General features: G+C 63.6%; 48 protein-coding genes (1 of these 48 running past the window's edge). 24 read left to right on the forward strand and 24 right to left on the reverse strand.

All coding sequences use genetic code 11. From position 1 onward, the window contains the following. Nucleotides 1-196: 196 nt before the first annotated feature. Nucleotides 197-937 carry a methyltransferase domain-containing protein gene (locus C4S68_RS19750; protein ID WP_146072242.1) on the reverse strand — a complete coding sequence of 247 codons (741 nt, stop codon included), beginning with the start codon at nt 935-937 and terminating at the stop codon, nt 197-199. A gap of 154 nt (nt 938-1,091) precedes the next feature. Here C4S68_RS19750 and C4S68_RS19755 point away from each other — a divergent pair, with 154 nt between their 5' ends. Further along, nucleotides 1,092-2,330, forward strand: coding sequence for a VWA domain-containing protein (locus C4S68_RS19755; protein WP_235011734.1), 1,239 nt, complete (start codon nt 1,092-1,094; stop codon nt 2,328-2,330). A 16-nt stretch (nt 2,331-2,346) separates the two neighbouring features. On the opposite strand, the gene C4S68_RS19760 is transcribed toward C4S68_RS19755, so the two are convergent. After that, on the reverse strand, nt 2,347-2,646 hold the full coding sequence (locus tag C4S68_RS19760; RefSeq protein WP_103934856.1) for a hypothetical protein: 300 nt from the start codon (nt 2,644-2,646) through the stop codon (nt 2,347-2,349). Nucleotides 2,647-2,700: 54 nt separating this feature from the next. Beyond that, nucleotides 2,701-3,702 carry an alpha/beta hydrolase gene (locus tag C4S68_RS19765; protein WP_160115255.1) on the reverse strand — a complete coding sequence of 334 codons (1,002 nt, stop codon included), beginning with the start codon at nt 3,700-3,702 and terminating at the stop codon, nt 2,701-2,703. A gap of 217 nt (nt 3,703-3,919) precedes the next feature. Between C4S68_RS19765 and C4S68_RS19770 the strand changes: the two genes are divergently transcribed. The 8 genes from C4S68_RS19770 to C4S68_RS19805 all read left to right on the forward strand — a co-directional run bounded on the left by C4S68_RS19770 (nt 3,920) and on the right by C4S68_RS19805 (nt 13,676). Continuing rightward, nucleotides 3,920-4,453 carry a thioredoxin family protein gene (locus C4S68_RS19770; protein ID WP_235011735.1) on the forward strand — a complete coding sequence of 178 codons (534 nt, stop codon included), beginning with the start codon at nt 3,920-3,922 and terminating at the stop codon, nt 4,451-4,453. Between the two features lie 59 nt (nt 4,454-4,512). Further along, nucleotides 4,513-5,643 carry a YihY/virulence factor BrkB family protein gene (locus C4S68_RS19775; protein WP_103934858.1) on the forward strand — a complete coding sequence of 377 codons (1,131 nt, stop codon included), beginning with the start codon at nt 4,513-4,515 and terminating at the stop codon, nt 5,641-5,643. 85 nt (nt 5,644-5,728) lie between these two features. Then, nucleotides 5,729-7,183 carry a pyruvate kinase gene (gene pyk / locus C4S68_RS19780; RefSeq protein ID WP_235011736.1) on the forward strand — a complete coding sequence of 485 codons (1,455 nt, stop codon included), beginning with the start codon at nt 5,729-5,731 and terminating at the stop codon, nt 7,181-7,183. A 243-nt stretch (nt 7,184-7,426) separates the two neighbouring features. Further along, nucleotides 7,427-7,801 (forward strand): four helix bundle protein, encoded by a 375-nt coding sequence (locus C4S68_RS24015; RefSeq protein ID WP_103934860.1) that lies wholly within the window; start codon nt 7,427-7,429, stop codon nt 7,799-7,801. A 153-nt stretch (nt 7,802-7,954) separates the two neighbouring features. Beyond that, a complete protein-coding gene (mutL, locus tag C4S68_RS19790) occupies nt 7,955-9,976 on the forward strand; it encodes a DNA mismatch repair endonuclease MutL (protein ID WP_103934861.1) in 2,022 nt (673 codons plus the stop codon). 145 nt (nt 9,977-10,121) lie between these two features. Beyond that, nucleotides 10,122-12,569 carry a hypothetical protein gene (locus tag C4S68_RS19795; RefSeq protein ID WP_103934862.1) on the forward strand — a complete coding sequence of 816 codons (2,448 nt, stop codon included), beginning with the start codon at nt 10,122-10,124 and terminating at the stop codon, nt 12,567-12,569. 9 nt (nt 12,570-12,578) lie between these two features. Then, nucleotides 12,579-13,307 carry a (d)CMP kinase gene (gene cmk, locus C4S68_RS19800; protein ID WP_103934863.1) on the forward strand — a complete coding sequence of 243 codons (729 nt, stop codon included), beginning with the start codon at nt 12,579-12,581 and terminating at the stop codon, nt 13,305-13,307. Between the two features lie 168 nt (nt 13,308-13,475). After that, nucleotides 13,476-13,676, forward strand: coding sequence for a cold-shock protein (locus C4S68_RS19805; RefSeq protein WP_103934864.1), 201 nt, complete (start codon nt 13,476-13,478; stop codon nt 13,674-13,676). 121 nt (nt 13,677-13,797) lie between these two features. Here the strand turns inward: C4S68_RS19805 and C4S68_RS19810 are convergent, their stop codons facing one another. Continuing rightward, complete coding sequence (locus C4S68_RS19810; protein WP_103934865.1) at nt 13,798-14,772, reverse strand: hypothetical protein; 975 nt, start codon at nt 14,770-14,772, stop codon at nt 13,798-13,800. A gap of 93 nt (nt 14,773-14,865) precedes the next feature. On the opposite strand from C4S68_RS19810, the gene C4S68_RS19815 reads away from it, so the two are divergent. Beyond that, nucleotides 14,866-16,566, forward strand: coding sequence for an MFS transporter (locus C4S68_RS19815; RefSeq protein WP_103934866.1), 1,701 nt, complete (start codon nt 14,866-14,868; stop codon nt 16,564-16,566). A 16-nt stretch (nt 16,567-16,582) separates the two neighbouring features. Here C4S68_RS19815 and C4S68_RS19820 read toward each other — a convergent pair whose 3' ends face one another. Then, the gene (locus C4S68_RS19820) at nt 16,583-17,206 is read right to left on the reverse strand and encodes an HAD family hydrolase (protein WP_103934867.1); all 624 of its coding nucleotides are present in this window, start codon (nt 17,204-17,206) and stop codon (nt 16,583-16,585) included. 65 nt (nt 17,207-17,271) lie between these two features. After that, entirely contained in the window at nt 17,272-19,809 is a 2,538-nt protein-coding gene (locus C4S68_RS19825) for a 2-oxoglutarate dehydrogenase E1 component (protein WP_103934868.1), read from the reverse strand. Nucleotides 19,810-20,083: 274 nt separating this feature from the next. Here C4S68_RS19825 and C4S68_RS19830 point away from each other — a divergent pair, with 274 nt between their 5' ends. Genes C4S68_RS19830 through C4S68_RS19845 form a run of 4 tightly spaced genes read left to right on the forward strand, consistent with a single transcriptional unit; the run spans nt 20,084 to nt 22,756 of the window. Then, a complete protein-coding gene (locus C4S68_RS19830) occupies nt 20,084-20,833 on the forward strand; it encodes a prolipoprotein diacylglyceryl transferase (RefSeq protein WP_103935082.1) in 750 nt (249 codons plus the stop codon). 2 nt (nt 20,834-20,835) lie between these two features. Next, nucleotides 20,836-21,063 carry a hypothetical protein gene (locus C4S68_RS19835; protein ID WP_103934869.1) on the forward strand — a complete coding sequence of 76 codons (228 nt, stop codon included), beginning with the start codon at nt 20,836-20,838 and terminating at the stop codon, nt 21,061-21,063. A 7-nt stretch (nt 21,064-21,070) separates the two neighbouring features. Beyond that, complete coding sequence (locus tag C4S68_RS19840; RefSeq protein ID WP_103934870.1) at nt 21,071-21,337, forward strand: hypothetical protein; 267 nt, start codon at nt 21,071-21,073, stop codon at nt 21,335-21,337. Between the two features lie 6 nt (nt 21,338-21,343). After that, complete coding sequence (locus C4S68_RS19845; protein WP_103934871.1) at nt 21,344-22,756, forward strand: radical SAM protein; 1,413 nt, start codon at nt 21,344-21,346, stop codon at nt 22,754-22,756. A 10-nt stretch (nt 22,757-22,766) separates the two neighbouring features. Here the strand turns inward: C4S68_RS19845 and C4S68_RS19850 are convergent, their stop codons facing one another. Further along, nucleotides 22,767-24,281 carry a PAS domain-containing protein gene (locus C4S68_RS19850; RefSeq protein WP_160115256.1) on the reverse strand — a complete coding sequence of 505 codons (1,515 nt, stop codon included), beginning with the start codon at nt 24,279-24,281 and terminating at the stop codon, nt 22,767-22,769. Between the two features lie 160 nt (nt 24,282-24,441). Here C4S68_RS19850 and C4S68_RS19855 point away from each other — a divergent pair, with 160 nt between their 5' ends. Beyond that, nucleotides 24,442-26,208, forward strand: a complete 1,767-nt coding sequence (locus C4S68_RS19855; RefSeq protein WP_103934873.1) for an RNB domain-containing ribonuclease — start codon at nt 24,442-24,444, stop codon at nt 26,206-26,208. On the opposite strand, the gene C4S68_RS19860 is transcribed toward C4S68_RS19855, so the two are convergent. From C4S68_RS19860 to C4S68_RS23825, 5 genes are all read right to left on the reverse strand, one after another. Next, complete coding sequence (locus C4S68_RS19860; protein ID WP_103934874.1) at nt 26,205-26,519, reverse strand: hypothetical protein; 315 nt, start codon at nt 26,517-26,519, stop codon at nt 26,205-26,207. The genes C4S68_RS19855 and C4S68_RS19860 overlap by 4 nt on opposite strands. A 65-nt stretch (nt 26,520-26,584) precedes the next feature. Continuing rightward, entirely contained in the window at nt 26,585-29,794 is a 3,210-nt protein-coding gene (locus C4S68_RS19865) for a carboxypeptidase-like regulatory domain-containing protein (protein ID WP_103934875.1), read from the reverse strand. Between the two features lie 165 nt (nt 29,795-29,959). Further along, nucleotides 29,960-30,166, reverse strand: coding sequence for a hypothetical protein (locus C4S68_RS19870; protein ID WP_103934876.1), 207 nt, complete (start codon nt 30,164-30,166; stop codon nt 29,960-29,962). Further along, nucleotides 30,163-31,209, reverse strand: coding sequence for a YeiH family protein (locus C4S68_RS19875; RefSeq protein WP_235011737.1), 1,047 nt, complete (start codon nt 31,207-31,209; stop codon nt 30,163-30,165). The genes C4S68_RS19870 and C4S68_RS19875 overlap by 4 nt, the downstream gene beginning before the upstream one ends. A gap of 81 nt (nt 31,210-31,290) precedes the next feature. After that, nucleotides 31,291-31,425, reverse strand: a complete 135-nt coding sequence (locus C4S68_RS23825) for a hypothetical protein (protein ID WP_268807308.1) — start codon at nt 31,423-31,425, stop codon at nt 31,291-31,293. Nucleotides 31,426-31,921: 496 nt separating this feature from the next. Here C4S68_RS23825 and C4S68_RS19880 point away from each other — a divergent pair, with 496 nt between their 5' ends. Further along, complete coding sequence (locus tag C4S68_RS19880; RefSeq protein ID WP_103934877.1) at nt 31,922-33,376, forward strand: GDSL-type esterase/lipase family protein; 1,455 nt, start codon at nt 31,922-31,924, stop codon at nt 33,374-33,376. A gap of 195 nt (nt 33,377-33,571) precedes the next feature. Next, nucleotides 33,572-33,871, forward strand: a complete 300-nt coding sequence (locus C4S68_RS19885) for an immunity 53 family protein (protein WP_103934878.1) — start codon at nt 33,572-33,574, stop codon at nt 33,869-33,871. Nucleotides 33,872-33,886: 15 nt separating this feature from the next. Here the strand turns inward: C4S68_RS19885 and C4S68_RS19890 are convergent, their stop codons facing one another. The 4 genes from C4S68_RS19890 to C4S68_RS19905 form a co-directional block, all read right to left on the reverse strand. Next, nucleotides 33,887-34,405: a DUF2199 domain-containing protein gene (locus tag C4S68_RS19890; protein ID WP_103934879.1), complete on the reverse strand. Its 519-nt coding sequence runs from the start codon at nt 34,403-34,405 to the stop codon at nt 33,887-33,889. A gap of 4 nt (nt 34,406-34,409) precedes the next feature. Next, nucleotides 34,410-34,727, reverse strand: coding sequence for a UPF0175 family protein (locus tag C4S68_RS19895; protein ID WP_103934880.1), 318 nt, complete (start codon nt 34,725-34,727; stop codon nt 34,410-34,412). Nucleotides 34,728-34,815: 88 nt separating this feature from the next. Beyond that, entirely contained in the window at nt 34,816-36,555 is a 1,740-nt protein-coding gene (gene pgm, locus C4S68_RS19900) for a phosphoglucomutase (alpha-D-glucose-1,6-bisphosphate-dependent) (RefSeq protein WP_327333893.1), read from the reverse strand. Between the two features lie 25 nt (nt 36,556-36,580). Next, a complete protein-coding gene (locus C4S68_RS19905; RefSeq protein ID WP_103934882.1) occupies nt 36,581-38,014 on the reverse strand; it encodes an APC family permease in 1,434 nt (477 codons plus the stop codon). 275 nt (nt 38,015-38,289) lie between these two features. Between C4S68_RS19905 and C4S68_RS19910 the strand changes: the two genes are divergently transcribed. Further along, nucleotides 38,290-44,106, forward strand: a complete 5,817-nt coding sequence (locus tag C4S68_RS19910; protein ID WP_160115257.1) for a DNRLRE domain-containing protein — start codon at nt 38,290-38,292, stop codon at nt 44,104-44,106. Between the two features lie 77 nt (nt 44,107-44,183). After that, nucleotides 44,184-46,193 (forward strand): DUF4350 domain-containing protein, encoded by a 2,010-nt coding sequence (locus tag C4S68_RS19915; protein WP_235011738.1) that lies wholly within the window; start codon nt 44,184-44,186, stop codon nt 46,191-46,193. Nucleotides 46,194-46,291: 98 nt separating this feature from the next. Here the strand turns inward: C4S68_RS19915 and C4S68_RS19920 are convergent, their stop codons facing one another. The 4 genes from C4S68_RS19920 to C4S68_RS19935 all read right to left on the reverse strand — a co-directional run bounded on the left by C4S68_RS19920 (nt 46,292) and on the right by C4S68_RS19935 (nt 49,592). Continuing rightward, the gene (locus tag C4S68_RS19920) at nt 46,292-46,576 is read right to left on the reverse strand and encodes an Hpt domain-containing protein (RefSeq protein ID WP_146072243.1); all 285 of its coding nucleotides are present in this window, start codon (nt 46,574-46,576) and stop codon (nt 46,292-46,294) included. A gap of 187 nt (nt 46,577-46,763) precedes the next feature. After that, the gene (locus C4S68_RS19925) at nt 46,764-47,135 is read right to left on the reverse strand and encodes a response regulator (RefSeq protein ID WP_103934885.1); all 372 of its coding nucleotides are present in this window, start codon (nt 47,133-47,135) and stop codon (nt 46,764-46,766) included. A gap of 168 nt (nt 47,136-47,303) precedes the next feature. Then, nucleotides 47,304-48,668 (reverse strand): hybrid sensor histidine kinase/response regulator, encoded by a 1,365-nt coding sequence (locus C4S68_RS19930; RefSeq protein WP_103934886.1) that lies wholly within the window; start codon nt 48,666-48,668, stop codon nt 47,304-47,306. 132 nt (nt 48,669-48,800) lie between these two features. Continuing rightward, on the reverse strand, nt 48,801-49,592 hold the full coding sequence (locus tag C4S68_RS19935; RefSeq protein ID WP_160115258.1) for a lysophospholipid acyltransferase family protein: 792 nt from the start codon (nt 49,590-49,592) through the stop codon (nt 48,801-48,803). A gap of 256 nt (nt 49,593-49,848) precedes the next feature. On the opposite strand from C4S68_RS19935, the gene C4S68_RS19940 reads away from it, so the two are divergent. Next, on the forward strand, nt 49,849-50,343 hold the full coding sequence (locus C4S68_RS19940) for a DUF2062 domain-containing protein (protein ID WP_103934888.1): 495 nt from the start codon (nt 49,849-49,851) through the stop codon (nt 50,341-50,343). Nucleotides 50,344-50,486: 143 nt separating this feature from the next. Here the strand turns inward: C4S68_RS19940 and C4S68_RS19945 are convergent, their stop codons facing one another. Beyond that, on the reverse strand, nt 50,487-51,470 hold the full coding sequence (locus tag C4S68_RS19945) for a phospholipase C/P1 nuclease family protein (RefSeq protein WP_103934889.1): 984 nt from the start codon (nt 51,468-51,470) through the stop codon (nt 50,487-50,489). Nucleotides 51,471-51,692: 222 nt separating this feature from the next. Here C4S68_RS19945 and C4S68_RS19950 point away from each other — a divergent pair, with 222 nt between their 5' ends. Further along, on the forward strand, nt 51,693-53,417 hold the full coding sequence (locus C4S68_RS19950) for an alpha-L-fucosidase (RefSeq protein ID WP_103934890.1): 1,725 nt from the start codon (nt 51,693-51,695) through the stop codon (nt 53,415-53,417). Between the two features lie 29 nt (nt 53,418-53,446). Here the strand turns inward: C4S68_RS19950 and C4S68_RS19955 are convergent, their stop codons facing one another. Beyond that, nucleotides 53,447-54,262 (reverse strand): SOS response-associated peptidase, encoded by an 816-nt coding sequence (locus C4S68_RS19955; protein WP_103934891.1) that lies wholly within the window; start codon nt 54,260-54,262, stop codon nt 53,447-53,449. A 2-nt stretch (nt 54,263-54,264) separates the two neighbouring features. Next, nucleotides 54,265-54,594, reverse strand: coding sequence for a hypothetical protein (locus tag C4S68_RS19960; protein ID WP_103934892.1), 330 nt, complete (start codon nt 54,592-54,594; stop codon nt 54,265-54,267). A 134-nt stretch (nt 54,595-54,728) separates the two neighbouring features. On the opposite strand from C4S68_RS19960, the gene C4S68_RS19965 reads away from it, so the two are divergent. Beyond that, nucleotides 54,729-55,502 (forward strand): hypothetical protein, encoded by a 774-nt coding sequence (locus C4S68_RS19965; protein ID WP_103934893.1) that lies wholly within the window; start codon nt 54,729-54,731, stop codon nt 55,500-55,502. Nucleotides 55,503-55,594: 92 nt separating this feature from the next. On the opposite strand, the gene C4S68_RS19970 is transcribed toward C4S68_RS19965, so the two are convergent. Further along, nucleotides 55,595-56,938 (reverse strand): nicotinate phosphoribosyltransferase, encoded by a 1,344-nt coding sequence (locus C4S68_RS19970; RefSeq protein WP_103934894.1) that lies wholly within the window; start codon nt 56,936-56,938, stop codon nt 55,595-55,597. Nucleotides 56,939-57,147: 209 nt separating this feature from the next. Here C4S68_RS19970 and C4S68_RS19975 point away from each other — a divergent pair, with 209 nt between their 5' ends. Both C4S68_RS19975 and C4S68_RS19980 read left to right on the forward strand, forming a co-directional pair. Beyond that, a complete protein-coding gene (locus C4S68_RS19975) occupies nt 57,148-57,582 on the forward strand; it encodes a hypothetical protein (protein WP_146072245.1) in 435 nt (144 codons plus the stop codon). Continuing rightward, on the forward strand, nt 57,575-57,671 hold the 5' portion of the coding sequence (locus C4S68_RS19980) for a helix-turn-helix transcriptional regulator (RefSeq protein ID WP_103934896.1). 95 nt of this gene lie beyond the right edge of the window; only the first 97 of its 192 coding nucleotides appear in the window; it begins with the start codon at nt 57,575-57,577; its stop codon lies off the right edge, out of view. Before C4S68_RS19975 ends, C4S68_RS19980 begins: the two co-directional genes overlap by 8 nt.

Below are 57,671 nucleotides of genomic sequence, written 5' to 3' on the forward strand. Positions count from 1 at the left end.
CCAGTACAACTGGCATCGACCTCATACCAGCCTCGATCGAAAACCTCCCATCAGCCGATCTGGACTCAACGTAAATAACCTGCTGATACACCACATGTAAAGCGCCGTCTTTTCAGGGGCGTCGCACACGATCCAAAACGCAGATTCCCGGCGGGAATGACAAACCAAAGGTAGCTGCAGCCCGGGGAAAAAGGCTTTACGCCTTCCTGCAGAGAAAGATGCAGTCGCCGCGGACGTAGCCGAACTTCACGGAGTCGTCGCCCCCGGCCATGCACTCTTCGTAGGTGAAGCCGGCTGCGACGAGACGGTCGCGGAAGTCTCGACCGTAGAAGCGGACGTGGTCGGAGGCTCCGAAGTGACGCTCGCGGTCTGCTTCGGTCTTGATGGCGGGGTTTTCGTAGGTCCTGGACCAGGCTTCGATGATGGGAACAGCGGTGATCAGAACGCCATCCGGCGTGAGGATGCGGTGTATCTCGGCGAGCGATTTCCTGTCGTCCACATGCTCAAGGATGTGAAGCGCGAGCACGAGCTCGGCGGAGCTGTCCGGCAGGTCGATCTTCTCGATGTTGAGGACGCGGCCGCCGCGACCGGGCACGATATCCGCACTGATGTATTCAGGGACGCGCTTGCGAATGATCTCGCCGACACACCTCTCGGGCGCGAAGTGTACGACGCACTTCACGTTGTCGAGGAGGTTGCGCTGCTCAATGGTGTTGTAGAGCAGGCGATGGCGTTCGCCTGAACGGCAAACGGGGCAAACGGCTCCGGGGCGGACCGGCATGCCTGCGGTGCCGAACTTGCCGGTGTAGCCACAGATGACGCAGCGCTTCTCCCCGCCTGCGTGAGCCGTGGTCTGGAAGACGCTGATCCAATACCGGAGCTGGTGAATCCGCCAACGGAGGGCGTTAGGCACCATGCGTTTGATCTGTTGTCGCAATCAGACTCCTTCGAGGCCGCGGATCTGGCTCATGGCAAGCCCGCCGGGGAGGGGATGGATCTGCTTCCCCCAGTGTACGGTTCGCGGCGCACCTGGCAGCCTGCAGGATGAGCGAAACAGCTTCGGGTGTACCCTCGTCTACTGGAACATGCGGATGAATAGATCTTTCCTGGCGGCTGCGGGTGTCCTGCTGATGGCTGCGTCAACCCCCTTGGCAGCACCTGCTCAGCAGAGCGACAAACCGGTGCTGGTGAAGAAGCCGGAAGCTCCTATTTCGACGATTACCGTCGAGGCGAAGCTGGTCGTGGTTCCGGTGGTGGTGCGCGACAAAAAGGGCGCTATTGAGAACAACCTGAAGCAGGCAGACTTCGCCTTGCAGGTGACGGGAAAGCCGCAGACGATCAAATACTTCGATCACGACACGGATGTGCCGCTGACGCTGGGGCTGGTGGTGGATGCTTCGCGCAGCATGCAGGACCACCTGGACGATGAGCGCAAGGCGAGCCAGGTCTTCCTGCAGACGATGCTGCAGCCGGCCAAGGGAACGCGCCCGGCTGACAAGGCGTTCGTGATCCAGTTTGCTCACCAGATCGAGATGCTGAACGATGTGACGGACTCCGTTCCGCAGCTGGCCGCAGCGCTGCGCGAGCTGGGGACGGAAAGTTCCACCTTCAAGACGCAGGACAACAGCGGGCAGGTCGACAGCGAAGGGCGCAGGGCGCATGGAGGCGGCACGGCTCTTTATGACGCGGTGTACCTCGCCGACGACGAGGTGACGGCGAATCAGAAGGGCCGGAAGGCGATCATCCTGCTGACCGATGGAGCGGACAACGGCAGCAAGGAAGGGCTGCCGGATGCGATTGAGTCGGCGCAGCGCGCGGACACGATCGTGTACGCGATCTATTACAAGGGCGAGCAGAGGCGCGATCAGAATCGTGGGCCCGGCAACGGCGGGCGACGCGGCGGTATGGGTGGTGGTGGCTGGCCGGGCGGTGGCGGTGGCTACCCTGGCGGCGGTGGGGGCTATCCCGGTGGCGGTGGTTATCCCGGAGGCGGCGGAAATGGCGGCGGCAACAATCCCAACGGCGGCAATAACCCCAACGGGGGTGGTGGAGGCTACAAGCCCAACGTCGATGGCCTGAAGGTGCTGGAGCGTCTGTGCGGAGAGACCGGAGGGCGGGTCTTTGAGGTGTCGAAGAAGGACACGGTGGAGTCGATCTACGCGCAGATCGGTGAGGAGCTGCGCTCGCAGTACCGCCTGGGCTTTACGCCCACGGACGAGGCTGCCAAAGAGGGCTACCACACGATTGCTCTGACGCTGAACGGCGATGCTGGCAAGAGCAAGCCCCTGATCGAGACGCGGGATGGGTACTACACGGGGGCGGCGCGGTAAGCCGCCGCCGGGCCTCTCAGGGATGCTGGGAGCTGTTCTCCGAGCTCCAACTCGCATCGGCCATCTCGGCGTCGTCGCGTGAGGCGCACGGGGCTGGATCGGTAGGATCGGCGAGCTCGAATCCCGGCGCGTCTTTGCCATCGCAGCGAACCCGGTTGCTTTCGGTCTGGCATGGAATGCGGCCGAACCACACCTGGCCGTTGCCGCGATGGACGAAGGTCGGGACCAGGCTGGTCAGCGCACCCGTCAGAGCGCAAACAAGCATCACCACAAGCAGGAAATCGGGAGTGGACGAACCGGTACCGCGATCATTCATGCCCTTTGGGACGGCTTCCTTTTGCAGGGCGTTTCGCGTTGGGACGGGTCGCGCCTACTTTTCTGCCGTTGGCGCGGTGAGCCAGCCGTGCAGCTGGAGCCAGTGCTCGACGATCAGGGGATAGACGGCAAGCTCGGGGTACCTGGGCTGATCGTCGCCCATGTGGGTGCCGTGCGGACCCTGCTGAAAGACGTGTACCTCGGCATCGACGCCGGCCTTCTGCAGCGCATTGAAGAACGAGGTTGCGTTGAGCGAGTTCACCTTCTCGTCGCGTTCGGTGGCGTAGATGAGGCTCGGTGAGGTTTCCTTCGTGACGTGCAGGACGGGGTTGAGGGCATCGACGAGGACCTGGGGAGCGTTCTTGCCGGTCAGGGCTTCCATGCCATTGGTGCCGGGGATGGAGGGATCGAGGTCGGTGCGGGCGTAGTTGAGGATGGCGAAGTCGGGACGTGCGGAGACTTTGTCAATGGCGTCGCTTTGGACCGCTTCCCCATACGTGCCGTCGGCGCGGAAACGCGCGTCGCCATGCGGATCGGCGGTGGCCAGCCATGCTGCGAGGTGGCCTCCGGCGGAGAAGCCCCACACGCCGATGGCATCGGGACGGAAGCCCCAGTCTTTGGCGTGGAACCGCATCAGCCGCATGGCGCGCTGGCCATCGACCATCGCCCAGGGGTACAGATAGCGCGGCGAGAGACGGTACTGCAGCACGCAGGCGCTGATGTTGTGGGTCTGCAGCCAGCGCGCTTCGTGGGCTCCCTCCTGCTCCATGACGAGGTGGTTGTAGCCTCCGCCGGGAAGCACGACGACGGCGGTGTGCGGTCCGGGGCCGGTGGCGGGATAACAGAACAGCTTCGGCTGGTCGTCGTCCTCGGCGCCGACGGCCCCGGGAGCTTTGCCGTCCCACAGGGGCTGCATCATGCCGAAGCCGGTGGGCATCTTCGTGTGGACGAGGTTCGATGCCGCCGGCTGCTGGGCGCCAGCGGAGAAGAGCGAGGCCGCGGTGGCGACGACCGCCAGCAGGGAGCTTGCGCCGGGGAGACGAGGAAGAGATCTCATGGCCCAACAGCATACCTGTAACCTGTCAGACCGGGCTTGCGTCTCATGGCTGCCCGCAACTTCCAACGTCCGGGAGCATCCAGAAGGTAGACCCTGCGTGCTCCAGGTCGATGGCGCGTACCGTGCTGTTGGCGGATGATAGGAAGCGACGGTGGGCCGTCGAGTCCCGCTGCAGTTTGATTCCTGCGGGAACGGCGAGCAACAGAGGAGAAGTTCCATGACCGGGAAGACACATACCCGCAACACACTGCTTCGCGGACTCCGCACCGCGCTGGCGGCCGCAGTGCTGGCGGCACCGTTGATGTTGGCTGCGCCGATGCAAGCGCAGATCCTGCCGCACGATGCGACCGTTGGTTTGCACCCGCACCACATCTATCCGACGATCGAGGCGGCGAACGGTGACATTCGCGACGCCCTGGCGGTAGCGCGCAAGACGCACAAGCGCGTAATTCTCGACTTCGGTGGCGACTGGTGCGGCGATTGCCAGGTGCTGTTCCTGTACTTCCATCAGGCTCCGAACCAGCAGATCATCAACCAGCACTTCATCATCGTGCCGATCAACGTGGGGCACATCGACGCGAACCTGGATATTGCCAAGCGTTACGGCGTTCCGGCGAAGGGGGTACCGGCGCTGGCGGTGCTGAACGAACATGGCAGGCTGCTTTATTCGCAGGGCAACAACGAGTTCTCCGACATGCGACACATGGACGCGCAGTCGGTGACGGCGTTTCTGAATAAGTGGAAGCAGTAAACGCAGTACTCTGACGAGGACCGCTCACGTTGCTGTGAGCTGCCTCAAACGCTGACCCTATGGAGCGCGCAGTCGAGACCATTTCGCGCAACGGTTCCAAGACGATCGCCGCGGACCTCCTGAAGAGGTTCGTGGTGACGCCGATGCATCGTTGCCTGCGAGGGATCCTGCTGCTGCGCGCGGCGGTGTTCTCGGCGATCGATCACGACGTCTTTACTGTGGGCCAGGCGACAGCGTACTCGAGCATCCTGGCGCTGTTCCCGGCGCTGATCGTGACGGCGGCGGTGGTGGGAATGTTGCCGGGCACAGCGCCGCTGCGCTCGCAGCTGGCGGGCTTTTTCGATCGCGTGCTGCCCTCCAACGTGGCGCCGCTGCTGGATGCGTACTTCTCTCAGTCGCACCAGAATCCACAGACGACCAAGGCTCTCTTCAGCGCGCTGGTGGTGAGCCTGTTCGGTGCGGCGAATGTCATGTCCACGCTGATGGAGGGCTTTCGCCGTGCGCATGGCCTGCCGGAGATTCACGGCAGCTTCTGGCCGCGGCGAATGCGTGCGCTGGTCCTGGTGCCGTTGTCGCTTCTGCCCATGGCGGGAGCTAGTCTGCTCGTCATGTTCGGGCACTTCCTGACGGTGAAGCTCGCCGGGTGGGTCGCGACCGATCTTCGGGGAACGTTCTATGTGATTGCGGTCCTGCTGCGCTGGACCGTAGCCCTGACGGGCTCTGTCGCGATCCTGGGACTGATCTACCACCTTGGGACGGACCCGGACCGGCGGCTCGAACTTCGGCTCGAGCCGTTGATCCGGGAGACGCTGCGGCGTCCGCTCAGCCTGCTGCGTATGGAATGGACCTGGCGCGCGAGCCTTCCGGGAGCGGCGCTGGCGACGGGGCTGTGGTTCATCTCCACGCTGATATTCGGACTGTATGTGACGCGATATGCGAACTATTCGCGGGTCTACGGTTCGCTGGGGGCGGCGATTGCGCTGTTGGTGTGGCTTTACATCATCGCCGTCAGCGTGCTGATGGGAGCTGAGTTTAATGCGCAGCGGGCGAGGGACTCCCGCAACGCCGCGGAGGGCCGCCCGAGCTTTACCGGGCATCCCCGGGAGCTGCTGGCTGCGCTGCGCTGGCCGCCGGGGTGGAGACGGTCACGCTCGAATGCGCGCGGCGCAGGTAGAATGTCAGACGGATAGCCGGTAGAAGGTTTGACCGGACTGACAACTAACTGCACATGGAAAGAGCGGGTCCGACTGGCGGGCCGCGGGGATGCTGGGTTTGATGGAAGCCACAATCAAGGGTGCGACCATGACGTCGCGCCGCGCCAAAATCGTCGCCACGCTGGGGCCTGCTTCGAGCACGGAAGAGGTATTTCGGAGCCTGGTACGCGCGGGGCTGGACGTCGCCCGCCTGAACTTTTCGCACGGTTCGCATGAGCAGAAGGCCGAGCTCATTGCAATGGTCCGCAAGGTGGCGAAGGAAGAGTGCAAGCCCATCTGCATCCTCGCCGACCTGCAGGGACCGAAGATCCGCACTGGCGTGCTGGTCGACCACAAGCCCGTGCTGCTGGAGGCAGGCAAGCGCCTGACCATCACGCCTGTGCAGATGGAAGGCACCGCCGAGCGCGTGAGCACCGTCTTCACGACGCTGGCCGAGAACCTGAAACCGGGTGACCAGGTGCTGCTGTCGGACGGCCTGATCGAGCTGCGGGTCATCGAGATTCAGGGTGCTGACGTCGTCACCGAGATCATCAACGGCGGCATGCTGGGCGAGAAGAAGGGCATCAACCTTCCGGGCGTTGCCATCAAGGTGCCATCGCTGACGGAGAAGGATGAGATTGATCTTGAGTTCGCGCTGAAGGCAGGCGTGGATTCGATCGCTGTCTCCTTTGTGCAGACCGCGGATGACGTGCGGTATGTGAAGGGCCGCATCGCGGCGCTGGGCTTCGATGCGTGGGTGATCTCGAAGCTGGAGAAGCCTCAGGCGATCGATCATCTCGACTCGATTCTCGAAGCATCCGACGGCATCATGGTGGCCCGTGGCGACCTGGGCGTAGAGATGCCGCCCGAAAAGGTTCCGGCGATCCAGAAGCACATCATTCGCCGCTCGCTGGAGTACCGCAAGCCGGTGATCACGGCGACGCAGATGCTGGAGTCGATGATCGACAACCCGCGCCCGACGAGGGCCGAGGCTTCGGACGTCGCGAACGCGATCTACGATGGCACCGATGCCGTGATGCTTTCGGCGGAGTCTGCTGCGGGCAAGTATCCGGTCGAAGCGGTCGCGATGATGGCGAAGATTGTGATGGAGACCGAGTCGCAGATCGAGCTCGTCTCCAACCGCGCATTGCGTCACAAGCGCCGCACGCTGAGCGTCCCGGAGACGATCTGCGAGTGCATGGCGCACTCGGCGGATGATCTCGATCTCGCAGCGATTGCGATCTTCACCGAGACGGGTACGACGGCTCGTCTGCTCTCGAAGTACCGCCCGGACTCGCCGATCTTCGTGCTCTCACCGTTCGAGAGCGTGGTGCATCGCGCGATGCTGCTGTGGGGCACGCAGCCTATCCAGTGCGAGCGCTTCACTTCCACCGACAAGCTGGTGGAGATGGCGGAGACGATTCTGGAGACGCATGGCCATGTGAAGCCGAAGCAGATTGTGGGTATCGTGGCGGGCACGGCGACGAAGTCGGGCGCGACGAACTTTATGCGGCTGCATGTGATTGGGGATCGGTAAGAAGATACGAGATGCGAGATGCGAAGCTGGTCTAAAGTTAGCGGCTGACGAAGGAGACTGCTGGCTCGAACGGAGTCGAAAGATGAGATCCGAGATTCTTAGAACTGGATGCGAAAGACGAGAGACTGGGCTGCCATAGATTTCGCGGCTCACGAAGAGAATTCCTGCTAGGGGCCGTCTACAAAGGCGTAGCTTTATCTCGCATCTCGCATCTCGCATCTCGCATAAAGGAACCGACGAGCTATGCATCGTTCCTATCTTGATTTCATTGGCTGGCAAAAGGCAATGCAGCTGTCCGTGCAAGTGTATGAGCTAACGCGCGGGTTCCCGCGTGAGGAGCTATACGGCATGACCAGCCAGTTGCGTCGCGCAAGCATCTCGATTGTTAGCAACATTGCGGAAGGCCATGGACGGGGAACGCGTCCTCAGTTGGCGCATTTTCTCTCCATAGCGAGAGGATCCGCGTTCGAGGTCGAGGCCCAGCTATTGCTTTGCGGACAGGTGGGTCTCGGCGAGCGAGCTTGTTTGGGTCGCTGTGAGTCTCTTTGCGATGAGGTCAGTCGCATTCTGGCTTCGGCCATTCGGGGTTTGAACGAGCCAGGGGCAGAATCGCTTTAGGCGTTGGACTGTCCGCCCAGGTGCCAAGGCCGCTCCCTGACCACTTGCAGCAGGTGATCGCACGGGACGATTTCCGCAGTTTCCTTATCGGCTTCTTTCAGAAACCACCGTTCTATCTCGCATCTCGTATCTCGCATCTCGTATCTTCTCTCTATGGGACGCATTCACGTACTTTCCGACCAGGTAGCGAACCAGATTGCTGCCGGGGAGGTCGTCGAGCGTCCTGCTTCGGTGGTGAAGGAGCTGCTGGAGAACTCCCTCGATGCGGGCGCGACGCGCATTCGGATCGAGGTGGAGGCGGGCGGCCGCAAGCTGATCCGCATCGTGGACAACGGGCATGGCATGGGGCGCGATGATGCGTTGCTGTGCTTCGAGCGCCACGCGACGTCGAAGCTGCGGAGTTCCGATGATCTGCTGAAGATTGCGACGCTGGGCTTTCGCGGTGAAGCGTTGCCGTCGATTGCCTCGGTCTCGCGGCTGTCGCTGCAGACGCGTGCGGCCGACGATGAGGTAGGCACGGCGATTGAGATTGCCGGCGGCAAGATGCTGAGCGTCGAGGACGCGGGGCTGCCTCCGGGGACCACGATTGCGGTGCGGGACCTGTTCTTCAATACGCCCGCGCGGCGCAAATTCCTGCGCAGTGAGCAGACGGAGCTGGGCCATGTTGCGGCGCTGGTGACGAACTACGCGCTGGCGCATCCGAACAAGCACTTTGAGCTGCACACGTCGACGCAGACGCTGATCTCGGCACCCGCGGTCACCGATGCAGGCGAGCGGCTGTATCAGCTCTTCGGCGGCGAGACCTACCGGCACATGATTCCCGTCGCGGCGGAGATGGATTACGCGCGGTCGGGACTCCCGGAGCCTCCGCCGTGGAAGCGCGAGGCGGACTATGAGGCGCCGCCAGCTGGATTCCTGCGGCTGAGCGGATTCATCTCCAAGCCGGAGCTGCAGAAACTCAACCGGAACTCGATCTATGTGTTCGTGAACGGGCGGCTGATCCGGGACCGGCTGATGCTGCATGCGTTGAGCGAAGCGTATCGCAACATCATTCCGCCGACGTCGTTTCCTGTGGTGCTGCTGTTCCTGGAGATGCCTCCGGAAGAGGTCGATGTGAATGTGCATCCGGCGAAGACCGAGGTGCGATTCCGGCAGACGGCGTTTCTGCATGACTTTGTCCGCGACACGGTGCGAACGGGCCTGATGCGGGCGCGGCCGGCGGCGAACTTTGTGGCGGCGCTGAGCAACGCTCCGACTGCGGGCGCTTCGCTGATGGTGGATGTGAGTCCGATCAGCGGGCTGGATTCGGCTGTGTTCGATCCTCGGGAACGGGTGGAGGATGGCCGCGATGGGACTGCGGTGCTGGAGCCCGGGCAGGCTATGGGGTTCAGCGAAGGCGCGCTCGATCCCAGCGAGGCGGAGGCATTTTCGCTCGCGGAGCGACTGGTTCCGCCTTCGCCGGGACGGCTGGGGTTTGAGGGCGCGGGAATTGCGGTGGGATACGACATACCTTCCGCGCCGTCTGCCGAAGGGGGAAATCCTGCCTGGAGCAACGTCTGGTCAGCCGACCAACAGCAGCAGCCGACCCTGAACGGGCTGGCGACGCTACGGCCCCTGGGGCAGTTGCGGGACTCGTTCATCCTCGCGACCAACGAGGAAGGCCTGTGGATTGTAGACCAGCATGTGGCCCACGAGAGGGTGCTGTTTGAGAAGATTCTGCGCGAGCGGGAGATCGAAAAGGTGCAGCGGCAGCGGTTGCTGATGCCCGTCCTGGTGGAGCTGCAGCCCGCGCAGTTGGTCACTTTTGCTGAGATTGCGGAGGAATTGGCCCGCAACGGCATTGAGGCGGAGCCGTTTGGCCCGCGGACGCTAGCGGTGAAGGCGACCCCCGTGGGGCTGGACGGGCGGGAGCTCGAACGGACGCTGGAAGAGGTGCTGGCAGTGACCGAGCGGACGGCCCAGGCGGAGAACGAAGAGGCTCGCCGGACGCGGATTGCGGCATCGATCGCTTGCCACGCGGCGATCAAGATCAACACGCCGCTGGAACCCTCGAAGATCGACTGGCTGCTCCGGGAGTTGGGAAAAACTGAACATCCTACCAGCTGTCCGCATGGCCGCCCCATCGCATTGCGGTATTCTTTAAAAGACATTCAACGGGCGTTCCAGCGCATCTAGCTCTAAGGGCTTGCGCGGAGCCTGTTTTTCCCGTCGGCGCAGCGAGTCCGCGCGCCCGACGTCCATGGTCAAACCGAGCTGCAGTCGACGCGCCCAGCGAAAGCCATGGCGGAGGATGGGACGCGGCATTGAAGGGATACAAGTTTTGAGTTCAACACCGCAATTTTCCCAGGAGCAGCTCACCGCAGCGCGCTCGCACATCTGGCGCCAGGATGGCGATGCTGCCCTGACCCTCGAGGCTGTCAAAGAGTGGCTTGCGCCGCTTGGCCTGGTCTCGTTTGAGGCCTTCACGAAGGCTCCCGCACCCTCGCTCGTCGAGGCGACTCTGGGCGCTGCCAACACCGAGCCCACCCCGGAGCAGATCCACGCGGCGCGCAGCTACATCGCACGCATGGTCAGCGAGGGCGTCGCCGTTCCGCTGAACCTGGCGGGTCTTCCGGGCGAGATGCCGGACTTCGTCGTGAGCGCGCAGGTCTTCAGCTACCTGTTCACGCTGCGTGGCGACAAGGGCTACAAGCTTCCGCCGCAGACGTCGGGATCCTTCACCGTTACTCCGTTGGCCGTGAAGGTCTACGAGGTGCTCGCTGAGCGTGGTGCTCTTTCGGCGGCTGAGGTAGCCAGCGAGCTGGGCCGCGAGCTGACCGAAGCCGCGGTCATCCGCGCGCTCGTCGAGCTCTGGGGCCAACTTCGCGTGCTGCCGCTGTACGGCCAGAACGCCGAAGTCACGCTGTGGGAGCTGACCACCCGCCGCTTCCTGAAGCCGATCAAGGCTGGAGCGAACGCGGGCGTACCGACGGCGCTCTCTGCCATCCTTTCGTTGTACCTCGCGCAGGCTGTTGCGGCCAGCGAAGAACAGATTGCAGCCTTCCTGTCGAACGTTGCAGCCGGTTCGCGCGTGCACGAGGTGCTGACCGCACTGACCAGCGCACGTCAGCTCGAGACCGTTGTGATCGAAGGCCAGACGCTGATGTACATCCCCGGTGCGCTGCCTGAGTTTGGCGGCGCCGAGGTTGAAGGTGAAGAGGGTGCAGCGGTTGAAGGTGAGGCCTCTGAAGGCGCCGAGGGCGAGGATGCCCCGCGCATTCGCAGCTTCTCGTCGGACCGCAGCCATGAGCTTCGCGGCAAGCCGGTGTCTCGTACAGAGGGCGCGCCACGCCGGGCGCCGAGCGATCGTCCCCGCCGTGAAGGTCCGCCGTCGGATCGCGAACGCCGCCCGTTCAACCGGAGCGCAGCTGGTGGCTCGGATCGTGCTCCTGGTTCGGATCGGGCTTCGAGCTCGGACCGCAAGCCGTCGTACGGCAGCAAGCCTTCGTACGATCGCAAGTCATCGTCGGACCGCAAGCCTTCGTTTGGCAGCAAGCCGTCCTACGGCAGCAAGTCCTATGGGGATCGTCCCGCACGTCCGCGTCGCGATGACGGTGGTGACCGTCCGGCACGGCCGGCGCGCGCCAACGACAACGCGTTTACGCGCCCGTGGGAAGAGGACAAGTCGGCGAAGCCGAATCCGTTCGCGCGATTTGCCGCAGCGGACAAGGAAGCTCGCCAGCTTGGACCGCGCGAAGAGAAGGGTCTTCCGCCTGAGAAGCGCCGCTTCGACAAGCCCAAGCCGGTTGAGGATGAGGGACGTTCGTTCGAGCGCCGCAGCTTCGACAGCCGTGAGGGCGGAGAGCGCAGCAGCTGGAAGCCATCCCCGCGTTATGGCGGGAACCACGAAGGTTCGGGCGAGCGCAAGCCATTTGTGAAGAAGGCCTTCGGCGCTCCACGCGTTGGTGGGTTTGGCGACCGCAAGCCGTTTGGGGATCGCAAGCCGTTCGGCGGAGGTGATCGCAAGCCGTTTGGAGCGAAGCCTTCGTTCGGTGGCGAGCGCAAGTCCTTTGGTGGCGGCGAGCGTAAGCCGTTCGGTGAGCGCAAGTCCTTCGGCGGTGGCGACAGGAAGCCTTTCGGCGCAAAGCCTTCGTTTGGCGGCGAGCGCAAGCCGTTCGGAGACCGCGCACCGTCCTTCGGTGGAGAGCGTAAGCCTTTTGGAGATCGCAAGCCCTTCGGCGCGAAGCCCTCCTTCGGAGGTGAGCGCAAGTCGTTTGGCGACCGCAAGCCCTTCGCAGGTGGAGATCGCAAGCCGTTTGGCGCGAAGCCTTCGTTTGGTGGTGAGCGGAAATCGTTTGGTGATCGCAAGCCGTTCGCAGGTGGAGATCGCAAACCCTTCGGCGCGAAGCCTTCCTTTGGTGGTGAGCGTAAATCGTTTGGCGACCGCAAGCCGTTCTCTGGTGGAGATCGCAAGCCGTTAGGCGCGAAGCCGTCGTTTGGTGGCGAGCGTAAGTCGTTTGGCGACCGCAAGCCGTTCGGAGCGAAGCCTTCGTTTGGCGGTGAGCGTAAATCGTTTGGTGACCGCAAGCCGTTTGGCTCGAAGCCGTCGTTTGGTGGCGAGCGGAAGTCGTTTGGCGACCGCAAGCCCTTTGGTGCCAAGCCTGGGTTCAGCAAGCCTGCGGGACGATTCGCTGGCAAGCCGAGCGGCGGTTTTGTGGCGAAGCCGGGAGCGTATCGCCCGACCCGTCCGAGTCGTCCACAGGGCGGTGGCGGACAATCCGAAGAGTAGCCCCGACCGATGACGCAGACTGTACCTGGAACTGAGACACCGACTGCCACGCGCCGCCGCCCCGTGATTGCTATTGACGGGCCGGCGGGCGCGGGCAAGAGCACGATGGCCGCGCACCTCGCGCGGCGCTTCGGCTTCCTGAACCTGGAGACGGGTGCGATGTACCGTGCACTGGCGCTCAAGGCCATCGACGCGGACATCGACTTCACCGATGAATCGGCCCTGATGGAACTCGCGGAACAGACGCGCATCGGTCTCGAGCCGCAGCGCGAGGGCAACAGGGTATTTCTCGATGGCGTGGATGTCTCACGACGCGTACGCGACACGGACGTAACAAGTGCCGCGAGCCGGATCAGCGTTCATCCCCGGGTGCGTGCGTGGATGGTTGACCTGCAGCGTGTGATGGGCAAACAGGGTGGCGTTGTCATGGAAGGCCGAGATATCGGGACGGTTGTATTTCCCGATGCCGAAGTAAAGATCTTCCTCGATGCGGCACCGGAAGTCCGGGGCGGCCGACGCTATCTGCAGGTAGGTCCGAGCGTAGCCGCGAAGCCTGAAGAGGCAATCATTAAAGAGCTGAAGGAACGTGACGAACGCGACCGGAATCGTGCAGAATCGCCGCTTCGCGCTGCACCGGATGCGGTGACGCTGGATTCGACGGAACTTACTCTCGATGAGGTGCTGTCTCGCGCGGAAGCCATTGTGAGAGAGCACGTTCCGGAGCCACAGCTGCACTAGCTGCGGTGCAGTCCTTTGGATATTGAATTTTTCGCTAGAAAAATTTGCCAAGCGTGCTAACATCCTCACATCGTTTGAAACAAGTTGGTTTTCAGCAGGGTCCTTCCTGGCCGAAGCCCCGATTTGGATTCAGCGTCAAAAGATCAATCACACAAGGATTTGCGAGACATGGAACAGGGAACAGTGAAGTGGTTCAACGACGCCAAGGGTTTTGGCTTCATCAGCCGTCAGAACGGTGAAGATGTGTTCGTGCACTACTCGGCCATCATGACCAACGGCTTCAAGAGCCTGCAGGAAGGCCAGGCTGTTCAGTTCAATGTGGTCAAGGGACCCAAGGGCTGGCAGGCTTCCGACGTTCAGCCTCTGTAGTCTGTTGCGGAGCGAATCCGCGACCAAACCAACAATTTGATGTATTTCTCGCAAGAGGGGACAGGTGGGTCTGTTCCCTTTTTGCGTCTTCGGTGCCCCATTCTTTCTGAGGCCTTTCCGGCTATACCGGAGGTGGCGTCGTCGATGGGGAGGAGCCGCCTGGCTGCTGCGATGCAGGTTGTTCCCGGGTGGGCTGCTCGGGCAGCGGCTCTCCGTCAGGGCCAATGAGCCGGTTCGAAGGAATGATGGTCGTCGACGTGCGGAACTTCCGGTAGTCGGAGGTGGTCACGACGACGTGACCGCGTACGTGCGCGAAGATGAGCACCCGGGCTGAGCCTTCGCCTTCAATCTTCTGTGGCAGCCACACCTCGTCATTGACCTTGGTGGTGCGGAACTCGAAGTGGAAGCCCGCGTGGATGTCCACGAGCAGACCTCCGGCGAGCTTGAAGTCGTTGAGAAACCGGCCCTCGCCACGAACCAGCACGTGATCCTTTTCGTCGATCCACACCTGCCCGACGAGATCCCGGATGATGCCTTCGAAGCTGTTGCGCGTCTTCGCGCGTGGATCGCCTGCGTAGTCCAACAGAATGGCTGGTCTGCCATCGAGGACGACGTGGCGCGGGTTGCTGAAGGCACCGAGCTCGAGAATGCGGGAGACGGGCGTGATCTCGTTGCCCTGCGGATCGGTCTCGCGGCCTTTACCATCATTCTTCGCGCGGCGTTCCTTTGCCTTGGCAACCTGCTTGTCGACGCGTTCGTCTTCCTTCTTCTGCTCGTCCGGCGTGAGGGGATGGCCGTTCTTCGCGACGATCTTGTCGACGCGCACGCCATCGATGCTGAGGCTTTCGGAGTCGGTGACGGTGGTCTTCTTCACACGCTCGTGGCCGTCGAAGTCGTCTTCGACCTCGTGCACGTGATAGATGTAGTCACGTCGCGCGGCCTCGAAGCGACGCTGATTCTGCTCGACCTCGAGCATTAATGCACGCACATCGAGCGCTGGCGGTTGTTGCTGCACCTCATTGCCGGCGACCTGCGCGGACAGCGGTTGCGCGATGTTCACAAGGACGGAGACCAGTAGCGCGACACGCAACCCCATGTCTGCGATTCTAGAGTCTGGGGCTTCGCCGCGCTCGCACCGTGGTTCCTGGAAGCTCCGCGAATCTGCTATCTGAAGGAGCTCCAAGCCAGCGTGGGAGAGACAGCACACGTCGATTCAACTGACCTCGGTACGCCCGCGAGCCCTCCGCCGGACCACTCCGGGGATGCGTTTGGCCCGCTGAGGCTGCCGCTCTTTCGTGATCGCTTCATCGCGGCCACGGTATCGAACGTCGGCACGTGGATGCAGGATACGGCAGGCACGTGGCTGATGACCGCGCTCACGTCGTCGCCGCTACTAATCGCACTGATGCAGACAGCTGCGAGCCTTCCTGTGCTGTTTCTCGGCCTGCTTGCCGGCGCCACGGCGGACATCTTCGATCGGCGCAGGCTGCTGCTCATCTGGCAATGGTGGATGCTGGCGACCGTGGCGCTGCTTGCGGTGCTGACCTTTGCGAACATCATCTCGCCGGTGATGCTGTTGTTTCTCACGTTCCTGCTGAACATCGGTTCGTCGATGAACAACCCCGCGTGGCAGGCCATTGTGCCGGAGCTTGTGCCGCACGAGGAGCTGCCCAACGCGGTCACGTTGAACGCTGCGAGCAACAATATTGCGCGTGCGTTGGGGCCGGCGTTCGGTGGCCTGATGGTTGCGGCCTTTACTCATGCGCGTACCGGTGCGGCGTGGGTGTTCGCTCTGAACTCGCTCTCCTTTGCCGGAGTCATCTGGATTCTATGGAAGTGGAAGCGCAAGCCGCTGTTCAAGTCCGCACTGCCGGCCGAGCGCATTGCGGGTTCGGTGCGTTCGGGGCTGCGGTATCTTCGCTATGCGCCGAACGTGCAGGGGCCGTTGATCCGCGCGTTCATCTTTGCGTTCTTCGTGTCGGCGGTGTGGTCGCTGCTGGCGGTGCTGGCGAAGAAGGACCTGCATCGCAGCTCGTTGAGCGGGGCGATGGGGTATGGCATCCTCAATGGCTGCCTTGGTCTCGGGGCTGTTGTTGCTGCAGGGACACTGGCGCGTATCCGCAAGCGCATCGATGCCGATACGCTGCTCGCGATTACCGGCGTGTACTACGTGATTGTCTTCCTGGTGCTCGCTCTGGTGCCGCAGCCGTGGATCATTATCCCTGTGCTGCTGGGAGCAGGCTTCGCGTGGACTTCGACGATGTCTACGCTCAACGTGAGTGTGCAGCTATCGGTGCCGGGCTGGGTGTATGCGCGCGCGCTGGGCACGTACATGATGACCTTCCAGGGTGGGCTCGCGCTGGGCAGCGTGACGTGGGGCATGATTGCGGAGCACAGCTCGGTGCGGGTGGCGATGCTGTGCGCTGCGGTGGGTATGGCGGTGAGCATACCGTTCACGTCGCGCATTCACATCCTCAAAGGCTCGCTGCCGGACCTTACGCCGTACGAGTGGAAGCGTCCTTTGCCTACGCTGGCAGCGACGCCGCAGCCAGACGATGGCCCGGTGCGCATCTCGGTGCATTACAGGATTCCGCAGGCCAACTACATTGCATTTGCCACAGCGATCCATGAGCTGAAGGGCGCGCGCTTGCGTGATGGCGCGGTGCGCTGGGGCATCTATCGCGATGCTGCCAACCCCGAGCACATCAACGAGACCTTCATCATGGAGAGCTGGCTGGAGTATCTGCGCTCCCGCGAGCGGACGACTGCGGATGATCAGGGGCTTCGCAAGCGTGTGTGGGAGATGCACGAAGGCGATGAGCCGCCGCGCGTGTCGCACCAGGTCTGGGTTGCGGAAGTCGGCCCTGCTGACCCACGTGATGAAGCGTAGCGGCAGGCCGACTCGACTAGGATGAGATGCTGCCCCTAGGCACGCGGACATACTGCATCCCTGCCGCTATCGCGGACGCGATGCCAGCGTCGGCGTCTTCGAAGACGAGGCAATCGGCGGGCGCGATGTTGAGCTTCTTCGCTGCGGTGAGGAAGGGCTCGGGGTCGGGCTTGCCGTGGGTGTAGTCTTCCGCGCCAACGATGATGTCGAACTCGCCGCCGAGCCCGATGCGCTCGAGGGTCTGTGCGATCGAGGCACGCGGTGAGCCGGAGACGATGCCCATCGGGATCTTACCGTGCATCGCGTGGACGTGCGCGACGACCGAAGCGATGGGCTTCAGCTCGGGCAGCATGGCGTAGTAGAGCTGCTCCTTGTGGTGGGCGGTCTCTTCGGGCGGCATGTGCGAGCCGAAGCGCTCATTGAGGATCTCGACGGTCTTCACAATGGTCACGCCGCCGAGCTCATAAAAGACATCCTCGGGGAAGGTGCCGCCGAAGTCCGCGACGGCCTGCATCCATGCCTTGTAGTGCAGCGGCATCGAGTCGGCGAGTGTGCCATCGAGGTCGAAGAGGTAGGCCTTGAATGCGCCGGCGGGGATGGGAAGTGGCGCTACGGGAACGTTTGCGGTGATGTCGCTCATGGGCTCCATGAAAGGTAAGGGCACGGCGGTTGCCGTGCCCTTACTGTTAGGCAAAGATGAGTTGATTAGTACGCGCTGCCGAGTGCGAGATCGATGAGGGTCTTCTCTTCCATCTCGTGGGCCTTGGCGGAGCCTGTTGCGGGGCTTGCGGATGCGGTACGCGTGATCTTGAGCACGGGGCGGCCTCGCGAGAGGCGCTTGAGGCGCGGCATCACGAAGTTGCATGCGCCCTGGTTGGCAGGCTCTTCCTGCACCCAGACGATCTCCTGGGCGCGGCCGTGCATGTCGAGCGCCGCCTGCAGCTCAGCCTCGGGCCAGGGATAGAGCTGGTCGATGAAGATGATGGCGACGCGCGGCTTGCCTTCCTGCTTGCCGTCGAGGCCACGCTTGGCGCGCTCGACGCGGAGGTTGTGGCCGATCTTGCCGGTGCACAGCAGCACGCGCTGCGGCGCGCGGACCACCGTGTCGGGAATGACCATCTGGAACTGGTCGGCAGCGAGATCAGGCACGGTCGACATCGCGTCGGGATGACGCAGCATCGACTTCGGGGTAAAGACGATGAGCGGCTTGCGCCACTTGCGCAGAGCCTGGCGACGCAGCAGGTGGAAGTACTGGGCTGCTGTCGAAGGCTGCGTGACCTGGATGTTGGCTTGCGCGGAGAGCTGAAGATAGCGCTCGATGCGAGCCGAGGAATGCTCCGGGCCCTGGCCTTCGTAGCCGTGAGGCAGCAGCATGGTCACGCCCGAGAGCAGGCCCCACTTGGCTTCGCCCGCGGTGATGAACTGGTCGATGATGATCTGCGCGCCGTTGGCGAAGTCGCCGAACTGGGCTTCCCACAGCACGAGCGCTTCGGGATAGTCGCGGGCGAAGCCATACTCGAAGCCGAGGCAAGCGGCCTCGGAGAGCATGGAGTTGTACACCTGCCAGCGGCCCTGTTCAGGAGCGACATTGCTCAAGGGCGACCAGCGGGCTTCGGTCTCCGTGTCGATCAGCACCGAGTGGCGCTGGTTGAACGTGCCGCGCTGCGAGTCCTGCCCTGTGAGACGAACGGGGATGCCAGCCTTGAGCAGCGACGAGTAGGCGAGCAGCTCGGCCATGCCGTAGTCCATGGGCTTCTTGTTGTTGCCCATGTCGACGCGCTGCTCGAGCAGCTTGGCGACCTTGGGGTGAACGTGGAAGCCCTCGGGAGCTGTGGTGAGAGTCTTCGTGAGGGAGGCAATCTCCTCGGCGCCGATCGCGGTGCTGGGATTGTCTTCCGGACGCAGCGCGCCGCCGTAGAAGCTGTTCCAGTACTCGGGCAGCTCGTGCAGGTGCGGCTTGACCTTGGCCTGCGAGGCGGCCTTCTGGTCGGTCAGCATCTCCTGCTGCACAGCGGTCGCTTCGGGCGCAGCGTCAACGCCGATCTTCTCGGCATAGATCTTGTAGAGCGCGGCGTGATCCTTGATGAGAGCGTAGCGGCGGGGCTGCGTGACTGTCGGGTCGTCGACTTCGGAGTGGCCGTGACGACGATAGCCGATGAGGTCGATGACGACGTCGGAGCCGAAGGCGTGACGGTACTCTGCCGCGAGCATGGCGATGCGCAGCACGGCATCGGGGTCTTCCGCGTTGACGTGGAAGATCGGGATGGGCAGGCGCTTGGCGAGATCCGACGAGAAGCGCGAGGAGTTGGACTCCTCGGGGTTGGCCGTGAAGCCGAGCAGGTTGTTGGTGATGATCTGCAGCGTGCCGCCGACGTTGTAGCCATCGAGCGAGGCAAGGTTCAGCGTCTCGGCGGTGATGCCCTGGCCGGCGAAGGCAGCGTCGCCGTGGATGACGAGCGGCAGCACCTGCTTCGTGCCCTCGGCACCGATACGTTCCTGCCAGGCACGCGCGCGGCCGATGATGACGGGGTTTGTGGCCTCGAGGTGCGAGGGATTCGACGCAAGGTGCAGGCTGACGGTCTTGCCCGAGGGCGTGACCAGGTCGCCGGTTGCGCCCTTGTGGTACTTCACGTCGCCGCCACCCATGATGGAGCGCGGATCGACGTCCTCGAAGTTGGTGAAGATCTCTTCCGCGGTGCGGCCGATGGTGTTCACCATCACGTTGAGGCGGCCACGATGCGCCATCGCAAAGAGGGCGCGTGTGACGCCGAGCTCTGCCGACGTGACGAAGATCTGATCGAGGAAAGGAATCAGCGAGGTCAGGCCTTCCAGCGAGAAGCGCTTGGTGCCGAGGTAGCGCTGCTGTGCTACCTGCTCGAAGAGATCGGCCTTAATCAGCAGAGAGAGCGTGCGCTTCTGATCGACCTCAGGCTGCGGGCCTTCGAGGCGCTGCTGAATCCAGGCACGCTTCTCAGGCGAAGCGATGTGCATGAACTCGGCGCCGATGGAGCCGCAGTAGACGCGACGCGCTTCAGCGGCGACGGCTTCAAACTCGGGACCATCGGGGATGGAGAGCGGAAAAGGCTCGGGTGCGAGGTACTGGCCGAGAGGATCGAGCGACGCCTGCAGGAAGCCCCAACGGCGGAAGACGTCGAACACTGTCTCGCGTACGAGGTCGTCTCTCAGGGACTCCGCTCGCTGCGGGGAAGGCTTGGAAGGTCGTGTGGCGGACGAGGTAGCCATAGCATCTCTCATGTTAGTCCTGCATACATGGTGTTTTCGAGTGTCGTCCGATATTCGGGCGAGATAGTGGCATTTCCGCACACTCAAACTGGCCTCGAAATCACGCCCGAAGGCACGACAAGACGAAGCTGGTTTGTGCCATTTGGCCGCAGAAACGGCCGCAGAATTGTTCGCGAAGGGACGAAGCGCTGAAAACGGTAGGGTTACGGTGCGCGGCTGTGAGGTCCTTGCAAGGCAAACGAACACGGAGCAGGTAGACTGCTCGCACCTCATCGTGGCGACGATCTTCCATCCCGCGTTGCACCCGCTTTTTGAGTCGCTGGGGTATGCGGCGGGCTTTGCAGTGTATCGCGGGTTGCGGTCGCGGCAAGGGGACGCTCTCGACGATGAGCGCCGCTGGATGGTGATTGCGGCGGCGGCGGTCGGTGGACTGGTTGGCAGCCGGGTGCTGGGCGTGGCCGAGCAGGCTCCTGCCATGGGGCTTCATCTGGCCATGTTCTTTGCCTCGGGAGGCAAGACCATCGTTGGCGGTCTGCTGGGTGGATGGGCAGGCGTGGAGCTTGCGAAGTTTGCGATGAAGATGAAGCGCCGCACTGGCGACCTCTTTGCGATCCCGCTGTGTGTTGGCATCGCGGTGGGGCGGCTGGGCTGCTTCTTCGCCGGGCTTGCCGACGATACGTATGGCACACCGACGTCGCTGCCGTGGGGCGTGAACTTTGGCGATGGTGCGCGGCGTCATCCTACGCAGCTGTATGAGTTTTTTTCCCTCGCCATCCTCGCTGCGGTTCTGTGGTGGATGAAGCGGAGGCCGCATCGTGAGGGGCAGCTCTTCCGCATCTTCATGGCAGCCTATCTTGCGTGGAGGCTGGCGATTGATTTCATTAAGCCGCAGCCGCTGATTGGTGGGATGAATGTCATCCAGTGGGCGTGTGCTGCGGGGATTTGCGTGATCGCGTGCGGCGCAATTCGAACCGGGGTGTGGCGGCTTCGCGCTGAGGATACGGCGCGAGCCGGAGGAACGTGAGCATGGCAGACGGAAGACGAACGTGGGGCGCGAAGATCCTGGTAGCGGCGGCGTTATCTCTGCTGCTGAGCTTTGGAATGTGCGGAGCAGCGCTGCTCAATCCGGCGAAGACGGAGAGCGCCCGCGGGTATCTATTTGTGGCGGGTATCGCTTGCCTCGGACTGGTTGCGGTGCTGGTGATCGTGGGGATGATTGTGCTCATCGTGGAATCGCAGCGAAACTCGGAGTAGGTGAGCCATGTTCGATCAGTTTCAAAACCGTAACAACCGCCCCGGCGAACCTCGCTGGATTGGACCGAAGATTCTTGCAGGCGCGGCGGTCGGGTTGCTGGTCGCTGCGGGCTTGTGTGGTGCGGGATCGTTGCAGGGGCGCGGCAACGAGGAGTTCGGCGGCCCAATGAGCATGATCGGCTTCGGGGTCTTCCTGTTGACGGTGGTGGTGCTGCTCATCGGGGGCCTGGTGTTTGTGGTGGAGTTGATTCTCAGCGCAAGGCGAAGGGGCTAAACATCGATGGCAAAGACACGGGACTATCTCTTCTACGACACGGCAGTCTCGTTGTGCACCACGTGCTTTCAGCGTGTGGACGCAAAGATCGTCTTTGAGGACGGCAACGTCTGGATGCTGAAGCGCTGTCCGCAGCATGGGTTCGAGCGTGTGCTGATGGCGGATGATGTGGATTACTATCGCCGCTGCCGCGAGCTGTTTCTGAAGAAGCCGGAGATGCCTCAGCAGTACAACACTCCCATCAAGTATGGCTGTCCGTATGACTGCGGTCTGTGCCCGGACCATGAGCAGCACTCGTGCCTGACGCTGATCGAGATCTGCGATGCCTGCAACCTGAATTGCCCGGTCTGCTACGCGGAGAGCGGAACGCATCGCACCACCTTCCGCACGATGGAAGAGATCGAGCGGATGCTCGACGCTGTGGTGCGCAACGAGATGGAGCCGGACGTGGTGCAGATCTCAGGCGGCGAGCCAACGATCCATCCGCAGTTCTTCGAGGTACTCGACGCAGCGAAGAAGCGGCCCATCAAGCACCTGATGGTGAACACGAACGGTGTGCGCATCGCCACGGAAGACGGCTTCGCGGAGCGGTTGGCGGAGTACATGCCGCACCTGGAACTCTATCTGCAGTTCGACTCGCTGGGGCGAGAAGCGTTGATGCAGCTGCGGGGGGCGGACCTGCGCAGTGTGCGGTTGAAGGCTCTCGAAAGGCTGAACAAACTCAACCTGTCGACGACGCTCGTGGTGACGGTGGAACGTGGCGTCAATGACAACGAGATGGGAGCCATCGTGGACTTCGCGCTGCAGCAGCCCTGTGTTCGCGGCGTGACGTTCCAGCCGGTGCAGCAGGCGGGAAGGCTTGCGGGCTACGATCGCGAGCAGCACCGGCTAACGTTGAGTGAGGTGAGGCGGCGTATCCTCGAGCAGACGAACGTCTTTCGGCCTGAGGACCTGATCCCGGTGCCGTGTCATCCGGACAGCCTGGCAATGGCGTATGCGATGAAGCTCGAGGGCAAGGTGGTGCCGCTGACGGGGATGATCGAGCCGGATGTGCTGATCAACGCAGGGCGCAACACGATTGTGTACGAGCAGGACGAAGCGATTCGCGGGCACCTGTTCAAGCTCTTCGCGACGAACCACTCGCCGATGTCGCAGGCGAGCACGCTGCGGGAGCTGCTGTGTTGCCTGCCGCAGGTGCTGGCGCCGCGCAAGCTGGGCTACAACAACCTGTTCCGCATCCTGATCGTGCAGTTCATCGATGCGCAGAGCTTCGATCTGCGGTCGATCAAGAAGACGTGTGTGCACATCGCGCATCCGGATGGGAAGCGACTGATACCGTTCGACACGTACAACATGTTCTATCGCGATGAGCTGGAGGAGAAGCGTCTAGGGCCTTTGCGGGAGCGGGTGATGGCGTAGTCGCTGGTGGTCAGTGGCTCAAGGGTGCATCAAAGGGAAGGAAGACCGCGAAGACCGTCCCGTGGTGCGTTGGGCTGGTGCTGGATCGCACACGGAGGCTGCCCTGGTGGCGTTCCATGATGCCAGCGGAGATCCAGAGTCCAAGTCCTGTGCCGGACATTCCCTTGGTGGTGAAGAAGGCCTCGAAGATCCGCTTGAGGGTCATGGCATCGATGCCGCAGCCAGTGTCCGCCACGGTAAGGACGAGGCCTTTGCGTGGCGCGCTGCCATCGCGTCCGGAAGCCCAGTCCGTGGCTTCGCGAGAACGCAGCAGCAGGCGTCCTCCTGTCGGCATGGCGTCGATCGCATTGCTGACGAGGTTGTGGAGCACCTGGCGAATGTCGCCTTCAAAGCAGACGACGCGGCGTTCGGCCCGGCGACGCCTTTCCACACGAATGGCTGAGTGCCGCAGACGGCCTTCGTAAAGGCTTACGACGGTGTTATAGAGATCGTCGGAGTCGACGGCGCGGGGCGCCGAGGGCTGCTTGTGGAAGCGCAGCGTCTGGTTGGCGATGATGGATACCCGCCGCAACTCGCGGTCGGCGATCTCCAGGTATTCGCGGACGACGGGGTTGTTGCTCTCAGACTTCGCGAGAAAAAGCAGGTTGGTGACTGACTCCAGCGGGTTGTTGATCTCGTGGGCGATCGATGCAGCGAGGCGCCCGACCGCGGCGAGCTTTTCTGACTGCATCAATGCGAGGTCGCTCTTCTTCTGGTGCGTGACCTCGATGGTGGCTGTAGCCACGGCGCGGACCTCGCCATCTTCGCCGAATACCGGCGTGTAGTTCGCGGTCCAATGGCGATGCTCCTCCGGCCGACGGGCAAGGGCTCCTTCAAGGGACATATTGAGGATGCGCTCTCCTTCGGCAGCCCGGCGCATGTAGGTAATTCCGGTGGGCACACCTTCGACGAGATCCTCGAAGCGCATGCCAACGGCGCGCTTCGCATCGACATCGAAGATCTCCGCCTGGCGGTCGTTGATTCGCAGCAGGCGCAGGTTCTTCGCGTCGTAAAGGGCCATGCCGATGGGGGCTCCGCGATAGACCGCTTCCGCCTCCTGCCGTTGACGATCGATCTCCCGAGTGGCTGCATCGCGAGCCTCCTCAGCTTTGTGCGCGTCGGTGACATCGCGGTAGTAGAGAGCGATGCCGCCGTCAACGGGGAAGATGTGGATGGTCTCCCAGAGATCGAAGGGCTCGTAATGAAACGCAGGCAGCGTCTGCGGCTTCCGGGAAAACATCACCTCGTGGTATGCCGTTTCGATCAGGCTACCGATGGTGTCGGGATAGAGCTCCCAATGCGTGGGGCCGTTGAGGTCTTCGTCACGCAGGCGGCTGATGCGCCTCGCCTCACGGTTGGCGTAGACGATGCGCCAGTCCCGATCCATGATGACGAGTCCATCCGGAAGCGATTCGGCAAGCTCCATGAGCATGCTGACCGTCTCCGGATGGAGGCTTGTGTTGGCGAGTTCGGGAGGCGGCTTCACGGAACTCCAGGGCAGGCAGTCTGAAATCGGGAGTATTCCATCTCGCCGGGCACCGATCAAACCAGGGTTGAGGACTTTTGATAGGACGCAAAATGTGCCTGAATCGTTGGCCGGGCAACCGGTTATCCGATGGTTCTCTCTGCGTGGTAGTCTGCGGGGCATGTCTGGAAGCTCCCCGATCGATCACCGGCCTGCGTCTTCGTCCCACTCCCAGGAACCCCAACACGAGAATCACGGCCCGGCGCACGGCCGGCACGAACACCACGGTTCGCACGGATCGTCGCATGGAGGAGCAGGGCAGCACTTCGGCGGTTCGCCGTCGCACCAGTCTCCTGAACGTGACGCCCAGGTGGCACACCACTTCGACCTGACGCAGGCTGCCCTGGATGAGATGCACGAGGCAGGGTTCAAGCCCGAGTTTGGCCCTGGCGTCGCGGAGCAGGTCGCAGAGATTCAAGCGCGTCTCGCTACGTTTGAACCGCCGCCGGGTGTGGACGATCTGCGAGGCCAGGGGTGGTCGTCGATTGACAACGATACCTCTCGCGATCTGGATCAGATTGAGTATGCCGAGCGTGTGGACAAGGGTATTCGTCTGCACATTGCTATTGGCGACGTGGCGGATGCGGTTGAGCAGGGAAGTCCCATCGACAAGCATGCGCAAGATCAGACGCAGACGATCTATACCGCGGTGAAGAACTTCCCGATGCTGCCGCTGGAGCTCTCGACCGGGCTCACGAGCCTGAACGAGAACGCCGACCGCTTTGCAGTGATGATGAGCTTTACGGTGACGCCCGAAGGCGAGACGGTGGATGAGGTGATCTCGCGGGCAGTGGTGCGCAACCGCGCGCAGCTGGCGTACTCGCGCGTGGGGCCTTGGCTGGACAAGACGGCTTCCGGCGCCATCGACGCAGACGAACTTTCGCTGCGGTCCGACTCTGCGCGCGAGCATGAGCCTGACCCGACGTTGATTGGTGTGGGCGAGCTGGATCAGAAGCCGGAGCCCACGAGCGGGCCATTGGTCAAGGGCTGGCTTGCGGCTCAGCTCAAGCTGCAGGACGAGGCGGCGCAGTGGCTGCATGCGGCCCGTGTGGCTAAGGGCGCGCTGGAGTTCCACAAGGCGGAGGCCGATCCGGTGGTCGTCGATGGTCGTGTCATCGATGTGCAGGACGCGACGCAGAATCGAGCGATGCTGCTGATCGAAGACCTGATGGTGGCTGCGAATGGCGTGATGGCGCGTGCGCTGCGCAAAGGGGGCCGCTCGGGCCTGCAGCGCGTGGTCGTCGTGCCGCAGCGCTGGGACCGCATCGTATCGCTGGCCAAGGACCGCGGTTTCGATCTGCCGATCAATCCTGACTCACGCGCGTTGAACGATGTGCTGGAGACGCTGCGCAAGCGCGATCCCGATCACTATCCGGATGTCGCCTTGACGGTGATCAAGCTGATGGGGCCAGGGCAGTACATGCTGCTGCGTCCTGATGATGACCCGACGGGGCACTTTGGCCTGGCAGCTCGCGACTACACGCACTCGACGGCGCCCAACCGGCGCTTCCCGGACATTGTGACGCAGCGCGTGCTGCATGCGATGGTCAACAACCAGCCCGCGCCGTATACGGATGATGATCTGACCGCGATTGCCGCGCACTGCAACGTTGCGGACAAGGCGCTGCACAAGATCGAACGCAACATGCAAAAGCGTGTTGCGGCGGTGGCGATGGCCGACCGCATCGGCCAGATCTTTGCTGGCGTGGTGACGGGAGCGAGCGATAAGGGTGTGTACGTGCGCGTGATTCGTCCGCCGTTCGAGGGCCGCGTGGTGCATGGCGGCGAAGGACTGGATGTGGGCGACAAGGTGAATGTGAAGCTGATCCACACGGACCCGGAGCATGCGTTTATTGATTTTGCGATGGTGGGGCGTCGGGCGAGTTAGGTCATGTGGCGCAGGAGCGTTGCCGAAAGCCATCCCGCCAAGGCAACGCCTGCAATCTCCCACAGTAGGCAGAGGATTCCTGCGAGCGTGAGTAGCCAGTTCATTCGAGGATTTTTCGGCCCTCGCGCTGCTCGCTCGCAGCGCATGAGAAACGTTTGCACACTCACGATCCAGATGACGCCGATGGTCAATCCGAGGATTGAGGCGACGACATGACCCCACAAGTCGACTCGTCCATGCGCCGCGACACCAAGAGCAATGGTGATCTGGAAGACAAAGAACATCACCTCGAACAGCACAGTGAGGGTCACTTCGAGACTCCTGGATTCGCGTCTTGTCCTCTTGGACGCGAATCCAGGAGTCTCGATAGCTGGTTCTAGAACAGCACCTTCACCCCCAGCTGGATTTGGCGGCTTGTTCCTGCGGTTGAGGTGATGACGCCGGGTGTCCCCAATGCAGTGGCGCTGGAGAAGACGACCTCGTTGGGCAGCGCGAGGTTGGTGTGATTGACCACGTTGAAGAACTCCGCGCGAAACTCTGCTCGTGTGCCTTCGATGATGCGAGTGGATTTGAGCAGGGAGAGGTCCCAGTCCGCATAGCCGGGGCCGACGAGGGAGTCACGTGAGGCGTTGCCAACGTAGCCGGTGGCTGGCGCAAGGAACGCTGCGGAGTTGAAGTACTGTGCGACGCGCTGCGAGGTGCTGCCACCGGGGTAGAGCTTGCCGTTGAAGTTCGGGTTCACGTCGGGGCGTACGGGGTTGCGCGAATCGCCGCTGTTGGTGGGGTTATAGCCGAGCTGCGGAGAGAACGGGAAGCCTGAGTTGAGGCTTGCGATGGTGGAGAGCGACCAGCCGTCGATGAGGGAAGATTCGAGATGCGAGATGCGAGATACGGAAAAGACTTCTCGTAGGGGAATGTTCCAGGTTGCATTGATGGAGGCGGTGTTGCGGAGGTCGGTGGCGGCGCGGCCGTAGTCGAGATGCGGGAGCTGCGGCACGGAGACGAACGCTGGTGTGTTGGCTGAGACCGAGGTGTTCCAGGCCGAGCCATCATCGAGGTTCTTCGACCAGGTGTAGTTGCCGCGCAGTTGGAGACCATGCGCGAGCTGCTGGCGAAGATCGACGACCAGCGCGTTGTAGTTACCCGAACCGCCAGACCACCACGAGGTCGTGTTGGCGAGCGCGGGGTTGGCCTTGGGGTTGTTGGTCTGGGGATAGAAGACGCGGCCATTGACCAGCGTGAAGGCGGGTTCGTTGAGATCGCCGGAGAGGATCTGGTGGTAGCTGTGCGAGCCGTCATAGCCTACGGTCAGTGAGGTGTGCGGAGCGATCTGTTGCTCGAGCTTCAGCGCATAGGCGATGAGCGCGGGCGTGCGGATGTCGGTCGCAACTGTTGAAGGCGAGATGGCCTTGCTGCCACTCAGCGGCGAAGCGATGGTGCCGCCGGTGTAGGTGTAGACGGTGTTGTAGGGCGCGGCCTGATCGAGGCGATAGTCGAGCGCGTCCAGCAGGGAATGATGTAGACCACCGGAGGCGCGGATACTCGTGCGGCCGTTGCCGAAGACATCCCAGGCTACGCCGAGGCGCGGCTCTACGAGCAGCAGAGCATGGTTGTCGGTGATGGCATTCGAGACGACGGTGGGGTTGGTGCTGATGACGCCGGCAGGGCTTCCATTGCTGCTCGCGCTGAAGGTGTAGATGCCCGCGCGGCCCTGCGATTCGCTCCAGCCTGTCGATGACTCGGTGCGCAGACCGGCGCGCACTTCGAGACGCGGCGCGAGGTGGAAGGTGTCTTCGAGATAGCCCGAGACGAAGAGCGAACGCCAGCCCAGCGGCGTGACCTGCGGTGCATAGGTGAAGGTCTTGATGGTGCCCGCGAGGAAGGTTGCGAGCGAAGCGAACGAGGCCTGCCCGTATTGATCCTGCGCGAGGTTGTCGTTGGACTGCAGCCTCTGCAGCCACACGCCGCCTTCAATCTGATGACGGCCCAGCGTGTAGAAGATGTGGTCGTCGAAGGTGAAGAGGTTGCGCGTGATGGCGTTGTTGGAGCCGACGTTCGCGCCCGCAGTGGTGATCGCTGAGGCGCCGTTGGATGCCGTGGAACCTGAGATCACGATGGCTCCGGTGGGCAGGCCGGGGATGAAGGTGGGCGTGTTGGCCTGCACGTCGGCGGGCACGGAGCCGAGGAAGAGGAAGCTGGCTCGCGAGTATCCGAAGCGGGCCGTGTTCAGCAGGCGCGGGGAGAAGACATGCTGCTCCTGCGCGCTGAGGACCTGCTCACGCAACCGCTCGTCGACGACGGAGTAGGGATCGGATGAGGGGGTGTGCGCAGTGGAATCATCGACGGTGTAGACGGCGAAGAAGAGGTCGTTGGGCGTGAGGTTTGCGTCGAAGCGCGTGGTGCCGAAGTCTTCGCGGATGTGCTGTGGGCTGGTGCCGATCCATTCGCTGATGCCGGGCTGCACATCGGTGGCGATGTTCTGCACGGGCCAGAGGTTGAGGTATGGCTTGACCGAGGCCACGGCGGCGGCGCGGGATGCGTTGTCTGGCACCAGCGTCACCAGCGAGAGGCCGAGGTTCTGGCGGTAGCCCTCGTAGTTGCCGAAGAGGAAGTACTTGTCCCTGCGCAGTGGGCCGCCGAGAGAAGCGCCGTAATCATTGCGCTGGAACTCGGGGATGCGTGCCGCGTCGAAGTAGTTGCGCGCGTCGAAGAAGCTGTTGCGCAGGAACTCATACGCGGAGCCATGCACGTGGTTGGTGCCCTGCTGCGTCACGATGGAGATCTGCGCGCCATCGCGCTTGCCGTAGCTGGCCGAGTAGGTGTCGCTGACGACGTTGAACTCGTGGATGCCATCGATGCCGAGGAGCTGGCCCGAGGTGCCACCGGGAGTGACGTTGATGAGCGAAGCTCCGGTGTACTCGACACCGTTGAGCAGGTAGAGATTGTCCTGCGGGCGGCGGCCTGAGACGGAGAACATGCTGCCGACGGAGCTGTTCGAGGAGCCTGTGCCACCGGAGCGCTGGTTGGTGTAGTTGACGGTGCCGGGGTTCAGCAGGATGAGCTGATCGTAGCTGCGGCCGTTGAGCGGGAGCTCCTTGACCTGGCGCGAGTCGACGAGGCCGGAGCTTTGTTCGGTGGAGGTGTTGACCGGGCTGAGGTCATTGCCATCGACGGTGATGGAGGCTGCGCCGGCGGGATGCAGTGCAAGCGTGAGCGGCAACGATTCGCCCACCGTCAGCACGATGTCTTTGCGCTCATAGTGCGCGAAGCCCTGTACGTCGGTCGAGACGTTGTACGGGCCGACGGGGATGGAGGGCGCGATGAACGATCCCGAACCATTGGTCTTGAGAATGCGCTGGGTGCCGGTGTCTTCGTTGCGCACGATGACGGTGGCGTTGGGGATCACGGCGCCGGAGGAGTCGGTGACGACGCCGGAGATGGTGCCTCCGACGACCTGGGCGTGGGCGATTGGTGCGAGTAGAAGAGACGCCGCAGCTGCAAGGTACGCAAGCGATCGATGTCGAACGCGTGCTGAAGGCGCATTTGAGGATGCGTACGAAACTGGCGAGGCGGACAAGTGCTTCATTGGATCTCCGGAAGGGTGTGCAGCTCCGCGCTTGCACGCATTCTCTTCGCAGGACTACAGCTCTACGGCACGAAGGGCGCACGAGTTCGCGGATCGGTTTCCCGAGGTAGCTGCTTAGGGTTGTTGGGGGGAGTGAGTGCGGGGTGCGCTTACGTCAGCGAATGACTAGCGGCGACAACAACCTGTAACGGAGCTACAGGTGGAACCGGTGCCTGCGGCAAGGCGGCGCATCGCAGAGCGGCGGCCACGAATTGTCATGAAGGCGACGAGGGCGGCGAGGAAGACGCCGAGAACAATCATCGCGAGCGTGGCCAGGTCACCGGCTTCGCTCGTGAGGAATACCATCAGCAGCGCAGGGAGTGCATGCATCATGGTCTGCCTCCATGATAGCCAAAAAATACCAGCGCGAGCGTCACCAAAGCGATAAAGATCTCTCCCAGCACGCCTACCAATATTGGCCGCCAGCCCTGATTGACGAGGTCCTTGAGCTGGGTTCGGAGGCCGACCCCGGCAAATGCGGGAAGAAAGGCCCACTTGGAGAGGTTGGCGAGGGAGGTGAGCTGGCCTGCGGAGAAGAAGCCGGCGGTGGCCAGGACCGAGATCGCCATGAAGCCCAGGATGAACTTGGGGAACTTCTGCCACAGGAAAAGTGGTTTATTTTCAACGCGGGCGGCCTGTCCCTGGGAGGCCCAGTAGACGGCGTATCCCAGTACGACAAAACCGATGAAGGCCGAACGGGCGGTCTTGGCGAGGATGGCGAAGCGTCCGGCGACGTCACCGTAGAGCGCGCCGGTGACGGTGGCCTCGGCGGTATTGTCGACGGCGAGGCCGGTCCAGATGCCGTAAGACTGCTGCCCCATGCCGAGGGCGTGGCCGATCATCGGGAAGGTGAAGAGGGCGATGGCGCCGAGGGTGAGGATGGCGGCGATGGCGGTGGAGGTGTCTTCCTCGTCGGGATCGATGGCGCCCTGTGCGGCCATGATGGCGGTGACGCCGCAGATGGAGCTGCCGATGGCGAGCAGCGAGGTGAGCTTGGGCGGCAGCTTGAAAAGCTTGCCCAGCAAGGTCATCACCGTGAGCGAAAGGGCGAGCTCTACGAAGACTAAAGCCAGCGAGAGGCCACCGAGCCGGAGGACATCGGAGAAGACGAACTTGGCGCCGACGAGCACGATGCCCAGCTTGAGCCAAAGCTCATAGGTGGCGATGCCGGGACGGAAGATCTGCGGCACGGTTCCGAGGTTCGAGACGAGCAAGCCCAGGATGATGGCCCACAGCACGTACTCCATGTGCGGGAAGTAGTGGTGATGCGCTTTCATCCAGATGCCGAAGGACTCCATGCCCTTGCCGGCGATGCCGATGCCGAAGAGCAGCGCGGTGCCGGGAAGCAGGCCTGCGAGCTCGCGCGGGCTGGGCACGTGGCGCGTTGGGGTCTTGCTGAGCGGGATGGTTGCGGTCGACAGGATGATCGTCTCGGGTGCTGGTAGGGCGGAAGCGGCTTACCAGCCGATGCGGTGGATGATGTTCAGGCGGATGAGCGCGGCGAGCGAAAGCGCAATGGCGATGGCTGCTGCGTCAGCGTTGAAGATGAGCTTGTGGGAGGCGGCCTTGGCGGTCTTTACCGGGTGAACCATGAGGATCTCCTCGTGCTGCAACTTGCGTTGTTGTGAAGGGGAAGGTGCGGCGAGGGCTCCAGAAGCACAAAACCCGCGCTGCCTTTCGGCTGTTGCGCGGGTGCTTTTGGAGGCTTGCGAGTCGGCTTGGGAGCGGACCTTAGAGCGTACAAACACCGGCGCGACAGCGCAGCATGCAACAACACATGCAACAGGTCGCGGAGGTGTGAGACAGCTTCATCAGGTTTGAGCCTATCGGGCGGGATTCTCTATGTCAAGAAACCCGCACCGAAATTGGATGCATGCTGCGCCCTCGGCGACGCAGCGAGTTCACCTTATCGGCCACGTGTTTCCGCATGTTGAACGCGAGGCCATGCTGCGATGGTGGTCTTGAGAGGGATTGCGAAGCGCTGACGTACACTCATTCGCGGAGCGGGCCTGGGTCGACCAGGAGCTTGCGAAAGGCAGATACGGCATGTGGATCGCGCGTTGGCAGAGGGCTGGAGTACTGACGGGGATGATGTTCGGGTGCGTATCTCTCGCGCTGGCGCAGGGCGATCCGGCGCGGGCCTTCGATCCCGCGATCGCAGCGACGCGCAGACCGGGTACCGCGATTCGCGTGGACCTGGTGGGCGACTCCACGCAGACGCAGAACGCGGGCTATGGCCGGGGCTTCTGCGCCAACCTCTCCGCTAAGGTCGACTGCCTCGACATGGCCAAGGGCGGCGCGAGCACCAAGACCTTCCGCGCCGATGGCCTGTGGGCCCGGGTGCTCGCCACAAAGCCGGATTACATCCTGATCCAGTTCGGGCACAACGATGCAGTGTCGCCAGAACATCTTCCGCGGCAGGTGCCGCTTCCGGACTACATCGACAACCTGAAGCGCTATGTGGGGGAGGCGCGCGCGGCGCACATCACGCCGGTGCTGGTGACTCCGTTGACGCGCCGCTACTTTGAAGCGGACGGCAAGATTCACTCCGACCTGACGGCGTACAGCGATGGCATGCGCGGGGTGGCGAAGGAGATGCATGTCCCGCTGATCGAGTTGCAGAACGAGAGCATTGCGTATCTCGACAAGGTGGGCGAAGCTGAGGGCAACAAGCTCGGCATCACGAAGAAGGATGCGGACGGAAAGACGATCTTCGACAAGACGCACCTGAACTGGCAGGGCAGCTACGTCTTCGGCCGCATGGTGGCTGTCGGGCTTGGACATGCGGAGCCGAAGCTCGCGAAGTATGTGCGCAAGGACGCAGCGGCGCTTCCGCCCGAGGGCGTGAAGGCGATGAAGGTCATCAACGGCGGGCCGGTGAAGATCATCCTCATCGGCGACTCGACCGTGGCGAGCGAGGGCGGCTGGGGGCCTGGCTTCTGCGCGGTGATGACGCCCAACGTGACGTGCATCGACGATGGGAAGAACGGGCGCAGCACCAAGAGCTTCTTCGATGAAGGGCTGTGGACGAAGGCCATCGCCGAGCATGGCGACTACTACTTGATCCAGTTTGGCCACAACGATCAGAAGGTGAACAGCCCGAAGGTGTATGCGAGTATCCCGGACTACATCGCGAACCTGAAGCGCATGGTCGCGGAGGTGCGTGCGATCGGCGGCGTGCCGGTGATCGTGACGTCGCTGAGCCGGAGGACGTTTGTCGATGGCAAGGTGAAGGAAGACCTCACCGAGTATGTCGCGGCAGCGCGCAAGGTGGCAGCGGAGGAGGACCTGACCTGCGTCGATCTCAACAGCATGTCGACGAAGCTGCTGAACACGATGACGCAGGAGCAGGCGGATGGATTCGATATGCAGGGGCACCCGGATGCGAAGGCAGAGAACGCAACCAAGGCGCAGCCGGCGCTCGACCGTACGCACCTGAACCCGCATGGGCAGCAGGTGTTTGGGCGCATGGTGGCGAATGATCTCATCCGCACGGCGGTGGAACTGGGGCCGGATGTGGTGGGCAGCAGCGCTTCGCGTTAGCGGGGGTAGCGCTTCGCGTTGGCGTGCTTCGCACGTTAGAGCATTTCTCCTGTTGATGGGGTCCCCGAAAGTGGCGTGCAGCGGCGTTTTCATTGGGGAAAACGCCCATCGGTGTCGAATCTCTGGTCTACACCTACAGGAGAAATGCTCTAGCGAGTCAGCGAGTTAGCATGCACATTGATCGAAGGGATATCTATGGCGGAACCCGATCTGCTTGTGAAGTTGTCCGAGTGGTACGCAGAGCAATGCAACGGCGACTGGGAGCATGGCTCCGGAGTCAGCATTGATACCGTGGACAACCCCGGCTGGCATGTAACGGTCAATCTCCGCGAAACCGCGCTTGAACACGTCTCTTTCGAGCCTATTGATATTGCCAATGGCGACTCGGATTGGATGTTTTGTTTCAAGCGGGATAACGAGTTCCATGGTGCTGGCGATCCTGCCAAACTTCATTCAATCGTCGAGCACTTTCTGAAATTCGCGGGCAAGCTGTAAGTCCAGCGCTTCGCGTTAGTCGTCGGGGTGCAGCAGCTCTTCGGCGATCTCTTCGACGCGCTCCAGCGTGATGCCTTCGCGCTGTTCGCGGGCCAGCGGGTGGTCCGCATCCTTGACGAAGAAGTGCGGGCGGCGGCCCACGATCTGCGTCTGCACATCGACCTGAAGGTTGAGGGTGTTGCCGAAGACGGGGATGATCGAGTTGAGATAGCCGGGGAAGGCGGGCTCGAACTCGCGGCCGGGAGCGTTCCACATCTCCTGCGTGCGGAGGAAGTTCTTGGGGCTCACCTCGGCCCACACGCCCCAGATGAAGGGCTCGTCCGAGCCGTGCACCGGAACGAGAATGCGGCCGCGCAGGAAGAGGTCGCGCTGGTCGAGGACGCACTGATCCTTGGTGACGATGACGCGCGATTCGATCTCGGCGGGCGGAACGTTCGCGACGGCGAGTGGGGCCTGGAAGCTGTAGCTGAAGGGAAGGTCGTGGCGCTCGCCACAGACGCGGCAGACAAAGCCGCGGAGTACATCAGTTGCCATGCCGCTATTGTTTCATGCTAGGCAGCGCGGTTCCACACTTGCACCGCGCGCCGGAGGCTCGCTGGGCAAGCGGCTGTTCCGAGGCCTGGATGTCCAGAGCGAGATGCTCCGGCGAGTAGTGCAAAGGCACACCGTGCGCCTTGAGAAGGGCATGAACCTGCATCCGGGTTCCGTAGCCCAGCATGCGGCGTATCTGGGACTCGGTCAGCTTTTGGGTACGGTATGCATCGATCGCGATGGCTTCTAAAGCGACACGCGTGGGATCCTTGCCGGCGAGATAGCTCTCGGCGACTTCGTCCGGGATGGTGAGCGTCACCTGCATGGGGCTAGGGTAGCACTTTGGCGCGTGGCGGGGGGCTACTACCCATGTCTAAGAGTAGACACATGGGCAGCAGCCAATCTCATACGGCTTATGCAATCGCCGCTGCGACGAGTGCCTTGGCCTCTTCCTGAATCTTCTTCAGGTGGTCGGCGCCGAGGAAGCTCTCGGCGTAGATCTTGTAGACGTCTTCGGTGCCGGAGGGGCGGGCGGCGAACCAGCCGTTTTCCGTGGCTACCTTGAGGCCTCCGATAGGGGCGTGGTTGCCGGGAGCTTCTGTGAGGATGGCGGTGATGGGCTCGCCGGCGAGTTCCTTGGCGGTGACCTGCGCGGCGGAGAGCTTTGCAAGCTTGGCCTTCTGCTCCTTGGTGGCTTCGGCGTCGATGCGCTGATACACGGGGTTGCCGTAGCGGGCGGTGATGTCGGCATAGAGCAGGCCGGGGTCCTTGCCTGTCACGGCGGTCATCTCTGCCGCGAGCAGGCCGGGGATGAGGCCATCCTTGTCGGTGGTCCACACCTGGCCGTTGCGGCGCAGGAAGGTCGCGCCCGCGCTCTCTTCGCCGACGAATCCGAGGGTGCCGCCGATGAGACCATCGACGAACCACTTGAAGCCTACGGGCACCTCGAGCATGGGGCGGTTGAGGCCCTTGGCCACGCGATCGATGATGGAGGAGCTGACGAGGGTCTTGCCGATGCCGACCTTGTCGGACCAGCCGGGACGATGCGTGAAGAGGTACTCGATGCAGACGGCGAGGTAGTGGTTGGGATTGAGCAGGCCTGTGCTCGCGGTGACGATGCCATGGCGATCGTGGTCGGTATCGCAGGCCCATGCTACGTCGTACTTGGCTTTATTCGAAATCATGGATGCCATGGCGTACGGCGAGCTGCAATCCATGCGGATGCGCGAGTCCCAGTCGAGCGTCATGAAACGGAAGGTGGGATCGACGTAGGGGTTCAGCACCTCAAGGTCGAGACCCATCTGCGTGAAGAGGTCAGCGATGCGCGGCCAGTAGGCCACGCCCGCGCCTCCGAGCGGATCGACCGCATACTTCAGCTTCGAGCCCTTCAGCGCTTCGAGATCGATGATGTTGGAGAGATCGCCCACGTAGGCGCTGATGTAGTCGTAGCGCTGTGTGGTGTCGGCCTTGAGGGCCTTGGCGTAGGAGAGGCGCTTGACGCCCTGGAGCTTTGCTGCGATCAGCTCATTGGCGCGGTTCTCAATCCACTTGGTCGCAGTCGTATCGGCGGGGCCGCCCGATGGTGGGTTGTACTTGAAGCCGCCATCGTCGGGAGGATTGTGCGAGGGCGTGATGACGATGCCGTCGGCGAGCGGCTTGCCTGCGTTGGTCGCGTTGTAGGTGAGGATGGCGTGCGAGAGCGCAGGCGTGGGCGTATAGCCGAGGTCCTTGTCGATGAAGACCGTGACCTCATTCGCAGCAAGCACCTCGAGTGCAGTGACGAAGGCGGGCTCAGAGAGCGCGTGGGTGTCCATCGCGAGGAAGAGCGGGCCGGTGGTGTCCTGCTCGGCGCGATACTCGCAGATGGCCTGGGTGATGCCGAGGATGTGCGCGTAGTTGAAGCTGGAGTGCAGCGACGATCCGCGATGACCCGAGGTGCCGAAGCTCACACGCTCCGCGGGGTTGGCCGGATCGGGATGGTTCGCGTAGTAGGCGGTCACCAGCCGGGGAAGGTTCGTGAGCTTGTCCGGCGAGGCGAGGTGGCCGGGGGTATTCAGCAGCGGGTCGTTGAGCGTATCGATCGACATGGGGGAAGGGTAATACACCTCGTGGAGTTTGGCAGCCAATCGTGGGGGACGAAGGCGCTGCGCCATGAGATGCTTCCCCATGTCGGAGGGATCAGAGCACTGCGACCCGTCGCGTGTTGCGGATCCGATAGAACCCGTAGCCCAGAGCGTTGAGCGCGAGGGTTGTGAGCACGATCTTGATCGCGAAGACCATCGGGTTGGGGACGTCGAGGAAGGGGTAGGCCTGCAGGCAGACGGCGAAGACCATCGCCACGACGCCGGGGATCATGACCCACTTGACCCATCGGGGGATCTGGCTGCGGATCGCGATCGCGCCGGCGATGGGGATGAGGAACATTGCGACGTAGGCCAGCGAGTAGCAGGCGTTGGACGCGTTGTTGAGCAGGGCGAAGGCCTCCGACGCGTGGGAGCCCGCGTAGCTGAGCAGAAGCAGTCCTGCGACGGCGAAGGCTCCCACGAGGATCGCATTCGAGGGCGTGCGGAAGCGGGGATGCAGATGTGCGAGCCAGCCGGGGACGAGGTGGTCCCAGCCAGCGGTCATGGGCAGGCGGGTGACCCCGGCGAACATGAAGTTGGCTGCGCCGAGGATGCGAATCTGCAGCAGCAGGATGGCGAGCCGCGAGAGCAACGAGCCGACACCGTGGTCGCCGAAGGCCAGCATCAGGGTCTGCGGGATAGGCGCGACGAAGTTGATGGCTGTTCCGGTGTACTCGTGGAAGGCGAGGACTGACGATGTGCCCAGCACGAACATCGCGATGATGATGGGCGAAGCCAGGACTACCGAGCGGCTGATGTTGCGCTGAGGATGGTGTGTCTCGCCGGCGAGGATCGCCAGGTACTCCAGGCCGCTGGAGGCGATCAGCGTCTGGCTGATCAGCGCGAGGTTGGTAGCCGTCGCAGCGGGCAGGTGCAGCTCCACCGGATGGTAGGGCATCGGCACGCCGTGCAGCTTGACCCAGATGGGAGCGGCGATCAGCAGAGCGAAGGCGAGGATCATCGCTGCCGAAGAGAGGTTGTGGATCCACTTGCCGAGACCGAGGCCGAGCAGAGCTGCGACGGCCATGACGACGACGATCAGCATCAGCGCAGTGAGAACGACCGCGTGATTCTCCGGCAGCCACGCCATCCTCCTGCCGACCATGAAGGCAAACTCGCTGGGCAGCTGCGAGAAGATCGTCGCGATATCCAGCAGGGCGTAGGTCCAGACGTTCCATGCCACCAGAAAGCCGATGGTGTCACCAAAGCCGCGCCGGGCCCAGGTATAGAGTCCGCCTTCCAGAGGCATCGCTCGGTTCAGGTAGTACACCGCGACGGCCATGGGCAGATAGAAGCAGGCCATGGAGACCAGCCAGACGAATGTCTGCGCGTGGCCGAGGGCGGCGGCGATGCCGACCCAGGCACTGCCGACGACGGAGAGCACCTGCGCAAAGATGAGGTCGCCGAGGCCAAGCTGGCGGCGCAGGCCATGCTCGGACTGCTCTGACGTCGCTGGGGTGGAGGCTGCTTCCGTTGGAAGGGCAGGCATTGTGAGCCATCGTCTCATGGCGAAGGGGAACCTGGCCGCTGTTCCGAAATGGGAACGCGATTCTGACTTTGGAACTGAGCTGGGCGTCGGGTGAGGGATGACAGGCGACAATTCGGTCAACGAATCACGCGAACCTTCCGAAGCCTGGGCGGCCCCAATCGGCAGCAAAGAACATTTGTTGCTGTGACAGCCTGGGTTTTGAGGCCATGTAGAGCAGGGATCTGGTGCTGAGGAGAGTGTTGAGGCGGTCCCCAGGGACGCGTCCGGGGATGTCGGTGCAGACCCGTCTTTGGCGGGGCGTCGTCGCGTTTGCGCTGGCGGTTTTACCCGCGTGCCTGCAGTCGCAGCAGGCCACCCTTGTGGGCGATGCCCACGTGTCGAGCGCCCAGCCGGGGGTGAATGCAGGCAGCCTCAGCAACCTGAACGTGGGTGGTGGATATACCGCGCTGGTGCAGTTTGACCTTGGCGTTTTGCCCCCCGGGACGACGGCGAGCCAGATCACGCGTGCGACCTTGAAGCTCTACCTGAACCGCGCGGACACGGCGGGAGCGATCTCCGTCGCTCCGCTGCTGGGAGCGTGGAGCGAGTCCACGGTGAACTACGGGACTCTGCCGAACGCCGGCAGCGTGGTCCAGACGGCGCAAGCAGCGACGCCGGGGCAGTTCGTCACCTTCGACGTCACGGGGACGGTGCAGCAGTGGCTCAGCTCGCCGAGCAGCAACTATGGTGTGGCGCTGACCTCCAGCACGGCGATGGTGCAGTTCGACAGCAAGGAGAACGACGAGACCTCTCACGAGCCGCAGCTGGTGATTGCGCTCGCGACGGGCGGCTCGGCGGCGGTCGGAGCTACGGGAGCCACCGGCGCTACCGGTGCGGCAGGGGCGACAGGAGCCACAGGGGCAACCGGGCCTCAAGGGCTCACAGGACTGGCGGGCTCTGCAGGAATCGCAGGCACCACGGGCGCGACAGGGCCTGCGGGTCAGGTGGGTGCTACCGGAGCGACGGGGGCTCAGGGGATCGCGGGAATTACAGGGACGGCAGGTGCGGCCGGGCCGATGGGCGTTGCGGGAGCTACGGGCGCCGTCGGACCGCAGGGAGCGACCGGTGCTACAGGGGCCACGGGAGCGGCGGGAGCGGACGGTGCGGCGGGGACGAAGCTGACCTACCAGGGGACCTACGACTCGACGATCAACTATGCGCTGGGGGACGTGGTGACGTGGCAGGGCTCGAGCTATCTCTCGCTGACGGCTGCAAACCACGGCAATACTCCAAGTCTGCCGACGGGGTCGTGGGGGCTGATGGCGGTGGGCGGAGCCACGGGTGCGACAGGCGCTGTCGGGCCAGCGGGGCCTGCGGGAGCTTCCGGAGTCAACGGCCTTCAGGGCGTCACCGGGGCGACGGGTGCGATGGGTGTCGCCGGAGCGACGGGGGCTCCAGGGCTGATCTATCAAGGCGCATACGACTCGGGGGCGAACTACGACCTGGGCGATGTGGTGGTTTGGCAGGGGGCGAGCTATGCGTCGCTGACTGCATCGAACCATGGCCAGACGCCCGGGGTGAATCCTGCTGCGTGGGGTCTGCTGGCGGCCCAGGGAGGTGTTGGCGTTGCGGGACCGTCGGGTGCCACAGGCGCGACGGGAGCCATGGGACCTGCAGGAGCGCAGGGGCCCGTGGGGCCGCTCGGGGCGCAGGGTGTGCAGGGTCCCCAGGGCCCAGCGGGGGCGCAAGGGCTTACCGGAGCGACCGGAGCGGTGGGGCCGCAAGGTGTGCAGGGACTTCAAGGGGTCGCGGGAACTGCGGGGGCGCAGGGCGTTCCGGGAGTGATGGGAGCGACTGGAGTGGTTGGGCCAACCGGTGCCACCGGGGCCGCAGGCCCGGTCGGGCTCAACTTCCGCGGCGCTTATGACTCGACGATCAACTACGGAGCGAACGATGGCGTGCTCTGGCAGGGGGCCGGGTGGGTGTCCCAGCACGATTCCAACCACGGCAACACTCCGGGCACCACAGTGGGCGACTGGACGATGTTTGCTGCGGCTGGGGCAACAGGAGCGATCGGTCCCCAGGGCGAGATTGGACTGAGCGGCGCGACGGGAGCGACTGGCGCGGCAGGAAGCAACGGGCTCAGCGGGGCAACCGGCGCAACCGGAGTGGCGGGTTCTCCGGGGCTGGTCTACCAGGGGGCGTACGACTCGACCGTGAACTACAACCTCGGAGACGTGGTGCAGTGGCAGGGCGCGAGCTGGGCCTCCCTCGGGGGCTCCAATCACGGCCAGACGCCGGGAGTGAATCCGGCGGCGTGGGGCATGCTGGCGGCGCAGGGTGGGACGGGGCCCGCTGGGGCTACGGGCCCCCAGGGAGTTGTTGGGCCCGTCGGACCGGCCGGAGCTACAGGTGCGGCGGGTTTGCAGGGCGTCACCGGCCCGCAGGGATCTACGGGCGCTACCGGATCTGTGGGACCAGCCGGAGCAGTGGGGGCGGCCGGCCCGGCGGGGCCAGTCGGGGCGACGGGTCCGCAGGGACTCGCAGGTACCGCAGGTGCGCAGGGTGTTCCGGGGGTGATGGGGGCTGTCGGCCCGCAGGGGCCCGTTGGGGCGACGGGCGCGGCTGGGCCCGCCGGCATGAGCTTCCGTGGCAGCTACAACTCGGCTACGAATTACGCACAGGGAGACGGCGTGCTCTGGCAGAGCGCCGGCTGGGTGTCGCTGGTGAACAGCAATGTGGGCAACACGCCCGGCCAGTCGCCCGCGGACTGGGTCATGTTTGCGGCCGGTGGCGCTACCGGGGCTACTGGCGCGGCTGGACTGGCTTACCAGGGAGCCTACGACTCGACGCTCAACTACAACGTCGGCGATGTGGTGGTGTGGCAGGGAGCGAGTTACGCGTCGCTGACGGCCTCGAACCATGGCCAGACGCCGGGGGTGAATCCCGCAGCGTGGGGGCTGCTGGCGGCGCAGGGCGGCGCTGGTCCAGCAGGCGCGACGGGCCCACAGGGCTCTGTGGGCTCTACCGGGCTCCAAGGGTTGTTGGGACCAGCCGGGCCGCAGGGCGCACAAGGGGTACAGGGGCCGGAAGGTCCTGCTGGAGCACAAGGGCTAACGGGCGCCACTGGTGCGGTCGGAGCGAATGGAGCAACGGGGCCGCAGGGACTGGCCGGCACTGCGGGAGTGCAGGGCGTGCCGGGCATCACCGGAGCTACGGGCCCGGCGGGCTCGCAAGGCGCGGTGGGTCCTGCGGGGCCAGTGGGACTGAGCTTCCGCGGGGCTTACGACTCGACGGTGAACTACGCGCTGGGCGATGGCGTGCAGTGGCAGGGCGCTGGCTGGGTGTCGATCGCCGATTCCAACCAGGGCAATAGGCCGGACCTGTCACCTGCGGCATGGTCGATGTTTGCCGCTGCGGGGGCAAGCGGAGCGACCGGAGCGGCAGGAACCGCTGGCTCGACGGGGCCGCAGGGGCCAGCCGGAGCGATCGGCCCCGTCGGCGCCACGGGAGCGACCGGGGCGACAGGATCTGCGGGCGTTCCGGGGCTGGTCTATCGCGGGGCTTATGACTCGACTGCGAACTATGCCAGCGGTGACGTCGTCGTATGGAACGGCTCAAGCTATGCGTCGTTGGCTGCTTCGAATGTGGGGCTGGCACCGGACGTGAACCCAGGAGCGTGGGGGCTCCTGAGCGCACAGGGAGCAGTGGGTGCTACGGGTTCGCCGGGGCCGCAGGGTGTCGCCGGTGTTGCCGGGGCTACAGGACCCGCAGGTCCGCAGGGCAGCCAAGGTGTGCAGGGCGTGCCGGGACCGCAGGGGCCGGTGGGGGCGCAGGGGTTGAGCGGACCCTCCGGGGCGGTGGGAGCGACGGGCGCGACAGGGCCGCAGGGATTGGCCGGGACTGCGGGCGCGCAGGGTGTTCCGGGGGTGACCGGCTCCACGGGGCCGCAAGGGGCGGCCGGCGCTACCGGTGCGGCCGGTGCGGTGGGCCTCAACTTTCGGGGAGCGTATGACGCCACGGCTACGTATGCCCAGGGGGATGGCGTCCTGTGGCAGGGGGCGGGCTACGTGTCACTGGCAGACTCGAATACGGGCAACACGCCCTCGAACTCACCTGGGAACTGGACGCTCTTCGCTGCGGCCGGCGCGACGGGTTCGCCGGGTGCGATCGGACTGCAGGGCTCGACTGGAGCTACAGGAGCACAGGGCACCACCGGCCCTGCCGGAGTTGCCGGAGCGACGGGCGCGACTGGGGCTACAGGATCTGCCGGAGTCAACTTTGCCGGTGGCTACTCGCCTACAACGTCGTACAACTTCGGCGACGCGGTGGTTTACGGCGGCTCAAGCTACGTGTCGCTCGCGACTGGCAACGTGGGGCAGAACCCGGCGTCGAGCGCGAGCTGGGGGATTCTCGCAGCGCAGGGAGCTACCGGGGCCGCGGGCCCGCAAGGGCCCACCGGCGCGGTTGGGAACACAGGCGCGCCGGGCGCGACCGGGGCGACAGGAGCGCAGGGTGCCCCGATGAGCTTCGCGGGCGGGTGGTCGACCTCGCAGGCCTACAACGTGGGCGATGCGGTGAGCTATGGCGGCTCCAGCTATATCGCGATCGCAAGCAATTCAGGTCGCGAGCCGGACGCGAGTCCGGCCTACTGGTCGTTGCTGGCGGCATCCGGCGCTATCGGCCCTTCCGGCGCCATGGGGCCCACCGGACTGCAGGGGCCGCTGGGCTATCCCGGGGCCACCGGCCCGCAAGGTGACGCCGGGCCGCAGGGTGTTGCGGGGCCGATCGGTCCTGCGGGAGCGACCGGAAGCACTGGGGTGGCAGGTCCGCAGGGTGTTGCCGGTGCAACGGGCGCTGCAGGGATCAACTGGCAGGGGCCGTACGTGCCCGCCTCGGTCTACAACGTGGGAGATGCGGTTAGCTATGCGGGGTCGGCGTACCTCTCGCTGGTCGCGGGCAACACCGGTCAGCGGCCGGACGTTGCCACCACGAGCTGGGCGGTGCTGGCCTCAGCTGGAGCCAACGGCGGCCAGGGTGCGATCGGTACGACCGGCAGCACCGGGGCCGCAGGTGCTACAGGTGCTGTGGGAGCTACCGGGGCGACGGGAGCCACCGGCGCGAACGGCGTGAACGGCACGCCGGGATTGACCTGGAGGGCGGTGTGGTCGGGCGCGACAACGTACTCCGCGAACGATGCTGTGCTGTACAACGGCTCGGCGTACCTTTCGCTCTCAGGGAACAACTCCGGCAACAACCCTGCGAGCTCGGCTGCAAACTGGTCATTGTTGGCGGCTGCCGGGACGGCAGGGACGACCGGCGCTGCGGGGGCGCAGGGGGCAACGGGAGCGACGGGTGCAGCAGGGCCAGCGGGGGCAACAGGCCCCACCGGGGCGACGGGCTCCACTGGTGCGGCCGGGATAAACTTCCGCGGCGGGTGGACGTCCGGCACCTTCTACAACGTGAACGATGCCGTGACGTATGCAGGCTCGAGCTACCTTGCGACGGCAGCGGGTTCCAACTTCGAGCCTGATCTTTACCCCGGCTTCTGGGAGGTTATCGCGCAGGCCGGAGGTGCAGGGCCGACTGGTCCTTCAGGGGCAGCAGCAAGCGTGACGCTGGGGTCGGTCACGACGCTCGCGGCGGGTTCCGCGGCAACGGTGACCAACAGCGGGACGGCACAGAATGCGGTGCTGAACTTCGGCATACCGCAGGGGGCTGCAGGCGCAGCGGGGTCCGGAGGCTCGAGTTCGACCGCCAGCGGCACCTTCGCGGCGATGTACCACTCGGTGAACTACCTGACGACGTACTATGCCGTGAACACGCCAAACTCCTCTGCGTCCGAGGGCGATTCGGTGCTGGCGTGGGTACCCAACGGCTGCACCGCAAGCTCGCTCGGAGTTTACTCGAGGCAGTCGAACAACATCACCGTGACTCTTCGCCTGGGCGTTCCAGGATCGATGAGCAGTACGGCGATCAGCTGCACGACCTCCAGCGGTCAGTGCACCGGCAGCGGTTCGGTGGCGATCGCACCGGGACAGTTCATCGATCTGCAGATCAGTGGAGCCTCCGGCACGGCTGCGGGCGTCTGGACATCGCTGTCCTGCCAATAGATTTGCCGGCCTCGCCGGGGCATCTCGTATCTCGCATCCGGTTCGCTCACGTATTCTGTTGCGGTCGAGGTGTGCTCATGCAGGTTCAGGTTCTGCGCCGGATTGCGGTTGCGGCGATGGTGGTAGTGACGGCGGCTGTCTCCGGTGCGCAGGCCCAGAGCGGCGCCCCCCGCAATGATGGCGCGACGCGAGCGCTTCCGATTCCGGTTCTCCTGCCGCCCTCGGGGCCGTACCCTGTCCTCGAGCACGCGATGACGTTGTGGCCGGACGGACGGATCGGCAACAACCGGGACTGGAGCTATGAAGAAGGCACGCTGCTCGATGGCGTCCTTGCGATGTGGCGGGCCACCGGCGACCCGCGTTACTTCGAGTTTGTGAAGAAGGCCGTCGATCGCGCAGTGGACGCTCAAGGCGTCATTCACCTGACGCCCGAAAAGACCTTTCCCGCCGACGAACACACGCTGGACGACATCGAGATGGGCCGCAGCGTACTTGCCGTGTACCGCGTGTTGCAGAAGCCGCAGTACTACACCGCCATCCAGTTCCTGCACGACAAGGTGCTGGCGATGCCGAAGAACTCGGCAGGCGGCTACTGGCATAAGCAGATCTATCCAAACCAGATGTGGGCCGATGGAGCGTACATGGCCGGCCCGTTCATGGCTGGCTACGCTACGACTTTTCAGGACCAGTCCGCGATGGACTCCGAGGTGGCGCAGCTGCTGCTGATGGACGCGAAGCTGAGCGACTCCACAGGCCTGTTGCATCACGGCTGGGACGCCAGCATGCAGATGCCGTGGGCCAACAAGAAGGACGGCAAGAGCCCCGAGATCTGGGGCCGCGGTGTCGGCTGGTACGCGGTCGCTCTGGTCGAGGTGCTGGAGCATATGTCTCCCACCGACCCGCAGCGTGCTGCGGTGCAGGCCGTTGCGCAGCGGCTGTTCGCTTCGGTGATGCGCTACCAGGACCCTGCCACGGGCCTGTGGTGGCAGGTAATGGACAAGGGCGGCGAGAAGGGCAACTACCTGGAGACCTCGGCGAGCTGCATGTTTGTCTATGCGCTTGCGAAGGCTGCGCGGCTCGGCATCGTGGGCCTCAACGCAGAGCCTGCCGTGACACGCGGCTGGGAGGGCATCCAGAAGCGCTTCGTGAAGCCCGATGGCACACTGACCGGAACGGTGAAGGTCGCTGGTCTCGGCGGCACGCCGTATCGCAGCGGAACCTATGAGTACTACGCGAACGATCCCGTGGGTGACGATGATGCCAAGGGCATGGGCGCGTACCTGATGGCGCTCAGCGAGATCGTGCAGCGCGATCGCGCCGCCGACCTGATGCGGAAGGCGCATCGCAAGGTCGTGCTGGGCGATGGCTGGTTCAACTCGCAGCGGCGCAAGCTGCCGAATGGCAAGGACGAGCTCTTCCACTACAAGTGGACCGATGAAGCGAACAGCGGTTACAGCGTCTGGGGACGCATGTTCCGGCAGTACGGCATGGTCACCGAGACGCTCGAGCATGCACCGCGCGCCGAAGACCTGAAGGGCGTGTCGATCTACATGATTGTGTCGCCGGATATCCCTGCCCTCAATCCGAATCCGCACTATATGGACAAGGAGAGCGCGGATGCGATCGAGGCCTGGGTGAAGGCTGGCGGTACGCTCGTCGTCATGGAGAACGACTCCGAACATGCCGACCAGCAGCATCTCGACGTATTGATGGATCGCTTCGGCATCCACTACAACACGGTCACCCGCAATCGCGAGCTGGATAACGTCTACGACAACACCGTGGTGAATATCCCTGCCGGCACAGGTGGCATCTTCCACCACGCCCACAAGGCCATCATGAAGGAGACCTGCACGATTACAGTCTCCGGCGCCGCGAAGACGGTGCTTACGGACAAAGGCACCGCAGAGGCAAAGGGCGATGTCTTCATGGCGGTCGCGCATGCGGGCAAGGGGCTCGTATACGCCAACGTCGATCCGTGGATCTACAACGAGTACACCGATGGCAGGAAGCTGCCGCTGGGCGAGGATAACTTTGCTGGTGGCCTGGAACTGACGCACTGGCTCGTGGGCGAAGCTACGAAGTAAAGCTTGACCGGATTGCTGGCTCGAGCGGCTTCAACGCTGCGCGGGCCAGCGGACCGAGAGACTGAAGTTCCAGCGATCGCAGCTGACGGCTCTGGTTGTTACAGGCCGAGGGTCTCGCGGAGTGCCTTGGTCAGGTCGTGCATCTCCACCGCGTTGATGTCGTCAGGGCCCGCGAGTGCATGCTCCAGATGGCGTGCGAGGTCCGTGCCTTCCGCGTAGCCGTACATCCCGAGGGAACCCGCCAGCTTGTGGGCCGTGCTTGCCGCCTCGGAACGCAACTCGGGGGCGAGCGAACCCTCTTCGACCGCCAAAGTCGCGCGGTCCAACAGGTCCAACCGCTCGCGCATGAGAGGCAGATTGCGCTCCCAGATCGCCATCATCATGATGCGAAGCTGGTCCTGCGTTTCTGTGGGGACAGTCACGAGATCAGGGTACCGCGACCGTCTCTACCACGTAGCGCGATACTTAGGAAAAGTGGTCAATATTCGGCAGGCCTATGCAAGGCCGGCCACGCTGGCTGCACTTCAGCGAATGGTTGTCTAAAGATGAGACAGAATGCGGTGGTACCGCTCAGTTCCAACCCAGCGCTACGGACATCTGTTCGGCCAGCGTGAGGGGATCGAATGGCTTGAAGAGCACGGCGGCGACACCGAGGCCGGCAAAGCGGCGCTGGTCGACTCCCTGCACCTTCGCCGTCAGCAGGATCACGGGGATCTGCGCCAGCTCCGGAGACTTCTGCATCTCCTTGAAGGTCGTTGGTCCATCCATAGCGGGCATCATCACGTCCATCAGGATCGCATCCGGGCGGTCCGCGAGTGCGGCCTTGATACCGTCCGCGCCCGAGGACGCGGTCTTCACGCTCCAGCCGGCGATGGACTCAAGCGAAAGTGCCGCAACCTCGCGGATGTCTTCCTCGTCGTCGATGATCAGGATGCGTCGCACTGGCCGGTACCTTGCTCTTGGAGTGAAGCCATGAACGCTTCGAAGCTCATTCTACGCTGCACGATCGTTGCGAACCTATGCCACCTTCGGAGCGTATCTGCCAATGCACTTACCGAAACGAGACATGGCTGGAATCGAGAAACCTGCCGCAGGAGAAGTGTCCTCTGCTTAGCTGAGCCGCGAGCTTGGGGCATATGTGAAGCTCTTGGCGAGGAGCGGAACGCGGCCATGGGTAAGGTCCAGGACGCGGGCCAGCTCAGTCAGCAGCAGGCCTTCGTTGAGCGGCTTCTTCACCCAACCCTCCGTGGCTGCCATCAGTGGCAGCTCTTCGCCGGAGTCAGTGGGGCTTACCACGCTGATGACGACGACGGGGATGGCCGCTGTGGCTTCGGTGTGCTTCAGGCGCTCGATCGTCTGCCAGCCGCTCATACCGGGCATGTAGAGGTCGAGGAGGATGAGGTCGATGCGCTGGTTGGCCGCGATGGCGAGAGCCTCGGCGCCAGTGGAGGCTTCCTGCACCTGGTAGCCATGACGGCGGAGGAGCTCCACCACGGTGCGGCGCGAGGCGTCGTCATCGTCCACGACGAGGACGGTGGATTCTATCCGGCCCTGGAGCTTTGCAGGAGCCGAGGCCGCAGCAGAGGTCATGCGCGGAATGCGGAGGGTGAAGGTCGTGCCCTGGCGACCGCTGCCGTGAGCATCGTTGCGCTCCGCCCAGATGCTGCCCGCATGCTGCGTGATGATGGAGCGGCAGATGGCAAGTCCCAGACCGGTGCCACCCTTCTGGCGCGCGTCCGAGGCTTCGACCTGGCTGAAGCGGTCGAAGATGGTCTCGATCTTCTCTGGCGGAACGCCGCGTCCCTGGTCCTCCACGCGGAGGACAAGGAACTCGCCGTCGGATCCGGTCAGGACGCGGACCGAAGAGAGAGCCGGGGAGAACTTGATCGCATTCGAGAGCAGGTTGCAGAGCACCTGCTGGAAGCGATCGGGGTCGCCGTCAAAGGTGATGGGGTCGCCGGCGGGCTCGGGAACGATGTCCAGGCGAACCTCTCCGGCCTCTGCGAGTGCGGTCATGGTATCGACCGCGTGCTCGACGAGCTCATGCAGGACGCACCGCCGGATGTGCAGCGGGGCGCGGCCGGAGTCCATGCGCTCCAGGTCGAGGATGTCGTTGATGAGCCGTACGAGGCGGTCGGTGTTGGAGCTGGCGATGCGGAGGAGGTTCGCGGCCTTGTCGTCCAGCTTGCCCATCACGCCGGAGCTCAGCAGGCCGAGAGCGCCACGGATGCTGGTGAGCGGAGTGCGGAGCTCGTGGGAGACGGTGGAGATGAACTCGTCTTTGATGGTGTCGAGTTCGCGGCGCTCTTTGAGCACCGTCTGCTGGTGGAGCGCCTCGCGCAGGGCGGTTGCCAACTCGCGGTTCAGCCGGTCACACACCTGGCGTGTGCGAGCGTGGGCGATGCCCAGTGCAATCGAGCACACCGAGAGCACAACCACCAGGACCGCAAGGACCGTGATGACAAACGTAATCATGCGAGGCCGAAACTCTATGCTATCGCACCGAAGCCGCGGAAATGGGTGATTCTTCGCCCAGAGATGCACCAAGGTAGCTGCATCGCCATCTTTGGTGATGAGCCTGCATCCGGCGGCCGCAACTTCGACGGGCTAGACGACAGAAGCTGTGGGGCCGGTGCGATCTGCAGTGGTACCACTAAGTTCCAGCACGATAGCGTGCGCGATGACCGCTGCGATCTTGCGGTCCTCGTAGGCCTCGGGCGGGAAGTCGATGGCGTGGCCGGCGAAGACGATGTGGACGTCCAGTCGCTCGAGGCCGACGAGACTCCAGACCATGTTCGGAAGCGAGCGCTCGCCGAGGTACACATCCTCGCGCGGGGTGCGGCCGGCAGCGATATCACCCGGCGTGAGCTCGTAGCGGATGAAGCTCGGGGTCACCTTCGCCTGCGCTGCCAGAGATTCTGCCAGCAGGCCGCTTCGGAACGGCATCACGGGCTCGTCGCCCATGAAGGTGCCGCCTTCGGGGAAGAAGGTGACCGGGAGGCCATCGCGAAAGCCCTTGGCCATGCCCTGGGCGGCTTTCTGGGCGCTGCCGCCGCCGCCGCGCACGACATACACCGTGCCCGCCATCATGCTGATCCAGCCGATCAGCGGAACCTCGCGCAATTCGGCCTTGGAGACGAAGACGCAAGGCCGCAGCGCCGAGTGCGAGAGGATGTCCACGATGGTGAGGTGGTTGGAGATGACCGCGCCCTCCGTCGGGATCGGTCCGGTGGCATGGATGTGGATGCTGGTTGCACGAAGGACGCGGCCGCAGAACCTGGTGAGCCACGCAGCACGCTCAGGACGTGACTTGGGGCGTGTGATGAGCAACTCGGCGATCGAGTAGACGAACATCCAGCCGATGGCGACCAGGCGGAAGATGCGGCGGAAGAAGATCAAGCGTAGGCCCTCTGCGGTGTTTGCCGCTTGGCGTTCGCTCCAGAGTGTAGCAAGGGGTTGTGGCAGTTCAATGCACGAAATGAACGGTTGCCGGGTTGCCCGTTGACGAGCTCGACGCGGATCGCGAAGCATGGGGGCTGGAAGCGCATCCAATTCCGAAGGTACCAAGATGGGATCGAGCCGCTCCACGCCGAATTCACGAAAGCATCATCGCCACCGGAGCCCAGCGCAGCGCGGGCGGTTATCCTTGGCATGGATGCGAACGTTCTTTCACCGGCGGGTGGTTCACCCGCTGCTGGATCTTCTGCGGATGGGGGCTACGCCCGAAGCGCTGGCCTGGTCGCTGGCGATCGGTGTCGTTGTCGGCGTAAATCCGCTGCTGGGCTCGACCACGCTGCTCGCTCTGGCGCTTGCAGGCATCTTCCGCTTGAACCTCGTGGCCTCACAGATTGGCAACCACATCATGTATCCGGTGCAGCTTGCGCTGTTCCCGGTGTGGGTCCGGCTGGGGACGCTGCTCTTCCATACGCCGGGACTTCCCATGGGGAAGCGAGCCTTGATCGAAGCCGTGACGCATCATCCCTGGGACACGACCCGCATTCTGTGGACATGGGAGTGGCACGCGCTCGTTGTGTGGGGAGTCGCCTCGGTGGTCGCAGCACCTGCGCTGAAGCTGCTGCTGACGCCGCTGATGCGGAAGCTCGCGCGGCATCTGCATCATCCGGCTGTTGCCAGCGGGACAGCTGATTAGCAGAACAGCAGAACAGCAGAACAGCGGAACAGACGCTTCGCGGTGCAATGGGCTGGCAGCTTGCTCGTGTAAGTTGACTGCAAAAGGTAACGGACCAGCTTCGCTGGTCCGCTGCTGTTCTGCTCATCAGCTGTTCTGCTGCCCTACTGGGGTCCGTTGTAGGCCTTGACGGGGTCTGCCGAGTGCACCCACGCGGAGTAGATCAGGTCGCGCAGCTCGATGGCTCCCGCGGCCATGCGTTCTTCCGTGAAGGCCTTGGCCTCGGCGGTGCCGGAGTCGGTGAAGCCGCCGGCCTTCTCCAGCTGATAGGTCTTCTCGACGAGTGAGTTGGTGTGATCGAGATATTGCATGACTTCGACCCACTCATCGTTGATGACGTGCGGCTGGGCTGCTGCAACCAGCGGGGTCAGATCCTTCATCTTGATGTTGTTCGAGACGAACGTGGTTTCGAACTGCGAATGGATATGGTGCTCGGTGGTGTAGTGGTTCGGGTTCTCGCCGGTCCAGCCGTTGAACTGGATGGTGGCGTGCAGCGGCTGCGAACCATCCGCGACGTAATGGCCAAGCCAGCCCGCGTAAAAGAGGATCGCCTCTTCCACCGGCTTGGTCTCCTTGTGCTGCTCCTTCAACTCGCGATAGCCACGCATCGCGCTCTTCAGGCGTTGCCAGACTTCTTCCACCTGCCAGGGCAGCATGCCCACGCCTTCGGGAGTGAGCTTGGCCATCTCCGGATGTGCCGCCTGCGCCTTGGCCAGCGCGCGGATGAAGTCATAGCGGCGGCGCGGGAGGCGATGGCCATCGACGCAGTCCTTGCCATCGGTGCAGGTGTCCGCTGCCAGGTAGGCCCACTCCATGTCGATGAAGTGATCGGGAGACTGGGTGACGACCAGCTCGGGCTCGGCGTCGTACTGCTTCCAGCGATCGGGCTCAGGGCCAAGGTAGGCCATCTCTTCGAGCGCTGCTTTGTCGCGCAGGAAGTCGGGCACGCTGGTGGGCAGGGCGGCGGCGGCGAGTTCGTTGATCATCATGTGGCCATCGCGGCCCCAGGCAAAGGCTGGTTGTGCGGCGATCAGGGGAAGCAGCGCAGCGGCCACGGCGAAGCGGGTGAGGGAAGCGGTGCGGAACATACCGGGAGTATACGAGGCCCAACGCAAAGCGACGTATACGTGGCACCAATCCTTAGAACTTCCCCGGCGAGTGCGCACACACCGAGCTGATAACGCAGCGTCTTCCATAGAAACAGGAGGGCTGGATTGACCTACTCTGCGAGCTCCGGGTAGAGTGCGTGCGAGGCGAAAGTTAGCGTTTCAGTTTTCCGGAAACGCAGCCGCCCCCAGGAGCTTTTCCCTATGCCGATCTCCCGCCGCAGCTTTGCGAAACACAGTGCTGCCCTGGCCGCTGCAGGACTTCTGCCACGCTTCGATGCGCGTGCCCTGGCACAGAGCCGCGCGATGCCCAAGGGCAGACTCGCCACCAGCGCGGAGCGAGAGATTGCGCCGGGGCCGTTTCAGCCCACGTGGGAGTCGCTGCGCGGGGGCTATCAGCCGCCTGACTGGTTTCGCGATGCGAAGTTCGGCATGTGGGCGCACTGGAGCGCGCAGTGCGTCCCCGAGCAGGGCGATTGGTACGCGCGCAGGATGTACATGCAAGGCGACGCGGCGAACAAGTTCCACGTCGAGCACTACGGCCACCCGTCGAAGGTGGGCTTCAAGGACATCGACTGCCGGTGGAACGTCGATGCATGGCGGCCGGATGAATTGCTGGACCTGTATCAGAAGACCGGGGCGAAGTACTTCATGGCGCTCGCGGTGCACCATGACAACTTCGACTGCTGGAACTCGCGCTTCCACGATTGGAATGCTGCGCGGCTGGGGCCTAAGCGTGACATCGTGGGCACGTGGCGCAAGCTGGTGCGCGAGCGTGGCATGCGATTCAGCGTGAGCAACCATTCGTCGCACGCGTGGCACTGGCTGCAGACGAGCTATGGCTACGATCCCGAAGGACCGATGGCTGGCGTGCGCTATGACGCGTACCAGCTGCAGGGCAAGGGACGGGTTGCGGGCAATGGCACGAAGTGGTCCGGCCATGATGCGGATGAGCTTTACGTGGGACCAACCTATGCGCTGCCCGATGGCATCAAGACCATCGCCGAGGCCAACAAGTGGCATGAGGCCCATGATCGCGTGTGGGATGAAGGCGCTCCGCCACTGCATCCTGAGTTTGTGAACTCGTGGTATCTGCGCTGCAAGGATCTTGTCGATACGTATGAGCCGGACATGCTGTACTTCGACGACGATGAACTCCCGCTGGGGCAGGCGGGACTCGACGTTACAGCGCATTACTACAACCGCAGCGTGGCCAAGCATGGGCATGCGGATGTGGTGGTCACGGGCAAACACATTCGTCCGGAGTACAAGGGCGCGATCGTGCTGGATCTCGAGCGAGGACGAACGGATCGTGTGCTGGACGAGCCGTGGCAGGTGGATACCTGCATTGGCGACTGGCACTACAGGCGCTCGCTGTATGAAGAGAACAAGTACAAGACGCCGACGTTCGTCATCCACACGCTGCTGGATGCGGTGAGCAAGAACGGCAACCTGTGCCTCAACATTCCGGTGCGCGGCGATGGCTCCATCGATGACAAGGAGCGGGCGGTTGTCGAAGGGGTTGGCGCGTGGATTCGGCCCAATGCCGAGGGCATCTTCGGGTCGCGGCCGTTCAGCTTGTATGGCGAGGGTCGCGTAGCCGAGGCGAAGGCTTCGGGCTTCGACGAAGAGAAGCGCAGGCCATTCGATGCGACGGACATCCGCTTTACGACCAATGGCGGGAAGCTGTATGCGTATGCGCTGGGCTGGCCTGCGGATGGAAAGCTGCGTATCCGGTCACTCGCCGCTGAGAATGCGACGGCGGTGAAGAAGGTCGCTCGCGTGGAGATGATGGGCTCGAGCGAGCCGTTGCGCTTTGAGCAGACGAGAGACGAACTGGTGGTCACGCTGCCGGAACAGAGGACCAGTGAGATCGCGGTGGGGCTGCGCATCGCGTCGGCGAATGGGCCGCTGAAGGGGAGTGTGTAAGGCAGCGGCTTCGCCGTTAGTCGTTCTGCTTAGCCGAATAGCGATCCCTGTCCGCCATCATCGTTCTTCTTTGGGTGTTTTGCGGGCTTTGGCTTGGTGAGCTTTGGCTGTTCCGCGGCTTGCTCCTCCTCGCATGCGATCTCGTCGGCGGAGATCTCTTCCAGCAGGTCGGCTTCGGTATTGCGGACGTTGCCTACCTTGTCTCCGACGCGCCAGGCGGTCATCTCTTCGGCGGGGAAGGGGCGGAGGAGGTCGAGCGGAAGGCGGTCGTCTTCACTTGTCTCGGAGCCTAGCCAGCGGTCGTAATCCCGGCGCGGGATGATGACGGGCATGCGGTTGTGGATGGGCTCCATCAGCTCGTTGGGGTCGGTGGTGATGATGGTGAAGGTCTCGAGCCACTCGCCCTCGTCGTCGCCGTGGCCGGGCTCCTTCCAGCGATCCCACAGGCCGGCGAAGGCATAGAGCGAGCCGTCGCGCATGGCGATGGCGTGGGGATACTTGGACTTTGGGCCGAGCTTCTGCCACTCATAGAAGGCGTCCGCGGGAACGAGGCAGCGGCGCTTGCGGAGTGCCTCGCGGAAGCTGGGCGTGGTGGCGAGGTCTTCGGCGCGGGCGTTGAAGCGCATCGCGCCTTCCCGGCTGGACTTGGCCCAGATGGGGATGAGTCCCCAGCGGAGCATCACGACCTCGTGCTCTCCGGTGGTGGGAGACAAACGCACTACGGGCTGGAAGGTCTGCGGGGCGACGTTGAAGTTCGCGCCGAACGGAGGTAGCGAGTCTTCATCGACGCCGAACCAGGCAGCGATGGCCTTGCGCGAGGATTTGAGGGCGTAGCGGCCGCACATGGTCAGTTGTGGAGGATCATGGACGAATCGAGGGACTCGCGGTGTAACGCGATGCCAGCGGCTACATCCTCCGCGAAGGTCTCGTCCTGCACGGCCTGTTCCTTCGATTCGAGGAGGGCGATGCATTCCGCCAGCGAGCGGGGCTCGGGCGTCGGGGATGTGAGGACGGCGACGGGCACTGAATCTCGCTCGATTACGACGGAGGTGTCACTTGTAAGGCGGGACAACACCGTACGAAGATCCCGCACGGCCTCGTCGATCGGGATGTGTATCGTCGCCATGGTGCGATTGTAGCGCTGAGGATGCGTGGTGTGGAGGCGGATCGCCTTCATTGACGCCGAACCAGGCAGCGATGGCCTTGCGCGAGGACTTGAGAGCGTAGCGGCCGCACATGCACTCAGGAGATCAGAGCGACCATAGAACCGCAAGCTGCGACCGAGTCTGAAGTCAGAGTAGACTGCTGCGCATGGCTCGCAGGGTGTTTGTTCGCCGCTTCTTCCTTGTTTCCGCTGTCGCGTTGGTTTCGGTGCTTTCAGGTTCACTGTCCTCCGCCGAGGGCTTCGATAAGCCGGTGCGGAAGGTGGTGCTTGACCTTGGGCCATCGCCGAATCAGCCCGATTATCCGAATCTCCACGTGAGGGTCTCCTGCTACTACTACCCAACGTTCATGGTGAAGGAGTGGGATGACGACGGCAACAAGGGGTCGATGCGCGTCTCCGTGCTTCACGTGTCGTCGGAGCATGCTCCTGCCTGCGCGCGAGCGCTTCGACGCGAGGAGAAGGTGGTTGCCGCAGAGGGATTCGGCTACTGGGGAACGAAGGGAGAGCTTCTTTTCCTCCTCGCACCGGATGGTGAAGGCGCCGGGATTCTCTTCGACGCCTTTGATTTGGTGAGCAAGAGAAAGATCTATGCGGACGCTTTGCGGTTCAACGTTGAGCCCGCATTCGGGAAGTTGCCGGATGGACGAGTGTCGATGCGCTATGAGCGCATCTACTTCGCGAAGTGCTCGCTGATGGATACGGGGCCGAATGGCGGCGCGTCGTGTTTGCGTCAGGTGAAGCTAAGAACTGGCTTGGGGAATGTGCCGATGCCGAAGTGCAAGGGTTACGGACAGGATGGCGATCTGTTCAATGACGCGAAGGACCCCTCGCTCATCGGGTATCCGGTTGAGGTGGTCCTGTCGCCGAAGTCGCAGAGGAAGATTCTGGCGGGACCGGTCCATTGCTTCGCGGCGCAGTGAGGCGGATGTGTCGCGCCTTCAGCGCTCAGATTTCTGGCGCGTGCATACCCAGGCCTTCGGCCTGGGCTGGTATGTTGTCGGGCCTGTGGCCCTCATACCAGCACCGGCGTCTCTTCCAGCACGGGTGAGCCGAAGACTCGGCGGTAGCGGGCGATGTAGTTCGCGGGGCCGGTGGATTTGCTGGGGTTGTCGGAGAGCTTGACGGTGGGGATGCCGTCTGCGCTGGTGACCTTGCAGACGAGGGAGATGGGTTCGAGGGTGTCTTCGCCTCTGGGGTGGCAGTCGCGGAAGTCGTTGGTCAGGAGAGTACCCCAACCTGCCGAAAAGCGGATGCGGTTGCGGAAGTAGTCGTGCAGTTTGACGATGGTGTCGGCGTCGAGGCCGTCGGAGGCGATGAGGCGTTTGGCGCGTGGGTCCTGGCCGCGTTTCAGGAGCCAGGCGATGTACTCGTCGCCGGCCTCGAAGGGGTCTTTGGAGTCGACGCGTTCGCCGGTCCAGTTGGCGACCCAGGCTGGGGCGTTGTCGAGGAACTGGGTGGTGCCGAAGGTGTCGGGCAGCATGATGAGGAGCGCGCCGCCGTAGCTCTGCTGCCAGAGCTCTAGGACCTTGTACTGGCTCGCGCGTAGCTCATCGTCGGAGCCGCGCGATGCCATCGCGGCCATCGCCATCTGCAGCTCGTGCGCGTTGGTGCCGATGGCTTCGAGATCGTGTTTGTAGGCGAGCGCGGTGTTGGAGGTGCCGGTGAAGCGCTCCTCGCCGGGGGAGTCGGTGGCGCCGCGGCCGTGGTTGAGCGTGGCCTTGAGAGCCTGGACGCAGTACTCCTGCCAGAGGAAGCTGTGGCGGCGTCGGGTGCCGAAGTCGGAGAGGCGGAGGCCTTCGACGTGCTGGAGCTTCTCGATCTTGTCCCAGAGGCGGGTCTTGGCGCGGGCGTAGAGGACGTCGAGCTCGAGCTCATTGAGGGTGGAGAGCGCGGAGCGGGTCTTCATCTCGCTGACGATGGCGAGGGCGTAGACCTCCCACATGGTGACCTCGGTCCAGAGGCCGGAGAAGCGGACGATGAGCTGCCCGTCGGCTTCGGTGATGGTGTAGTCGGAGAGGCGGAAGTCGCGCTCCAGCCATTCGAGGAAGGCGGGCGAGAAGATCTGGCGGACGCCGTAGAAGGTGTTGCCGGCCAGCCATACGAGCTCGGACTTGCGGAGGCGGAGGCCGCGGACGTGCTCCATCTGGTCGCGGAGGGCCTGGGCACCGATGCGGTCGGCGAGGCGGACCTTGATGGTGCGGTTGTGGATCTCGCTGGTCACCGGAACATTGGGGAAGTTCTTCCAGATGAACTGCAGCATGAGGAGCTTGTAGAAGTCGGTGTCGAGCAGGGAACGCACGATGGGGTCGAGCTTCCAGTTGTGGTTGTGCGCGCGCTCGGCGAAGTTGACGTTCATGAAAACCGATTCTAGATGCTCGATGCGAGATGCGTGGTCCTGCCGGACGGGCCCACTGCGCGTGGGGCGGGTGCTTCGCACCTTCATTCGGCTTCGCTTGGCCCTCCCGTTGGTCGGGATTCGAGTCTTATTTTGTGACAAGGGTACTTGACATGACAAGCGACCTTGACGTAAAGTTTGCTTGTCAGTGAATGATTCTGGAGGCGGGTATGTTGCGGTGGTGGATGGGGAGATGTTCGGCGACGCCGGCGGCGAAGCGGTATCAGCGGAGTGTGGTGCAGTTCCTGGTGGCGTATGCGGTGGTGCTGCTGTGTGCGTCGTGGTTTGTGAAGCATGACGGGCACGAGCGGTTCTTCCTCTACTTCTGGTCGGTGATTCCGGCGGTGCCGATCATCGGGATCATTGTGCGGATGGGCCGTTATCTGAGCGAAGAGACAGACGAGTTTCTGAAGCTGCAGAAGATGCATGCTCTGCTGGTGGGGTTAGGGGCGCTGCTGGGGGCGCTGGTGGTCGACGACTTTCTGCGTGCGTTTGCGCATGCACAGGGCTTTGGGCCGTTCGTGTTGTTCACCATCTTCGCGGTGGCGAATGGGCTGGCGCAGCTGGTGCAGTACCTGATGAACAGGACGCAGAGCGATGAATAACCGGCTGAAGGATCTGCGGGCGGAGCGCGGGTGGTCGCAGGCGTTTCTCGCGGAGAAGCTGGAGGTCTCGCGGCAGAGCGTGAACGCGA

Origin of the sequence: Bryocella elongata (genome assembly GCF_900108185.1) — a bacterium.
Classification (GTDB): Bacteria; Acidobacteriota; Terriglobia; order Terriglobales; family Acidobacteriaceae; genus Granulicella; species Granulicella elongata.

What these genes read in the sequence shown, in the direction of transcription:
- C4S68_RS19855 (WP_103934873.1), top strand. Translation starts at nt 24,442, where the DNA reads ATGTCTGGAAGCTCCCCGATCGATCACCGGCCTGCGTCTTCGTCCCAC.
- C4S68_RS19945 (WP_103934889.1), bottom strand. Translation starts at nt 51,470, where the DNA reads ATGTTCCGCACCGCTTCCCTCACCCGCTTCGCCGTGGCCGCTGCGCTG.
- C4S68_RS19905 (WP_103934882.1), bottom strand. Translation starts at nt 38,014, where the DNA reads ATGCCTGCCCTTCCAACGGAAGCAGCCTCCACCCCAGCGACGTCAGAG.
- C4S68_RS19895 (WP_103934880.1), bottom strand. Translation starts at nt 34,727, where the DNA reads ATGCAGGTGACGCTCACCATCCCGGACGAAGTCGCCGAGAGCTATCTC.
- C4S68_RS19865 (WP_103934875.1), bottom strand. Translation starts at nt 29,794, where the DNA reads ATGAAGCACTTGTCCGCCTCGCCAGTTTCGTACGCATCCTCAAATGCG.
- C4S68_RS19950 (WP_103934890.1), top strand. Translation starts at nt 51,693, where the DNA reads ATGCCGATCTCCCGCCGCAGCTTTGCGAAACACAGTGCTGCCCTGGCC.
- C4S68_RS24015 (WP_103934860.1), top strand. Translation starts at nt 7,427, where the DNA reads ATGCATCGTTCCTATCTTGATTTCATTGGCTGGCAAAAGGCAATGCAG.
- C4S68_RS19805 (WP_103934864.1), top strand. Translation starts at nt 13,476, where the DNA reads ATGGAACAGGGAACAGTGAAGTGGTTCAACGACGCCAAGGGTTTTGGC.
- C4S68_RS19825 (WP_103934868.1), bottom strand. Translation starts at nt 19,809, where the DNA reads ATGGCTACCTCGTCCGCCACACGACCTTCCAAGCCTTCCCCGCAGCGA.
- pyk (WP_235011736.1), top strand. Translation starts at nt 5,729, where the DNA reads ATGGAAGCCACAATCAAGGGTGCGACCATGACGTCGCGCCGCGCCAAA.
- cmk (WP_103934863.1), top strand. Translation starts at nt 12,579, where the DNA reads ATGACGCAGACTGTACCTGGAACTGAGACACCGACTGCCACGCGCCGC.
- pgm (WP_327333893.1), bottom strand. Translation starts at nt 36,555, where the DNA reads ATGGCGCAGCGCCTTCGTCCCCCACGATTGGCTGCCAAACTCCACGAG.
- mutL (WP_103934861.1), top strand. Translation starts at nt 7,955, where the DNA reads ATGGGACGCATTCACGTACTTTCCGACCAGGTAGCGAACCAGATTGCT.
- C4S68_RS19930 (WP_103934886.1), bottom strand. Translation starts at nt 48,668, where the DNA reads ATGATTACGTTTGTCATCACGGTCCTTGCGGTCCTGGTGGTTGTGCTC.
- C4S68_RS19940 (WP_103934888.1), top strand. Translation starts at nt 49,849, where the DNA reads ATGCGAACGTTCTTTCACCGGCGGGTGGTTCACCCGCTGCTGGATCTT.
- C4S68_RS19835 (WP_103934869.1), top strand. Translation starts at nt 20,836, where the DNA reads ATGGCAGACGGAAGACGAACGTGGGGCGCGAAGATCCTGGTAGCGGCG.
- C4S68_RS19810 (WP_103934865.1), bottom strand. Translation starts at nt 14,772, where the DNA reads ATGGGGTTGCGTGTCGCGCTACTGGTCTCCGTCCTTGTGAACATCGCG.
- C4S68_RS19975 (WP_146072245.1), top strand. Translation starts at nt 57,148, where the DNA reads ATGTTGCGGTGGTGGATGGGGAGATGTTCGGCGACGCCGGCGGCGAAG.
- C4S68_RS19890 (WP_103934879.1), bottom strand. Translation starts at nt 34,405, where the DNA reads ATGGCAACTGATGTACTCCGCGGCTTTGTCTGCCGCGTCTGTGGCGAG.
- C4S68_RS19755 (WP_235011734.1), top strand. Translation starts at nt 1,092, where the DNA reads ATGAATAGATCTTTCCTGGCGGCTGCGGGTGTCCTGCTGATGGCTGCG.
- C4S68_RS19770 (WP_235011735.1), top strand. Translation starts at nt 3,920, where the DNA reads ATGACCGGGAAGACACATACCCGCAACACACTGCTTCGCGGACTCCGC.
- C4S68_RS19965 (WP_103934893.1), top strand. Translation starts at nt 54,729, where the DNA reads ATGGCTCGCAGGGTGTTTGTTCGCCGCTTCTTCCTTGTTTCCGCTGTC.
- C4S68_RS19870 (WP_103934876.1), bottom strand. Translation starts at nt 30,166, where the DNA reads ATGATGCATGCACTCCCTGCGCTGCTGATGGTATTCCTCACGAGCGAA.
- C4S68_RS19920 (WP_146072243.1), bottom strand. Translation starts at nt 46,576, where the DNA reads ATGATGATGGCGATCTGGGAGCGCAATCTGCCTCTCATGCGCGAGCGG.
- C4S68_RS19960 (WP_103934892.1), bottom strand. Translation starts at nt 54,594, where the DNA reads ATGAAGGCGATCCGCCTCCACACCACGCATCCTCAGCGCTACAATCGC.
- C4S68_RS19845 (WP_103934871.1), top strand. Translation starts at nt 21,344, where the DNA reads ATGGCAAAGACACGGGACTATCTCTTCTACGACACGGCAGTCTCGTTG.
- C4S68_RS19970 (WP_103934894.1), bottom strand. Translation starts at nt 56,938, where the DNA reads ATGAACGTCAACTTCGCCGAGCGCGCGCACAACCACAACTGGAAGCTC.
- C4S68_RS19880 (WP_103934877.1), top strand. Translation starts at nt 31,922, where the DNA reads ATGATGTTCGGGTGCGTATCTCTCGCGCTGGCGCAGGGCGATCCGGCG.
- C4S68_RS23825 (WP_268807308.1), bottom strand. Translation starts at nt 31,425, where the DNA reads ATGGTTCACCCGGTAAAGACCGCCAAGGCCGCCTCCCACAAGCTCATC.
- C4S68_RS19775 (WP_103934858.1), top strand. Translation starts at nt 4,513, where the DNA reads ATGGAGCGCGCAGTCGAGACCATTTCGCGCAACGGTTCCAAGACGATC.
- C4S68_RS19915 (WP_235011738.1), top strand. Translation starts at nt 44,184, where the DNA reads ATGCAGGTTCAGGTTCTGCGCCGGATTGCGGTTGCGGCGATGGTGGTA.
- C4S68_RS19955 (WP_103934891.1), bottom strand. Translation starts at nt 54,262, where the DNA reads ATGTGCGGCCGCTACGCCCTCAAATCCTCGCGCAAGGCCATCGCTGCC.
- C4S68_RS19760 (WP_103934856.1), bottom strand. Translation starts at nt 2,646, where the DNA reads ATGAATGATCGCGGTACCGGTTCGTCCACTCCCGATTTCCTGCTTGTG.
- C4S68_RS19885 (WP_103934878.1), top strand. Translation starts at nt 33,572, where the DNA reads ATGGCGGAACCCGATCTGCTTGTGAAGTTGTCCGAGTGGTACGCAGAG.
- C4S68_RS19840 (WP_103934870.1), top strand. Translation starts at nt 21,071, where the DNA reads ATGTTCGATCAGTTTCAAAACCGTAACAACCGCCCCGGCGAACCTCGC.
- C4S68_RS19820 (WP_103934867.1), bottom strand. Translation starts at nt 17,206, where the DNA reads ATGAGCGACATCACCGCAAACGTTCCCGTAGCGCCACTTCCCATCCCC.
- C4S68_RS19765 (WP_160115255.1), bottom strand. Translation starts at nt 3,702, where the DNA reads ATGAGATCTCTTCCTCGTCTCCCCGGCGCAAGCTCCCTGCTGGCGGTC.